The organism is Bacilliculturomica massiliensis (genome assembly GCF_900605495.1).
GTDB classification, from domain to species: Bacteria; Bacillota; Clostridia; order Peptostreptococcales; family Anaerovoracaceae; genus Bacilliculturomica; species Bacilliculturomica massiliensis.
Genome location: NZ_LR027598.1, coordinates 57,672 through 104,301, shown reverse-complemented (window position 1 = coordinate 104,301; position 46,630 = coordinate 57,672). Strand labels below are relative to the sequence as shown.

The following is a 46,630-nucleotide window of genomic DNA, read 5'->3' as shown; positions in this document are numbered from 1 at the left end:
GTGCCGCATTTCTCATCGGTCTCAAAGGTGGTGGAGAAGACGGCGTTGAAGGCGTCCATGCCCACGCATCTCTGGAAGCAGGAAGCGGTCTTCTGTCCCAGCAGTCTCTGCATCTTGACTTTATTCTTCAGGTCTTCGGTGCTCTGGTGGAGATGGCCGAAGCGGTTGATCTTCTTTCCCGTCAGGTTGGAGGTGACGGTCATCAGGTCCTCGTAGCGGGGATCGTGAGCCAGTTCGTAGGTCATGGCGATACAGTTGATGGAGGGACGGATCATGGGATGATCCACCCAATCGTCCACCTTCTCACCGAACATGTACACTCTCGTATTCAGCTTTCTCAGACTTTCTATGTATTGTTCTCCTGTCATTAAGGTCATGGCGCTTCTCCTTTCAGGCGGCAGCTCTCGACACGCGCGCCTCTTATCGTTACAGCACTTCTATGATTACGGCCGTTCCCATGCCGCCGCCCGCGCAGAGCGTGGCCAGTCCGTATTTCTGGCCTCTGCGGCGCATTTCATACAGCAATGTGATGACGATCCTGCTGCCCGTGGCTCCCACCGGGTGCCCCAGCGAGATGCCGCCTCCGTTGACGTTGAGCCGCTCCAGCGGTATGCCCAGCTCCTTCTGACAGGCCAGACACTGAGCCGCGAATGCCTCGTTGATCTCCCAGAGATCAATATCGGCAACGGTGAGTCCGGCTTTCTCCAGCGCTTTTCTGCTGGCGCTGACAGGACCGATCCCCATGATCTCGGGATCCACGCCGGTGGTGGCAGTGGAGAGCACCCGGGCCAATATGGGAACGCCCAGCTCCTTAGCCTTCTCCTCCTCCATGAGGATCACTCCGGAAGCGGCGTCGTTCATTCCAGAAGCGTTGCCCGCAGTGACTGTGCCGTTTTCCTTGAAGGTGGCCTTCAGTCTGGCCAGTCCCTCCAGCGTGGCGTCTCTCTTTGGGTATTCGTCAGAGGTATATATCTGATCTCCCTTGCGGCCGTGCACTGTGATGGGGATGATCTCTTCTTCAAATTTTCCGCCGTCCTGAGCGGCCACAGCCCGTTTCTGCGAGCAGAGGGCGTATTCGTCCTGCTCTGCCCGGCTCACGCCGTACCGCTCCGCCACGTTTTCCGCCGTGACGCCCATGGCCGGTCCCACGCCCAGATTGGTCAGGGAATCCCACATGGAATCTCTCAGTTCGCTGTGACCGAATTTTTTCCCGTACCTGCCGTCGAACATCATATGCGGCGCGGTACTCATGCTGTCCGCTCCGCCTGCCATGATGCAGTCCGCTTCTCCCGCCCGGATCTGGTAAAAGCCCAGCTGGATGGAGGACATGGAGGATGTACAGTTTCTGTGGATCGTGATGCCGGGAACGCTGGTGGGCAGTCCCGCCTTTACAGCGGCCACTCTGGCCAGATTGTTTTCCTTATATGTCCGCTGATAGTTGCAGCCCCAGATCACGTCTTCGATGAGCACCGGGTCGATCCCCGCCCGCCTGACGAGCTCCTGCATGACCGGAATGGTCAGTTCTGACGGCGTCAGCGTCCTGAACTGGCCGCCGATCGTTCCGATGGGGGTTCTGCATCCCGAGACGATAACCACATTTCTCATCACTTCTCTCCTCCGTTGTTCTCATATGTATAAAAGCCTTTTCCACTTTTTCTTCCGTATTCGCCCTTGGCATACCGCTCCGTCAGGCAGACGGCCGGCCTGTCCGCCGGGTCGCCGCTGTTTCTGAACTTTTCCATGAAAACGTTGTACTCCAGGTCGATTCCGGTCATGTCCAACAGCTCCAGCGGTCCCATCTTATGTCCCAGTCCGCCCTTCACCGCCGTGTCGATATCCTCGATAGACGCCACGCCTGAATCCACCAGATAGCAGGCCTCTTTGGTCATGGCGCTGAAGATCCGATTTACCACGAATCCATAGATCTCTTTATTGACCAGTACAGGCGTCTTTCCGATGCTTTTTACAAACCCGTAAGCGGTCTCTACCGTCTCCTGGGAGGTGTGCGGGCCTTTGACCACCTCCACCACCTTCATGACAAGAGCCGGGTTGAAGAAATGCATGTTCAGGACCTTTGAGGTGTCCTTCACCGCATCGCAGAACCGGGAACTGACGATATAAGAGCTGTTGCTGGCATAGATGGTACGCTCCGGCGTCAGCTCATCAAAAGCCGCCAGAGCCTTCTTCTTGATCTCCACCACGTCGGACACCGCCTCGATCACCAGATCCGCGTCCGCCGCAGCCTTTTTTATATCCGGTGTAAACAGCAGACGTCCCTGTATTTCCGCCGCGGTCTCCGCCGTCATCTTTTCCTTGGCCACACGCCCCGCAAACCAATTATCCGAAAACGCGCCCGCCTTCTCCACCATTCTTTCGCTTATATCGTAACAGATCACGTCATATCCCCAGATGGCTGCCTGCATTGCGATCTGGTTTCCCATCAGCCCTGCGCCCAGCACGGCCACACGCTTGATCTCCATTTCACTTTCCCGCCTTTCCTCTGTTTTCATTCGCCGGCTTTTCTGTTTCTCTGACCCCGCCGCCCGTCCCCGCGCAGTGCGTGGTTCCTCCGGTCTCCGCCGCCGGCCGCCGGTTTCCGGAAAAAGTCCTTTACAGCGCCGCCGTTGCCATCGTCAGCAGTGGAAACTGACGGCGTCTCTGATTATTATCTTTTTATCAAAGCATAAACCGTGCCAATAATCGGAATATCCCGTTTCATTCATCATTTTTTTGCGCATCCGCGGAAAAACCCATCAATTTAAGTGTATTTACGCACCTAAATTTTCTGTATTTATCAGTTGTACTCACAAAAAAGAACAACTTAAGTTTCAATATATGAAATCAATAGCAGCGAAATGATGCTTTGATGCATCACCGTCATACGCATATATGCGCAAATGCATCACTTTGCGGCGTTCGTTTTTCCCATTCATTACACCTGATATTTTCATTGCTGAGGCAGATACTATTTTTGTAACAGAAATGAGTCAAACTGAAAGGAGCATTATCAATGAGCAAAGATCCCTCGATTTGCCCGGCCCACATAAGCGATGACTGTGAAAAGGCGCTGTGCTGCATGGAAGCGGAGCTTTCCGACCACGCCAACAAAGAGATCATTCTGGTGGCTTACGAAAAAACAAAGTAGACGCATAAATCAGCAGACGCAAGAGGCCCTCAGACGTAATTGTCTGAGGGCCTTTTATTTTTTACTTGCAAAACGATTTCAGGACAACCCATACTTTTTCAGCTTGCGCACTACAGTGGACTGATCGACCCCCAAAGCCTCTGCGATCTTTCGCGAGGATCCAAGCTTTTCTCTTGCCTGGCGCAGCAGCCGTTTTTCCGCCGCCTCCGTGACTTCCTGCATGGTGGGCAGCTTGTCTGCCGATCTGCCCACGTCCGGTTCGTTCTTCGCCCACGGCAGATCGTCTACCTGGATATATTCATTGTTGCTGATCACGGTCACATTTTCGATCACATTTTTCAGCTCCCGGATATTTCCCGGCCAGCCGTAATGCTCCAGCTCCTCGATCACTTCCAGTGTCAGTTTCTTTTCCCGGCCGTCCGGGTTATACTGCTTGTTGAAGCGGTGCATGAAACGCAGAGCCAGCGGTCCGATGTCTTCCACACGCTCTCTGAGCGGCGGGATCTCGATGTTTACGACGTTCAAACGATAATACAAGTCGTCGCGGAACGCTCCTTCTTCTATCTTCTGAAAAAGATTTTTGTTGGACGCCGCCACGATGCGGATATCCACCGGAATGCTTTCCACAGCCCCGACCCGGGTGATGGACCGGGTCTCCAGGGCCCGCAGCAGCTTGACCTGCAGGCTCAACGGCATTTCTCCGATCTCGTCCAGAAACAGCGTCCCGCCGTCTGCGATCTCGAAAAGTCCCGCTTTTCCACCTTTTACGGTGCCTGTAAACGCTCCTTCCACGTAGCCGAAAAGCTCTGTCTCCAGCAGATTCTCCGGGATCGCCCCACAGTTCACGGCCACGAATTTCCTGTTTTTTCTCAGGCTGTTTTCGTGGATATAACGGGCGACCTCTTCTTTTCCCACGCCGGATTCCCCTGAAATGAGCACGGTGGTGGTAAAGTTGCCCAGCCTCTTGGCAAGGCTGTAGATCTGCTGCATTTTTTCATTGACGATCACCAGTTTCCCGCCGCCCTCGGACTTGTCGGCGCTGTGAGCCATATCCTGAAAATAGCGCCGCTCCATCTCCTTCGCCTTCAGCAGTTCTTCCCGCAGACTGTAGATTTCCGACATATCCCGGCAGGTGACGATGATCCGCTTGATGCCGCCGTCCTTGCCGAAGATCGGCGTGCCGGTCACGATGAGATTCTTGTTGTTCTGTGTCGTATGATGCATGGACACGGAACGGCGCTGCTCCGCCACCAGTACCGTGATAGAGGTCTTCATCCACACTGGGTTGATCAGTTCCTTTATATTGTGGCCCACCAGAAGACCGCTGTCGATCCCCGTATTTTTCAGGTACGCCTGATTGAACAGCAGCACGTTCCCATCCCCGTCCGTGACCAGGATCCCGTCAAAAAAATTATCCACGATATCCTTCAGTTCTTCCAGCGCGCCGCTGGTCTGCGCCAGCTCAGCGGCCAGAAGGAACTCGTCGTAAAAATCGTGGAGCACGATGACAAAGCCTGTCTCCTCCGGCTTTACGGGCGAATCTACAGAAAACATCCGCACCAGCAGATCCCGATCGCCAAACCGGACCTTCCGGATCGCCTGCGCATCGGGCGATTCCCGGAGCACGCTCAGCTGCGGAAAGGCCTTCTCCAGCGGCTCCCCCGCCAGCTTTGTCCTGTGCAGCACCGAAAATTCCGCCGCTTTGGCGTTCGCGTGCGTGATGATCAGATCTCTGTCCGCATAGATGAAACCGCTGGGCGAATTCTCGATCGTCTGTTTATAATTGATTATGCCTCTGCCCGTCATTAATTATCACCGCCATCATTATCACCGTTATTAGTTTCATTATAACGGCGCTCCTCTGTTTTGTCCACTCGCTGCGCCCACTCACTCCCACTCACTTCTCACGGGTTGACAAAATACCGCATTCCGAATAAACTATAATTTATGCGCATAATGTGAACCGTTGATTTCGGTTCGCATTCTTTATACTTGAAAAGCTGTACGGGCCGCGGAACAGAGAAGGCCGGCCGGCGCCGCGGCGCCGGAGATCTTCAGGACAGAGTTCCCCGGTCCGGCCGTCGTTCCGCCGCTTCCCATCAGGCGGGATCCCCGTGGCAAACCGGCTTTTCCCCAGACGTACGCAAAAGAAAGTAAGGTGAATGGATTTGACAGATCTGGTGAGATCGAAAAAAGACAGTGTCTCAGGTTCTGACGAGGCCCTGCGGACGGAAAACGTAAAAAAACTATTGGTGAAGCTGGCTGTCCCTTCTATCACAGCGCAGATCATCAACGCGCTGTATAACATGGTGGACCGCATGTACATCGGACACATCCCCGAGGTGGGCGGAACGGCGCTTACCGGCGTAGGCGTCACATTCCCCATCATCATGATCATTTCCGCCTTCGCCGCTCTGGTCAGCATGGGCGGCGCGCCGAGAGCGGCCATCAAAATGGGCCAGCAGAACCACGGAGACGCGGAGGAGATCATGGGCGGGTGCTCCGCGCTGCTGGTCTGCCTTTCCGTGGTCCTGTCCGCTGGGATCTTCGCCGCGCAGGAACCTCTGCTGTACCTTTTCGGCGCCAGCGAAAACACCATCGGCTACGCCTCGTCATATCTGACGATCTACCTGTGCGGAACGATATTCGTGCAGCTGACGCTGGGCATGAACGCCTTCATCACCACCCAGGGCTTTGCCAAGACCAGTATGCTCACCATCGTCATCGGAGCCGGGCTGAACATCGTGCTTGACCCTATTTTTATCTTCCTGTTCGACATGGGAGTAAAAGGCGCCGCTTTGGCCACCATACTTTCCCAGGCGGTCTCCGCCCTGTGGGTCATACGCTTCCTGTGCAGCAAAAAGAGTTTGCTGCGGCTTCGCAGAAAACATTTTGCTCTGCGTCCTTCTGTGCTGCTGCCCGTGGTCAGTCTGGGGGTAGCGCCTTTCGTGATGCAGTTCACGGAGAGCATTATCATCCTGTGCTTTAACTCCTCGCTGCTGCGCTTCGGAGGCGATCTGGCCGTGGGCACCATGACCGTGCTGTCCAGCGTCATGCAGTTTGCCATGCTGCCTCTCACGGGGCTGACTCAGGGCGCGCAGCCCATCATCAGCTACAATTTCGGCGCGAAAAATCTGCACCGGGTAAAAGAAGCCTTCCGCCTGCTGCTGAAATACTGCCTCATCTACTCAACGGCCCTGTGGCTGCTGTGTATGGCCTTTCCCCGCGGCTTCGCCAACATCTTCACGGCGGATCCCCAGCTCATCGATATGATCAACTGGGCCCTGCGGGTATACATGGGCACCTCCTTCATGTTCGGCGCTCAGATCGCCTGCCAGCAGACTTTCATTGCGCTGGGCAATGCCAGGACCTCTACCTTCCTGGCGCTTCTGCGGAAGGTGATCCTGCTGATCCCGCTGATCTTTATTTTTCCGCTGTTCATGGAAAACCGCGTGCTGGCGGTCTTTTTAGCGGAGCCGGTGACGGATTTCATCGCCGTCATCGTCACGGTCACGCTCTTTGTCCGCTATTCGCGTAAGACCCTGCGCACAGACGAAGCCCCGGGAGCGGAAGACTGCGCCTGATCACCAGCAGATACGATCTGCGGCCACACTCTCATACGCATAAAAAAGGAGCCCTGGGGCGCGGCGAACATGTTCGCTGCGCCCCCAGGACTCCTTTTAAATTGTCTGTTCGTTTCTGCTTTTTCATACGCGCCGCTGCGGGCCGTCCGCGTGCAGCCAGGGAAGCCTTCTGCGTATTTTGCATACTTTTATGCTCCCGTATGCCGCCGCGTGATTTCCCGTGCTGGTCTTCACCTATTTTGCCAGCGCCGGTACCATGATCTCGCACCCCTCCGTGTCGTTGATCTTTGCGTCAAACAGATAGACCGGCTGGTAAAAGCCCTTGGTATCCAGCTGATGATCCAGACGCACATCGCCGATGGACAGAGACCTCAGTTTCTCTGAAAGCGGCATGGAAAACCTGCCGGAGAGCACCTCGTCGCAGGCGTCCTGCCTGCTGATCACAGTCTCCGACTTGTAGGGCTCATAGGTGATCAGATTGTTTTCCACCCGGGACGGACGGTAGACCGGCGCAGCGGCTTCCCCATCTGTGCCGGCAGCGGCGGCAGAGGCGGCTGCGCCGACGCTGTCTCCTGCAGCCGCAGGCGTTCTCACCAGCCGGCAGGTCACCTGGCCGCGCAACATGCGGCCCCCGCCCTCCACTGTCTCCACGTCAAAAATGTAGGCGTCCTCCTGAGCGGAAAATGCCGCGGAAGCGGGGATCTCGACGCCCAGAGCGGAGAGCGCGGCCCGGGCCTGTTCCTCGGTCGCCCCCACAGTCTCCGCGCTCTCCGGATCTCCCTCATCGCCGTAGGCCGCCCCAAAGTCAGTAAAGCTGTAGCGGCCGCCCATAAAATACAGCCAGAGCAGCCAGGGGCCTTCCCCGTCAGGTCCTGACGCTTTGTAGACGGCGTTGTCATTGTACGCGGTGTCCTCCGTTACGATAGAACGGTCCGCCCCAAGTCTTTCATAAAAGTCCTGTGCGAAAGTCAGCGCTTCCTCCCGCTCCATGACCCGCACCCGGTAAACTTCCGCCCTTTCTGTCTCCCCAGAGTATTCGCCTGTGACGGAAACTTCGACCCCCGTCATATTCTGCCGATAACTGTACGTGTCCAGATTACCGTATTCCGCCCAGGTATATTTCAGCGCCAGACCGCCGAACAGACCTGCGGTGAGCACCAGTGGAAGAAGATACAGCGCCGTCATACTCCGCCGCGGAGGCTTTTCCACTGCGGCCATTACCGCCATGACCAGACTGCAGCCCAGGACGGCGCCCAGCGTATTGTTGAACAGATCGTCCAGCTCAAAAATGCCCCAGCCGGTGACCAACTGAACGCTCTCGATCAACAGAGAAAACAGGAACGATACCCCCACAGCCGCCGCGGGCTTCCGAAGCTTCCGGATGCACAGCGGCAAAAAGACGCCCATGGGCACGAACATCAAAATGTTGAAGGTCAGGAACTGCCAGGCAGTGAGACGGCCTGAATTCCAGGCCTCCCGCCAGGAACTGAACAGATGCAGATTTGTTCCGCCCGCCGAATATCTGCCTCTTGAAAACAGGGTCAGCCCCAGCACCATGAGCAGATATCCTGCAAACAAAAACCACAGCAGCGCTCTGCCCGCGGTCAGCTCCCGACGGCCCTTCATCCATTTTCTGTACACGATGAAATACCCGGCCAGGAAACAGCATGCCAGCAAAAGCGTTCCCGCCAGCGCCAGCATAAAATGCTCCCTCAGCATCCCGGCGACTTCGTCAAATCTCATATTCCTCTCCCTCTATCTACCGGCGCGGATGCTGCCGGGTTCAGCACAGTTTCGACGTATCCAGTTCCCCATATGCGGCGAGAAAACCGCGCAGCACGTCGGCGATCTTTCCGCATCCCCCCGGTTCGTTGGACTCTATGTTCAGCGGCATGATCGGATCGTGCAGGGATTTGCGCAGCAGGCACCACCCGTCCCCGTGGGCTTTGTCGAAAGAGATGCGCACTCCCTCATAGTTGGGCTCAACAGGAGTCATGCCTGCCTGAGCTCCCCCCTCTTTCACAAAGCGCATCAGATCCTCCAGCACGCGGTCGCCGTAAGCGCCGAAATTCTCCGCCAGAATGGGAAAACGCACCTCCACAGCCTCCGCCGGCTCAGTCAGACCTGCGATAACGCTGTCCAGCTTTTTGCCCTCCAGCGCCAGTTTTGCTGCTTTGATCACGATCTTCGTTGCAAGATACGCCCCGTCGTCCAGAAAATAGTTCTCCGCCAGGGCCGCATGGCCAGAGGTCTCGATGGCCAGCTGGCAGTCTGTTCCCTCTGCGTTCAGGCGGATCGCCTCGTTGATCACGTTTTTATAGCCCCGCTTGAATCTGCGGTGGCGCAGTCCCAGATCCACTTCCAAAAACTCTGTCAGCTGATCGCTGGTGATGCTGTCCGTCACGACGGTGGTCCCAGGGTGCTCTTCCGCCACCAGCGCCGCAGCCATGGCCACGATCCCGTTGCGGTTGATCTCCCTGCCGTATTGATCCACAGCGGAAGATCGGTCCACATCGGTGTCGAAGATCAGACCGAAATCAGATCCGTTTTTCCTGACGGCTTCCGACACGGCGTGGATCGCAGCTCTATCCTCCGGGTTTGGAGCGTGATTGGGAAAACGGCCGTCCGGCTCCAGAAACTGGCTTCCGCTCACATCGGCTCCCAGAGGCGCCAGCACTTTCTCCGCGTAAAACCCGCCGGCCCCATTTCCCGCGTCCACCGTGATCTTCAGGCCGGCAAGGGGCTTTTCTCTGTCCGCCGCTCCGCCGGCTCCCGCTGCCTGAGCCACGCCGTCCTTTATTTTATCCCGCAGAAACGCGGAGTAATCCTCCATCAGCGCCGAGGGCTCCAGCGTCCCCTCCCGTACCGCCTTCTCCGGCGTCCTTCCCGCCTCCGCGAAGGCCAGGATCGCCGCGATATCGCCTTTGTTCAGCCCGCCGTCCCGGTCGAAGAATTTAAAACCGTTTCGGTTGAACGGCAGATGGCTGGCCGTGATCATCACCGCGCCGTCACAGGCGTACTGAGGAAATACGGTGGACATGAACATGGCCGGCGTGGAGGCCAGACCGCAGTCATACACCCCCGTTCCCCATGGCAGCATTCCATTGACAGCGCCGGCCAGCAGCGCTTCGCCGGACAGCCGGGGATCCCTCCCGATGGAGACCTTCAATTCATCCGCCTTTTTTCCCGTTTTCTCACTGAGCCAGAGCACGAAACCCGCCGCCAGCTTTTCCGCCTCCGCCGCCGTCAGATTCGGTCTCTCTCCAGCCACGCCTTCAAGCGCTACGCCTCGTATATCGCTGCCGTTCTGCAGCTTCTTAAAATCAATCTCCGCCATCCTGCTATTCCGCTCCTCTCCCGGTATCCTCCGTCATCTTCAGCCACTTATCTATGATCACGGCCGTCTCCGCCCGTGTCGCTTCGCCCTGGGGGTCCAGCAGCATTCCGCCGTCTGCCGCCGGCTTACCGCTGAGAAGTCCTGATTCCACCGCCCAGCGCAGCGCCTCCTGCGCCCAGGACGAGATCTGGTCCCCATCCTCGAACTCCCGGATCGCCATGCCCTCCGAGGGCGTCTCCATCCCCAGTTTCTCCGTATAACGGCAGAGCATCAGCGCCAGCTGTTCCCGGGTCACAGGCTCCTCCGGTCCAAACAGCGCTTCTCCCTGCTCCTTTGTCTCCACGCCGCTGACGATGCCGGCGCCGCCCGCCCAGGCAGCCGCCTCAGCGTACCACTGTCCTTCGTCCACGTCGGCAAACAGCGCGGGACGTTCCGCCCTGATCCCGTATTTCTCAGGCTCCGAGACGTTCAGCTTGTGCAGCAGGGTCACCATCATCGCCCGGGTCATGGTCTCCTCTGGGCTGAAATGATGCGCGGCTGTTCCCGCCATCAGCCCTTTTTTCTTCATCTGAAGCACCGCCTGACCGTACCAGTCATCCGGCGTCACATCGTCGTAAGGCGAAAGCTCCACCGTAAACTTCTGTCCCGGATCGCCGGCAAGGCACACTGTGCCGTCCTCCGGCAGAACCGCCGTGCCGCTGTCCGATACCACCGAGGAAGCCACGCACACGCCGTCGCCGTCATAGACGAAAAACGCACCTCTTTCCGGCAGAGTCACAGTCACGGACCGGCCGGCAGCCTGACCGGCGCTGAGCCAGACAGAATAACCCTTCTCTCCGATCTCATAGGTCCGAAGGCCGTCCTCCGGTTTTGATGCTGACGCCGGCGCAGGTGTGGATGCAGACGCAGGTGTGGATGCAGGCGCTGACGCCGCAGCTTCGGACCCGGTCTCCACGCCGTCTTCGGCGTCCGGGCTTTCGCCGTCCACCGGCAGCAGCGCCTCTTCGCCCACTGCCACGCCGCCAAAGCCGCTGATATACTCGACGCCGTTTACCGTCTCGACGTGATAATCTCCCAGATCCCGCCCGGCGCTGCCTGGTATCTGCACCGCGGCGCGGATGTCGTCCGGTCCGCCGACGGCCATGCTCAGCACGTACCCCGGCAGTTCCTCCACTGTCTGAAACTCATATAACGGCGCCGCGGTCAGATAGATGGACGAGGTGTATTTCTCGTCGGCCACATAATATCGCTTGCCGTTTCTCTTCTCCCAGGCGGCAGCAGCTTTCTTGTCCGCCTCCCTCTCCGGCAGCTTCTGCGCCGTGTAAGCGGCAGAATTCACCACTCCCAGCCCCGGAAAGATGGACGGGCCTTCCACCTTGATATAGACCTCTCCGTTGCTCTCTTTCACAAAAGAGATCTGGACCAGATGGTGAGCGTCGGTAAAATAAGCGCCCTCTCCGGTCCCGGCGCTTCCCGCCGCGTAGGTGTACTTTTCCTCATACTCTTCATTTCCCGGCACAGTGATGGAAAGGGCGCCGTCCCCGGATATCCGCACGTTCATCACCCCGCCGCGGGTTCCATAAAACCCCTGGTTCTCCAGTAGTTCTGCCGGCATGGCGGCAGGCAGGCTTTCAGATCCCTGTTCCGCGCCGTCGGTGGGTTCTCCGGCCGTCTCCTGCGGCGATTCTGACGTTTTCTCTTCGTCAGATGACCTCTGCGCTGCACCGCCGGCTGATCCGCCGGCCGCCGCGCCGCTCGCCTCTCCCGCAGCTTCCAGTCGTTCCTGCAGAAGGGTTTCCGCCAGCAGCTGATCGTACAGGCTGGAACCTCCTGAGGACAGGACCGCCGCCGCCATATTCTTTTCCGGCAGGACCACCAGGCTGGCGTGATAAAAGAAAGTATCGCCGCCTTTCGTCACTTCCCGTATACTGCTCTGGGAAAAGGCCTGTCCGTTTACGCTGTCCCAGCCCAGCCCAAATCCATCCGCTTCCGGGCTTTCCTTATCCGGCCACATCCCTCTGGCAAATTCCTTCTGCTCCATGGCCTCCACAGAGACCGGCGACAGGATCTTCACAGGCGCCGTCTGCCCGTCGCCCCTCATAAAGATCTGCGCAAAACGGCACATATCCTCCGCCGTCGAATAGATCCCGCCCGTTCCTATGATGCCCACGGTGTCTTCCGGCAATTCTTTTTCAAAATCTTTCCAATATATCTTTGCCAGGCGATCTCTGTCAAAACTGTCCTGAGGCGTTTTGGTAGACTCCATGGAAAGCGGACCGGTGATATATTCTCGCACCAGTTCCGTGAAACTCTTGCCCGTCACCCGCTCCGCCGCGATCTCCGCCAGCGTAAATCCGTCGTTGCAATAAGTGGAAAACGCGCCTGGATCCGCTTTCAGACGCTGCACCCTCAGCTGTTCGAGCAGCGTGTCGTGGGCGTAGGCGTCCGTGTCCCCGAAAAGAAAGGCGTTTTTATAGCTGGAACCCATCAGCCCGGACGAATGATTCAGCAGCATCCGCACCGTTATATCCCGATATCGCTCGTCTTCCATGCGAAATTCCTTCACGTAGTCTGTCAGAGGCCGGTCCAGCTCTATTTTCCCTTCCTCGGCCAGCTTCATGACCACTACCGTAGTAAACATCTTGCTCACTGAACCGATGCCGTACATGACGTCGGAGGTCAGCGCCCGGTTTTCGCTTTTACTGTAAACGCCGCTGTGTCCGGAGGTGGTGATCTTTCCGTCCTCGATCACTGCATACTGAAGACTGACGGCGCCGTACTGCGAAACGATCAGCCCGGCTTTTTCCTCCGCCGTTTTGGGCGCGCCCAAAAAGCTTTCGATCATGCCGGCTCCCGAATCAGCCGGATCCGCCGTGGCCGTCTCTGCGGCCGCCGCCTGCGTCAGGGACGCCTGTGACAGCAAGAGCACCGCGGTCAGCGCCGCAGCCACCCTGGCCTTTGGGCTTCGTTTTCCTGTTTTTTTACCCATACTCATCTCCTTTTTCCTTTTCTTTTCGGCTGATCGCCGCCGCGTCTGACGCGGATCAGTCGATGGCGAAAAAACGCCTGGCATTTTCGCAAGTGGCTGCAGCGGCCTCCTCAAAGGATATTCCCTTGATCTCGGCCACCTTCCGCGCCGTGTGTTCCACAAAGACGGGCTTGTTTGTCCTGCCCCTGTAAGGCTCCGGCGTTAAATAAGGGGAATCCGTCTCCACCAGCAGACGGGAAAGTTCTGTCTCCTCCACCACTTCCACCGTCTTTCTGGACTTTTTAAAAGTCACCGGCCCTGCGATGGATATGGTCGCTCCCAGTTTCACGTACTGTCTCGCCAGCTCCCTGCTTCCGGAAAAACAGTGCAGCAGCAGTCTGGCGTCCGGTCCGCCGTCCGGATGCCTGGGAAAGCAGTCCGTTCGCTGTGTATGAAACACTCCTTCTTCCTTTAATATACGCATCACATCATCATTGGCGTCTCTGTCGTGAATGATGATAGGCATCTTCAGCTGAAGCGCCAGCTGGATCTGACGGCGGAACCAGTACTGCTGCACGTCCCGCTCCGAGTGGTCGTAATAATAATCCAGTCCGATCTCGCCGATGGCTTTTACCTTATTCTTCTTCGCCAGCCCCTTAAGCATGATAAGCGCAGCGTCGTCCATGGTCTTCGCATCGTGAGGATGGCAGCCCACCGCCGCATAGCAGAAGTCGTACTTTGCCGCGTCCTCCACGGCTCTCACGGAACTTTCAAGATCAAAGCCGATATCCATGACATACGCCAGCGCCGACTCCCCGATCTCCCGGCAGAGTTCTTCCCGGCAGCCGTCAAATCGCTCCTCGTTGATATGCGCATGCGAATCAAACAATATTTTCTCCATTACATATTTCCTTTCCTGCGGGAGCGCCGGTACCGTACCCGCCCCACGCCTACGGTTCCAGTTTTCCCAGTTTTTTCGCGTGGAATCCCCAGCACTCCGTAATGATCTTGCGGGCCGCGAACATGGAAGTCAGCGAGGGGTCCAGCGGGGGCGCTACCTCTACCACGTCGAAGCCGATGATATTCAGTTTCTCAAACAGGATCTCCAGCAGCGTCAGCACCTGCCTGCTGTAAAGACCGCCGAACTGCGGCGTTCCCGTGCCTGCGGCGAAAGCCGGATCCAGACAGTCGATATCCAGCGTAATGTATACTTTCCCGAACCTGCTCATGGCAGTCACCACATCGGCCGCCACGAACTCCATTCCGTTGTGATGGCAGTCCCACGCGCTTTTCACCTGAATATTGTTCTTCTTTTTAAACTGATATTCGTCCGGCTCAATGGATCTGATCCCCACAAAATAGAGGTTTTCCGGACCTGCCACGTTGGCCAGCTCCAGCGCCCTGCGCTCTGTGGAGCCGTGGGATAACCGGTCCCCTCCCAGCGTATCGCACAGATCGAAATGCGCGTCGATGTGGACGATCCCGAACTGCTCCTTCAGCCCGTCGCTGATCCCGGCTTCAACAGGGATGGTCACGGAATGATCCCCGCCCACCATGGTAAAGAATATGCCGTTTCTCACCAGTCTGCCGGTGTATTCTCTGATCTCTTTGAACAGCGCATCCCGCGTCTCACCCACAAAATCTCCGCTGTCGTGTACCTTCAGGGAATCCATGCACTCAAAGCGCTCCGTATACGGCGTGGAACACAGCGTATTCTCACGGAGGATCGACGGTCCCTGTCCCGCTCCGCCCCTGTAGCTGACTCCCTTGTCGAAGGGGATCCCAAACAGCACCACGTCCGCTTCCTTTTCCGTGATATCCGGTCTGTTCAGACCGCACCACGTCTCGCTGTTCTGGGCAAATTTGTCGCGTTTCAGCATTTTGATCTCCTCTCGTCACGCGCTACTCTCTGGGCAGCGTCTGTTTCAGATAAAACGATCTGGCGTCCCTGGCCCGCATGACAGCCAGGATCCCGTCCAAATGATCATACTCGTGCTGCAGCAGTTCGGACAGATCGCCTTCGAGCTCCATTCTGCGGTCCTTCCATTCCAGATCCCTGTAGCGGATGACCGCCCGTCGATGTCTCATCACTTTTACATAAAGGCCTGGAAAGGACATGCAATCGTCCATCACCTCCATCATATCCTCGTCCGGAAAGATCAACTCCGGATTGAGAAACGCAATTCCTTCAGACTGCTCTGCGCTTTTGCTCACGTTCATATATAAGATCCGTTTTCTCACGCCGATCTGGGGGGCGGCGATGGCTCTCCCCGCTCTGTGTACTCTGCGAAATTCCATCATAGTATCGTGCAGGTCCCTCACGATCCCTCCGGCGGTCTCCAGTTCTTCCACCGCGACCGGGACGCTGGCCTCGTAAAGCCGCGGATCTCCCAACAGCAATATTTCCCGAATCATCTCTTTTCCTCCACTTCCATGTGCTTCGTCCCTGATGCCCCTTGCTCAAAGATCCTCCGGCGGCCTCTTCAACAAGAAAACCTCAGCGTTTCCCCATGGAGTCTCCGGCGCGCCGTCTCAGTGCAATTTATAGTATATCATTCTATATTCCAATGTCCAAAGAAATCATGTAAAATAAAATGGAAAGGATGGATGCCGACTATGTTCGCTTATACGTATATTAAAAAAGGAAAATTTGAACTGTTGGAAAAACCCCGGCCCGTGCTGCTGGCCCCCGGGGATGCGATCGTCAGGGTGACCCTTGCCAGCATCTGCTCAAGCGATCTTCACATCAAGCACGGTTCCGTGCCCCGGGCGGTCCCGGGGATCACGGTGGGCCACGAGATGCTGGGCGTTGTGGAATCCGTCGGTTCCGCCGTGGCGAAGTTTCGGCCCGGAGACCGGGTGACCGTCAACGTAGAGACATTCTGCGGAGATTGCTTTTTCTGCCGGAACGGCTATGTAAACAACTGCGAAGATCCCAACGGCGGATGGGCGCTGGGCTGCCGCATCGACGGCGGGCTTGCGGAATACGTGCGCGTTCCCTGCGCCGATCAGGGACTGGACCTCATTCCTGACAGCGTGACCGATCAGCAGGCGCTCTTTGTGGGCGACGTGCTGGCCACAGGTTACTGGGCGGCGGAGATCGCAGACATCGGCGCCGGCGACACGGTCCTCATCATCGGCGCGGGACCCACAGGGATCTGCACGCTGCTCTGCGCTCTGCTGAAATCTCCCGGACGAGTGATCGTCTGCGAGACAGATCCGGTCCGGAGGCGTTTTGTAGAAGATCACTATCCTGACGTGCTGACCGTGGACCCTCACAGCACGGATGCGGCGGCCTTCGTCCGGGAGCACAGCGCTCACGGCGGAGCGGACTCGGTGCTGGAGGCGGCCGGAACGGCCGAGACCTTCCGGCTGGCCTGGCAGTGCGCCCGGCCCAACGCAACTGTGACCATCGTCGCGCTCTACGAGGAAACGCAGATGCTCCCCCTTCCGGAAATGTACGGAAAAAACCTGACCTTCAAGACCGGCGGCGTGGACGGCTGCCACTGTGCAGATATCCTCCGGCTCATCCAGGCCGGCCGCATCGACACTACGCCCCTGATCACCCATACCTATCCCCTCAGCCGGATCGAAGAAGCCTTTGAACTGTTTGAAAACCGGCGGGATAACGTGATCAAGGTGGCCGTGCGGCCATAAAAGGATCAAAACCGTCCGGCCTTATCCACCGGCTTCCGCCCCATAAAAACGCCGCCCGCAGGCTTTGCCCGGGCGGCGTTTCAGGTCGACCAGCGGTCGACATTTTAACTTCTGATTCGATTCTGTCTCGATCTCTATTTCCATTGGATCTGTCATCGATGACCGGCGGCGGAAACACGTCTCCGGCCCACGATCTTTCCAACTCTAGCTGACGATCTCTCCGTCCCTGGCTATGGTGGTGACAAACTCAAAGCGGTCGCCGTTGTCGGCGAACATCAGCATGCCGTTGGACTCCTCTCCCCTCAGCTTCCGGGGCTTCAGGTTGGCCACAACGACTACTTTTCTCCCCACGCACTCCTCTGGCGTAAAGCACTCGGCCACGCCGGAGATGATCTGACGAACTTCTTTTCCGATCTTGATCTTAAAGATCAGCAGCTTGTCCGCTTTGGGATGCTTTTTGCACTCCAGCACCCGGCCTACCCGGAAGTCGATCTTTGCAAAATCCTCATAGTCGATGGGATCTTTGTAGGGGATCTCAGGGGCGTCGCCCTCTGCCTCGCCGGCTTCCTTTGAGACAGCGGGATCCGCAGAAGCGCCCGCGCCGCAGCTGCCGTCCCCGCCGGCCTCCGCCGCTTCCGCGGCCTCTGCCATCTGCTCCTGCTTCATGGCCTCCAGCTCGGCCAGTTCCTTCTCGATATCCAGACGCGGGAACAGCGCGTCGCCCTTTTTCACCTGATCGCCGTTCATCATATCGAAAGTGTAGGCGTCCTCCCAGACCACGTCCGCGTACCACAGGCCCAGCTGCTTTCTCATCCGGGTGGCCGTGGTGTGCATGAAGGGATAGATCAGGATGGATGAGATCCGCAGGGATTCGGCCAGATTGTGGAGCACTGTGGAAAGCCGCTCCTTGTTGGTCTCGTCCTTGGCCAGCAGCCAGGGGGCCGTCTCATCGATATATTTATTCGTTCTTCTGATCAGGATCCAGATCTCCTCCAGCGCCTGGCTGAAGCTGAACTTATCCATATATGCGCTGACCCGGTCCGCCGTGGTGACGGCCAGCTCCTTCAGTTCCGCGTCGGGGCCCTCGTCGGCTCCCGGTCCCGGAACGACGCCGCCGTTATATTTTTCGATCATGGAGACCGTTCTGGAAAGCAGATTGCCCAGATCGTTGGCCAGATCGAAGTTCATGCGGGAAAGCATCACCTCATTGGTGAACAGACCGTCCTGTCCGAAGGTGTACTCTCTCAGCAGGAAATATTTCAGGGCGTCCACGCCGTAACGCTCGATGAGCTTTACCGGATCCACGATATTGCCTCTGGATTTGGACATCTTGCCGCCCTCCAGCAGGATCCAGCCGTGACCCAGCACATGATCAGGCAGCGGAAGCTCCAGCGACATGAGCAGAGCCGGCCAGATGACAGCGTGGAACCGGACGATCTCCTTGCCCACCAGATGGACGTTGGCCGGCCAGTAACGCTGGAACAGCTCGCCCTCTGTGTCCGGATAGCCCAGGCCCGTCAGATAGTTGGACAGCGCGTCCAGCCAGACGTAGATCACGTGCTTTTCGTTGACCGGCACCTTGATGCCCCAGTCAAAACTGGAGCGGGAGATGCACAGATCCTCAAGCCCCTGTTTCACGAAGGAGACCATTTCATTTCTGCGGCTCTCCGGCTGCAGAAAATCCGTGTTTTCCAACAGGTCCAGCAGTCTGTCCTGATATTTGGAAAGACGGAAGAAATACGCTTCCTCCTTGGCCTTTTCCACCGGGCGGCCGCAGTCAGGGCACTTGCCGTCCACAGCCTGCGTTTCGGTCCAGAAGGATTCGCAGGGCGTGCAGTAAAGTCCCTCGTACTCGCTTTTATAGATATCTCCCTTTTCGTACAGCTTATTGAACACCGTCTGCACGGTTTTATGATGTCTCGGTTCCGTGGTGCGGATAAAGTCATCGTAGGAGATCTCCATGGTCTTCCAGAGCTCCTTGATCCCTCCCACCACATTATCCACGTACGCCTGCGGCGTAGTGTGATTTTCTTCCGCGATTTTCTGGATCTTCTGGCCATGCTCGTCCGTTCCGGTCAGAAACATTACGTCATAACCCTGCAGTCTCTTAAACCGCGCCATGGCGTCGGCCATGACCGTGCAGTAGGTATGCCCGATGTGCAGGTTGGCGCTGGGATAATAGATCGGGGTTGAGACATAATACTTTTCTTTCTTCTTGGTATCGCTCATTTTCATCTCTCCTTTTGCGCGGCACGAATGAGTGCGGCGACTTTTTGATAAAAACCCGGAAAAACTCCGGGTTTTGTGCTTTATCTAAAACTATACCCATATCTTGTCCAAAAATCAAGAAAAACTAAAAGAAAAGGGCCCGTCGATCCAAACTGCGCCCTGTCTTTCACAGCGCTCGGTTCGATTGCCGGACCCCTCCCTTTTTTCATTTCAAGCGGGAATACGCCTCGTCAGTCACCGCCTCGCACCATTCGTTGGAGCTGTCCTCGCCGGGCACTTCGATGGCCAGATGAGCAAACCAGCTGTCCCGCGCCGCCCCGTGCCAGTGCTTGACCTCCGGCGGAATGACCACGGCGTCGCCGGGATTCAGCTCCCGCGGCTCCCCGTCCCACTCCTGATACCAGCCCCGGCCGGATATGCACAGCAGGATCTGCCCGCCGCCTTTTGTCGCGTGGTGGATGTGCCAGTTGTTGCGGCATCCCGGCTCAAAGGTGACGTTGAATATGCCTATGCCCTCTGTAGTGACCGGATTGAGATAGCTCTGTCCGACAAAATACTGGGCAAAGGCGTCGTTAGGCTGCCCCAGTCCAAAAAGTCCCGCTCTTTCATTTTCCCCGGTCATAATATGCTCCTCCGTTTTCATTACGTTTCCTCCTACAGACCCAGCTTCTCCGCCCAGGCTGCAAGATCCTCTTTCGACAGATCGCCGTTCAGCAGCCTGCCGGGACGGAAATCGGCGGCGCAGGACGCCCGCAGTCTCTCCTCCGACTTGCCCAGCCCGCTGCCGCCTGAGGTGGCGAAGGGGATGACGATTTTGCCCGAAAGATCATAGCTTTCCAGAAAGGTATTGATAATAGTGGGCGCTACATACCACCAGATGGGAAATCCCACAAAGACAGCGCCGTACTGCTCCATATCCTCTACCCTGCCCGCAATGGCCGGGCGGGATCCTGGATCCTTCATCTCAACGCTGCTGCGGCTTTTGGGATCGTTCCAGTTCAGATCCGCCGGAGTATAAGGGACCTCCGGCTTGATTTCATACAGATCCGCGTTTACCGCCTCCGCCAGCGTGCGCGCGGCCTTTGCCGTCACGCCGCTGCAGGAAAAGTACGCTGCCAAAATCTTTTTATCGCTCATGATCTTTCCTCCTTATTCTTTCTCGCCGTATACTTCTTTCGCCATCCGGAAGGCCGCCCAGGCGTTGGGCCAGCCTGCGTAAAAGGCTCCATGTGTCAGGATCTCCGCCATTTCTTCGGAAGTGACTCCGTGTTTTTTCGCGTTGCCGATGTGGTATTGCAGGGAGCTGTCCAAAATTCCCTTTGACATCAGCGCGGTCACGGTCACAATGCAGCGGTCACGGGCAGAAAGTTTATCCTCCCGCGCCCATACCTCTCCGAACAGTACGTCGTCGTTCAGCTCCGCAAATTTCGGGGCAAATTCTCCGAGTTCGTCATGTCCCGCGGTCTGTTTTTCCATGATGATCTTCCTCTCCCTTGTCCGGTCGTCAGCCGGCCCATAACTTTTACTTATCTCTGCCCATTTTGAATCGGAGATAATCCAGCCGTTCAAGCTGCTTCTCCCGAAAATGGATCTCGCTCAGCGTGTGGCTGCGCTTTTCATTCAGGATCCGCAGCCGCTCCTTTTCGGTGGAATCGCCTGCTGACATCAGGCGCATATACTCTTCAATATCCTCGTTGCCAAAACCTATGTCGTGCAGGGTCATGATCATGCCTAGCCGCTCGATATCCATGTGGTCATACTGCCAGGCGCCCATGACTTTTTTTACCTCGCCGCACAGGCCCCAGCGCTCATATTCGTCCAGCACCTCCACAGGAATGTTGTAAAGCGCGCTTGCTTCCGTCTTCGTCATGCCGGCGTTTGCTCCTCTCCAAATACAGTGTAAAATAAGGGCGCTTCCTCTCCGATACGCCTTCATCATAAAAGATCGCCAATGATATGTCCAAAACTTATACAGAATCTTGAGAAATGCTTTTTATGCATTCTTTTGCCAGAGCCAGAAATTCTGTTACCGCCGGCGAGGCAAACTGATCTTTTTTCCATATCAACACGGAACCGCTCTCAAGAGGGGGCGAAAAGGGAACAAAACAGGTGTCGTCGTAGCTGCAATCCAGTTTGAGACAGATCGCCGCGCCGATTTTATTGCGCACCATGATCGCCGCGTTGTACAGCAGATTATACCGGGCCGCAACATGCAGATCGTCAAAATCATCGCCAAACCAGTTGGCGATGAGATCCCGGACCAGATCGCGATTCGAAAACATCAGGGACTGACCGGCCAGATCGGCCGGACCGACCGTCCGCTTTCCGGCCAGCGGGGAATCTTTGTGGACCAGAACTCCCCAGATCTCCTTTTGCGGCGCGTGCACAAAGGAGTATTTGGTGATATCCACCGGTTCGGGGACAAGTCCCATATCCAGAAGCCCGTTTTCGATGCGATCCTTGATGCTGTCCGCATTCCCGCTGTATAGACTAACGTGAACCAGCGGATTCTCCCCTTGAAATCGAGCCAGAAGCTTAGAGAGCCAATCCACGCTCTGCAGCTCGCCGCAGCCGATGGCGATCTCTCCGGACAGCTGCGTATCCTTCTGCATGAGATCCTGCTTTGTCTTTTCCGCCAGTGTGAGCAGCTCCTGCGCGCGGCGTTTTAAGAGCATGCCCTCTTCTGTGAGAATAATGCAGTGGCTGCTCCGCTGGAACAGCTTCACGCCCAGTTCCTCTTCCAGCTGCATGAGCTGGCGTGAGAGCGTCGGCTGCGTTACGTGCAGCAGCTGAGCCGCTTTTGTGATATTCTCCTCCCGGGCAACCATCAAAAAATAATTCAAAACGCGAAGTTCCATAAGCACGCCCCCTTTCTACCACGAGTATAGCACTGCGGGGCGCACCGGTCCAACATATCTCGCAGTCAGTCATGCCGTATCTCTATATCATTTGGTTTTCTCCGTTCACCATCACATGCTTTGCAGCACCCGCCGCTCCTGCCGTTCAGCAGCTTCGTCAGACTGATGATCAGAGATGCATCAGGAACTGACCGGCGCGCAGCCCGATCCGGTTCTCAATGTCAGCGGCTCATTGCTGAAAATATGAGAGGATCTCCCCCTTCATTCTTTTCGACTGATCCACATGAAACGGACAGCGCACATTACAGTGCCCGCAGTCCAGACAGGCCCCGGCCTTCACTTCCAGTTTGTTGTAATGCTCTTTTGCCAGTTCATCCCCTGCCATTGCAAGATCGTAATATTTGTTGATCAGTCCGATATCCAGTCCGGCCGGACAGGGCTGGCAGTGATTGCAGTAAACGCATTTCCCCACCGCGTCCCCGGGCGTGAAAGTACCCAGAACAGAATAGTCCTTTTCTTCCGGCGCGGCATCCAGAAATCCTAAAATACGCTGCAGATCCGCCTTGTTCCGGATCCCGGGGAGAACGCTCAGTACCCCGGGCTTATCCAGAGCATACTGTATGCACTGATATTCCGTGAGCGCCTGCCCAAAGGGCGAGGTCCCGGCATCCAGCAGCTGGCCTCCGCTGAAAGCTTTCATCACGGAGATGCCCACGCCTTCCGCCTCGCATCGGCGGTATAGATCCATGCGCTCGTCTGCGCTGCCGATGGCGTAATCGCCGTGCCTGTAATCGTAACCGGGATTGATGCTGAACATCACCATGTCGACGGGCGTCTCGTCCAACACCCTGTTGACCAGTTCAGGGGTATGAGAGGACAGACCGATATGCCGCACCACGCCCTGGGCTTTAAGTTCCTGTACGTATGCAAGAACGCCTCCGGACTTGATCTTTTCCAGATCGCACAGCTCGTCGACACAGTGGATGAATCCGAAATCGATATAATCGGTCTTCAGCATGTTGAGCTGCCAGTGAACAGATCGTTTGACGGCGTCCAGATCCACCGTCCAGCCGTACTTGCCCGACGTGTAATCCGCACCGAAGTGTATTTGAAAAAATGCTTTCTCACGACTCCCGGCCAGGGCGCGGCCGTAGGCCGCGAAGGGCTTTGCCTCGGCGGACGCCATATCAAAGAAATTGACGCCCTTTTCCAAAGCATAAGCGACGGTTTCCTCGATCTCGCCTTCGCCGGCCATACCGATGGAGCTGGTACCCAGTCCGATAATGCTGATCTGTTCCGCCCCCCGTGGGAGATTTCGATATTTCATGATATTTCCTCCATTTAATATGATAAGCCCTTGTCCTTAGCCGGAAAACCGGTCAAACTCTACTCCGCGGTAACGCCCAGGTCCAGACCGTTGATCCAGTTCACCATTGCGGAACGCGAGGTGCCGCTGCTGAAACGCTGTCCGGAAAGCCAGTCCGCCCCGGAGGCAAGATCGTGCAGATCCATGGCGCTGGAGCCGATGCCGCTGCTTCCGGAGGTACAAAACGGAACGATAGTCTTTCCGCTGAGATCATAGCTTTCCAGAAAAGTGCCGACGATCCTGGGAGCCTGCCCCCACCAGATAGGATAGCCCAGGAAAACGACGTCGTACTCCTCCATATTCTCCACAGAACCGGAGATCGCCGGACGGGCGGATGGATCGTTCATTTCGACGGTGGCTCTGGAGGACGAGTCGCCGTAGTTCAGATCGGCGGCGGTGTAGGGAATCTCAGGGATAATCTCATACAGTTCTGCATCCAACGCGTCGGATACATATTCCGCTAACGGCCTGGTGTTTCCTGTGGCTGAAAAGTAGGCGACCAGGATCTTCGTCCCAATGCCGGCGGCGGAAGTGGACTCCGGATCAGGTGCGGGCGCTGCAGAATTATTCTTGCTCATGTAGTTCAACAGCATGGCGGCTACCTCTGCACGTGTTGCATTGCCCTGAGGATCAAAGCGGTTTCCTTCCTTGCCGTTGACGATGCCCTCGGCCCGCGCCCAGTCCACCGCTGTGGATGCGTAAGAGGAGATCGCGCCCTCGTCGGCAAAATCGCTGCCCCTTTCAGCCGATGGACTGTTTTCATAATTCCAGAGCATGGTGGCGATCTGCTCTCGGGTCACCGGGTCGTCGGTTCCGAACAGCCCGCCGCCATACCCGCTGATAACGTTGTTCTGCTGCGCCCAGACGGCCGCGTCGGCATACCAGCTTCCTTCCGCAACGTCCGTAAAGGGACTGGCGGCGGCGACCTGGGGAGAGCCGGCTGCGTGATACAGGACAGTGGCCAGCATAGCGCGCGTCATGGCGGCTTCCGGCTCAAAGGCAGTATCCGTAGTGCCGTTCATCAGACTGTTGTCCCTGCAATACTCTACCGCGTCCGCATACCACGCGCCCGCGTCCACGTCGGCAAAGCCGGTGTCCTCCACTGCCCCCATAGCCGGAATGGCCACGGCCAACAGCAGGGCCACAGTCATCAGAAATAAAAATGCTTTTTTTCTCATCTTTGTACTCCTTTCAACATCCTGTTACTGCGTTTTTTACATTTATAAGCGATACCTTCAGTTGATAATATGGCCCCGTCGCCCCATATGCCGGATCTCGTTCATGTTCCATCCTTCCCGGCCTGTTCGGCCGGACTGTGCATACAAAACCGGTAACAGAGCACAGGACTTTCCCGCCAGCCGGCGGATCCCTTATTAACAGTCTAAGATCAGAGAAACGAAATGTCTAATGCTTATAACGGATCGCCAGTCATGCCCAAACCGCATTGAAGATGCTCATTGAATCCAGATAAAAAGCCGGCAGCCATTCTAAAAACAAGGTCCCTGCCGAGCAAGCGCAAAGAGGCCGCGGAAAATCCGCAGCCTCTTTTGTGTATATGGGGTATATGATCCGCCCCGTTCTTTCTTCAATTGCCCAGGTTTTCCACCACCTTGACAGCGGTGACCAGCGCCTGTCCACAGCAGGGCCGCCGCTCTTTCCACGCTGTTTGGCAGCACGCTCTATTTCGCAGCGGCGGCGGTATTTTTCACTGTGGTGCCGTCCGTCTTCCAGATGAACAGGCCCGTGCATGCGTACAGGATAGCAAACAGGGGAACGATGTAGTTCAGGAAGGCGTAGGGAATATAGGAGGTCCCTATGCCCAGCACCGCCATCATGTACATGGCCGAGGTTCCCCAGGGAACGAGGGGCGCGCCGATGGTGGCAGTGTCCTCCAGCGTTCTGGAGAGTACACGGGACTGGATCCCCATCTCGTCGTAGGCCGGACGGAAAGTACGGCCGCCCAGGATGATGGGCATCACCTGATGGCCGGAGATCAGCATCAGGGTATAGCAGTACGCCATGGTGGAGAGGATCAGACCTCTGGGTTTCTTCACCATCTTCAGCAGGCCGTCATCCACGATGGCCTTGATGATGCCGCTCTGTTCAAGGGCTGCGCCCATGGTGGCCGAGAGGATGATCACCGCCACAGTTCCGTACATGGAGGCCATTCCGCCTCTGGAAAGGATCTTGTCCACCAGATCCACGCCGGTATCGGACACGAAGCCGTTCATAGCAGCGGACAGGGTAGCCTGCAGGTCCACTCCCTGCAGGACCATGGCGAATGCTCCGCTGACCACGGTACATCCCAGCAGCGCGGGCACCGCCGGCACTTTCAGAGCCGATACCACCAGCACCGCCAGCGCCGGGATCAGCGCGATGACAGAGATGTTGAAGTTCTCCGCCAGGGTGGTCTTCATCAGTTCCACGGAACTCAGGTCCGCGTTGGCGGAGGCCGCTCTCATACCGAAAACAGCGTATAAAACGGTGGCTACCACCGCGGCGGGCACGGTGGTCCGCAGCATGGATCCGATATGATCGTACAGGTCTGTGCCGGACATGACCGCCGCCACGTTGGTGGTATCGGAGAGCGGAGACATCTTATCGCCGAAGAAGGAACCGGCGCAGACGGCGCCCGCCATCAGCGGCGCGGAGATCCCCATGCCCAGTCCCACGCCGAAGAGGGCCAGACCCATGGTGGCGATGGCGCCGAAGGACGTCCCTGTGAACAGCGAGGTCACCGCGCACAGGAGGAAGGTCAGCGGCACGATGATGGCCGGCGAGCAGAGCTTCAGTCCGAAATACAGCAGGGACGGAACGGTTCCTCCAATGATCCAGATGCCCACCATCATACCTACGCTGATCAGGATCAGCAGGGTGACGGCAGAGTCGCCGACCACTTTGATTATATTATTCTGAATATCATTCCACTTGTTTCCCAGAACCAGCGCGCCCACGATGGCGATACACGCGCCCAGGGCCAGGGCCATCTGTATGCCTACGCCCGTGCGGATCGCCGCGGCGACAGCTCCAATTACGCAGATCAGGATCAGGATAGACTGTGCCAGAGATGGCTTTTTAGGGGTCTTATTGTTTTCCATGCCTATTACCTCTCATGAATGGGCTCTTCACCCATGACTGTGTGTTGTATACCTTTATGTTTTTAAATACCCGGCGCGCTTTCCTGCAGCGCGCTGGCCGTCTTCATATATTCAGACGCTCCCGCTTTGCAGAATCCGATGTCGGACGCGGCGGCAATGTACTGAATCCCCTGTCTCTTGTACTTCTCTATATCCCCGATTTGTGCAGCGAAAATGCCCACTGCCTTGTCATGGCGCTTCGCGGCTTCCATGACGGTCTGTATGGCCTTTTGAACGGGCTCGCTGCCGGCGTTTCCCGGCGTTCCGTAGGACTGACTCAAGTCCATGGGCCCGATAAACAGTACGTCCACCTGCGGATTTTCGCACAGCCTGTCGATTTCCTCCACCATCTCTTTATTTTCGATGTGAAAGACGAACAGGCTCTCTTCATTCTTTTCCTCTATATACTGGTCTTTATCCACAAAACCGTAGCGCGCGGACCGCTGGGCAAAGGACAGACCCCGTCCGCCCATGGGAAAATACTTCCCCCAGCCGACCACCTGCTCCGCCTCTGAAGCCCGCTGAAGGCCCGGTACCTGAACGCCCGACGCTCCTGCGTCCAGGGCGTGCAGCACGTGTTCCTCCGCAGCCGCCGGGACGCGGACGATAACGTCCATATCCCCCGCCGCCCGCATGAGGTTTTCCGCAGCCTCGTGACTGATGGTGGAATGCTCCATGTCGATGATGATGAAATCCAGTCCCGCAAAGGACAGCATCTCCACGATCTGAGGGCAGTTCAGCTTTACAAAGGTCCCGTACACGGTCTCCTTGTTTTTCAGCCGTTCTTTTATCTTCATGCGTTTCCTCCTCCGAAACTCCAGTCACATTCCTGCTACCGGATATAGTCCAGTCTCTTCGGTGTGAAAATGTCCAGATTCAGCACAGGCTCAGTGCCGGTAACAGTGATGAAGTGAGTCACATCCTTCGGGATGACCAGCAGGCCCCCCGGGGTCAGGTGATACACCTCCCCGTCAACGTTGAAATCTCCTTCTCCCTGCAGGATGTAGACGATCTGCTCGTATGGGTGGGCGTGGGGCTTGGGTTCGTGTCCCGGCTGCAGCTCGTTGAGGCCCATGGTAGCGCCCTCTCCGGTGTAGATCTTTCTTCTGACGCCCTCTCTGACGTCCTCCCACTCGATATCGTTAAAGTTGTTCTGGTTTACTTCGATCATGACGAACTCCTTTCTTGCTATTCCAGTCCCAGCAGCTTCGCCGGATTTCTCTTTGCCATCAGCTCCACGTCTCCGTCGCTCAATCCGCATTCGTCGATCAGCATGCGGATGAAGCGCAGCAGTCCACCTGACACGCTGCCGTTTCCGTTCTGTCCGTAATCGCTGTCGATGACCACGCGTTCCTTCGGAATGTTCTCCAGGATCTCCTTCGCCACGCTCATCGGCGTGGAGCAGAACTTGGATTCCGGTACAAAGACCGTGGCGTTCAGCTCGATGTAAGCGCCCAGCTCCGCCCATTTTTTCATGTGCGTCAGATCGGCGCCGATCATGTAGAAGGGGTGGTTGACCAGGATGCGCGTCACACCCAGTTCAGCTGCCTTGCAGATGGCGGCGTCCACCTCGGCCAGACTGCCGTGACCCGTTCCCATGATCAGATCTTCTTTCTTCGCCGCGTATTCCAGCACTTCCAGAGCCTCCGGCGCCAGCTGTCCGTCGGCGTCTATGTAAGTCATGGCTCTTTCTTTTACAGTCATACCCTTGGAGCTGGGGAATTTTACACCTGTGCCCGTGTGCGCCTTGATGTGATTGTCCGTGGACACGGTAGGCATCCAGAAGATCTTCGCCCCCATGGCGTAGGCCGCGTCCAGAGCTTTTACGTTCAGCCCTCCCACAGAGTTGTTCAGCGCGATGCCGCCGAAGACCTGCGTCTTTCCCGTGGCCATGTGCTTCTGCAGAACGTCCGCCGTCATGACGGTAGGGGCGAAGTGATCCTTCACTACGAAGGCCCGGTATCCGGCCTCCTCCGCCTCCCGCAGCATTTCCGCCGCGTCCACTTCTCTGGGCATGACCGACGGACCGGCGTGAATGTGCAGGTCGATCAGTCCGTCCAATATCTGTTTATCTGTTAACATGTTGTTCGCCTTCTTTCTCATTCCCTTTCAAAGGGAGCCCATGATTCCCTGCCAGCGGTAAAGACGCTTTTTATATGTAGGAAAGCGTCACAGCCCCCTTCGGGCATACGTGACGGCACATGCCGCAGCCTGTGCACAGTTCCCCATCCTTCTCCAGCCTGCCGTTTTCTGCGGAGAGCGCTCCGAAGTAACAGCGCCGGACGCAGATCTTTTCCTCACAGGCCTCGCATTGTTCCAGATCCATGTGTGACTCCCGCGCCGGCAGTTCGCCAAGGTTTTTGTAGGTCACGATCTTGTCCGCGATCCTCCCTCTCAGCTCATCCACGCGCTTCAGGCCCTTGCCCTCCGCTGTCTCCGCAAGCTCCGACAGGATGCCGGAGACCGCCTCCGGCCCCCGCAGCATCAGCGTGGAGCCGATCTGCACCAGCGACGCGCCGCACATCATGTACTCCGCCACGTCCCGGCCGGTGTCGGCGCCGTTTCCGCCGCAGATAGAGAGACCGTTTCCGCCGCGATAGATCTTTGCGATGTTCGCCAGGGCGATGGGCTTCATCCACGGTCCGCCGATGGCTGCAAAGCCGCCCAGGGACGGTTCCTCCGTCTCCGCGTCCACCACCAGTCCCTGGTAGCGGTGCATGACGGTGACGGCCTTCGCCCCGATCTTCGCCAGCGCCCCTGCGATGGCTGTCATGTCCGCCACCTGAGGCGTCAGCTTCACGATGACCGGAATACCGACGGCCTGCATAACGGCGCCCACGATATCGCAGCACAGCTCCTCGGACTGTCCCAGCAGGAAGCCCAGCTTGCCGCCGGCGGCCTCGCCGTGGGGGTTTCCGAAGTTCAGCTCCAGCATGGGAAAGCCCATGGCCTCCATCCGTTTTGCGTAGGCGACCCAGTTTTCTTTCTTCGCCGCAGAAATGCTGCCGATCAGCACTACGCCCCGCTCCCGGGCCTGCTCCAGCTGATCGCCGGCGTATTCCTCGAAACGCTCCATGCTCACCATGCTGCCGCCCCGGGAGAAAAAGGTGTAGTTTTTCGGGATCTCCCCGCTTACCGGCTTCTGATCCTGATCCCGGATGTCGAACCGGGCGATGCCCTTGGCCTGCAGCGCCGCCGCGTCGGTCACCGATTTGGTGATGATTCCGCCCACGCCGCTGTTCAGCAGCTCTTCAAATCGCGCCGCCGCGCGGCTCATGTCCGTGGAGGCGGCGACGACAGGGTTTTGAAACCGCACGCCGCAAAATTCCGTTGACAGATCCATGACGCCGCCTACTTTCTGATCCCGGCCCGCAGGTCTTCCACGCACCTGCGGATCCGCGCCAGGCCTTCCTGACATTTTTCATAGGAGTTGGCGTAAGAGATACGCAGGTGGTTTTCCCCTGCCTGCCCGAACTCTACGCCGGGCACTGCGGCCACGCCGTAGTTGTCCAGCAGGTATTCCGCAAACTCGAAGCTCCCCATGCCGAACTCGCTGATGTCCGGGAAGAGATAGAAGGCCGCCTGCGGTCTGTTGCAGGGGATCCCCAGCTCTGTCAGACCGTTGTACATCAGCAGTCTTCTCCGATCGAACTCGGCCAGCATCTCGTGAAGAGAATCCTGTGGGCCGGTCAGCGCTTCCAGGGCGCCCATCTGGCCAAAGGAACAGGCCGACATGAGCATGGTCTGGTGCGCCCGCACCATGGTCCTGATCAAATAGGCCGGCGCCGCTATGTATCCGATCCTCCAGCCGCACATGGAGTATGTCTTGGAGAAGGACTGAATGGTGATGGTCCGCTCCCACATATCCGGCAGGGAGGCGAAGGATACGTGCTGATTTCCATCGTAGAGCACCTGCTCGTAGGCCTCGTCGGCCAGCACCAGCAGATCGTGCTTTTTGCAGATCTCCGCCAGCCGGCTCAGGCTCTCCCCGTCCATCATGGTCCCCGTGGGATTTCCCGGCGTGCTGAGGATCAGCATTTTAGTCTTATCTGTGACAGCCGCTTCCAGCTTCTCCATATCAAATGTATAATTTTTTTCTTCCACCAGCGGCACGGTGACGGGAATGGCTTCCGCGATCTTGACCAGACTGGCGTAGGGTATGTATCCCGGATCTGCAAGAATGACCTGGTCTCCCGCTTCCAGCATCCCGAATATGGCCACGGCCACGGCTTCCTCGCCGCCCGCCGTCACCATGATCTCTGTGGCCGGGTCCGCCTTGATCTTATTCATTTTTTCCAGCTTATCCGCTATAGCCTGACGCAGCTTCGGATAACCGTAGTTGGACGAATAGGAGGTAACGCCCTGGTCCAGCGCCCGCTTGGCGGCCTCTTTGATGTTTTCCGGCGTGTCGAAGTCCGGCTGCCCCATCTCGAAATGGATGACGCTCTTTCCTTCCGCCTCCAGCTTCGTAGCCTTCTCCAGCACGCGGCGGATTCCGGTGAACGGAACCTTTTTCATCTTGCCCGGTTCATAATCTCTCATTTGATCAGCACCTCGTTTTCTGTTGAGCGAAGATAATTTTACTCTACATTCGTCTGATTTTTATAATAATATTACAACATCTTCATAATAGCACGTGTTATAAAATTTGTCTATATTTTATTTCTATTTATAATAAAATTATTTCAAATATAGCAGTCCGCCCTTTAGACAGCCATATCCATGCCCACCGGCCACATATGGGGAAGCCCTCCTTTTACATTAAAAAAGTCATGCGTCAGACCCATTACAAGGCCTTTTGCATGACTCCTCTTTTCCCCTCGCTGCTCCGCGCATTATTTCCCGCGCATGGGCAGCAGGTCCACCGTATCTGTGCGGATCTCCCGTAAATAGTTGTATAGGGTGGCCTGAGAGATGGACAGCAGTTCACACACCTGCGGGATCGAATCCTTGATCAGGAACACGCCCTTCTCGTCCAGCATCCGCAGCGTTCGCAGCTTGATCTCCTTCGGTCCCAGCGTGGAAGGCTTTCCCACCTCCTTGATGATATCAGCGATCACATTTCTGGTGTAATCCGCGATGGTCATATTGTCCTTCTGCTCCTCATTGGCTTCAAAAGGCTGAATATTCATCAGCATATCCAGCATGTTTCTGGCCTGATTCAAAGACGTCAGATTCATGGTGAAGCACAGCATAGCCTCGTACTTGCCATTTTCGTCGAAGAACATGACCGTAGTAGATTTCGCCAGCTCTCCGTTGGCCTTCTTCGTCAGCCGCACCACGCTGCCGTTTTCTTTTCTGGACCGGTCGGCCAGATATTCAAACACGCTGTCGTCCATTACGTGTCCCGTCTGTCGGCCGGATATAAATCCATTTTCAATATAGATGATCACCCTATTTTCATCGTGGACCACCGCCTCGCAGGTCTCCCCCATGGAAAGCGCGATGGCCTTTGCTATTTCAATCAGTGTCGCCTTTAAATCATGCATCCTTTTACCTCTTTGTTTCGTTTCGATCTCCAGATTCATCTTTATTTTATAATAATTTTATAATAGCATAAATGGCTGCTCTTGAAAACTGCTCTTTTCTTCATCCATTTCGACTCACGGCAAACGGGACTGCCCGTCCCCGCAGATCTCGCCATATATGCTGTCTGCATCCTGACACGCGATCCTCCCCATCCCGGCCGCCGTGGCAAAAGAGCGATATTTTCTGCATACTAAAAAGCGGCGGCGCATCAGCGCCGCCGTTCCGTCTCATATACTCTGGGTATCCTCCGGGCCAGACCCGCCTGCAGCTCGGGACGCATGCGGCCGGAAAGCTGCGCAGCCTTCACGAAGGTCATGTCCCGGCTCCCCGTGCCGAACACCGTGACCGGCGTCCCCGGCTTTACCCCCTGGATCCCCGTCACATCCACCAGGCTGCTGTCCATGCTCAGCCCTCCCACATAGGGCGCCCGCTTGCCGCAGATCGTCACAAAGCCTTTTCCGTGACCCAGCGCAGAGGGGATCCCGTCCGCATACCCCACGGGCAGCACGGCGATCCATCTGCTGTGGTCGGCTCTGTCCCGAAGGCCGTAGCCCACGCCTTCGCCGCCTTCCACTCTCCGCATGGCGCACACTCTGCTCCGCAGGGTCATCACGGGAAGCAGGTCCGGATGGTCTCCGTAGCCGTACAGGACGGCGCCTGCTCTCACGGCGGAGTATGTCAGATCCGGATATCGGAGCGCCGTATGGCTCTCCAGAATGTGCGCCTCAGCTGCGGGGCCGGCGCCTGATTTCACCGCCGGTCCCACTTTCACCGCCGGTTCCACGACCCTGCCCGCCGCAGCCTCCCACTCCCGGAGAAACCAGCGAAAACGCCGGTCCTGCTCCCGGTCCGAGTCTTCGTCCTTCTGCGCCAGATGGGAGAACACGCCGAGACATCGTTCACCGCCCGCTTCCGCCATCGCTGCGGCCTCCGCCACGCCCGTCTCGTCGCAGGGCAGGCCGAAGCGATGCATGCCCGTGTCCACTTTGATATAAAATTCCGCCACAGCGCCTGTTTCCTTCATGCGCATCACCTGATCCAGCTCTGAAACAGATACGGCAACGTCGTTCTCAGCCGCCAGCTTCAGCCCAGTGTCAGGCGTCCGCCCCAGAACGTGTATCCGGCCCTCCCTGTGGCTGCCGCGAAGTTCCAGAGCCTCCCACAGATTGGCCACCGCATAGCGCGTCACGCCGTAATCCAGCAGGTAGCCCATCAGCGGTACGGCCCCGTGGCCGTAGGCGTTGGCCTTCAGCACCGCCGTCACCTTATCCTTTCCGCCTGCGATCTCCTCCAGGATATCAATGTTGTGGTACAATCGGCCCACATTGATCTCACAGATCGTATCGGCGTACTCCGGATAGAGTAAGACGGACCCCGCGGGATCCGTCCTGTCAATATGTATGTGTCTAAGAGGAGTTTTCATTTTATAGCCGTCCATGCTATTTTATGCTGGCCAGACCGGCCTCGTAGGCCCGCAGGTTCATATCCACGAACTTGGCGGGCACTTTTCTGCTGATCAGGCTTTTCCAGTCGTAATCGGAAAGCCCCATGATCTTTACCAGCGCGCCCAGCAGGAGGATGCTGGCCACCCGGATAGTCCCGATCTTCTGTGCTTCCCCGGAGGCGTCCACCGCGTAGGTCTTCTCCACCGCTCTGGACAGCTGCCCGATGGCGTCGGCGGGGTATTCCGCCTTGCCCATCTTCACCGGGATCGGATAGATCTCATGGTCGTTTACCACCAGCGTGCCGTCCTTTTTCAGGAGCTTCAGCCAGCGCATCGCCTCGATTTTTTCAAAGGCGATGAGAACGTCGGCCTCTCCCTCCGCGATCAGCGGCGCGTAGACCTTGTCTCCGTATTTTACGAAGCAGTTGACGGAACCGCCCCTCTGGGACAGCCCATGCTGTTCCGTCTTTTTTACGTCGAAGCCCAGATCCACCAGGCCCTCGATCAGAATATCGGAGGTCAGAACCGTGCCCTGACCGCCTACGCCAACGATGGCGATGGATTTCGTCTCTGCCATGTTATTCACCCACCTTTTCTATTGCGTCAAAGGGACATATCTGGCTGCAGATCGTGCATCCGTTGCAGTCTTCTCTGGAGATCTCCACCTTGCCGCCCGCCAGCTGCAGCGCGGGACAGGCTGTTTTCGTAATGCAGAGCCTGCAGTTTCTGCACTTGTCGGGATCGACCACACAGTGCTGGTCCTTGCGCGCGGAGATAACGCTCTTGAGCAGCGCGCAGGGCTGTCTCACGATGACCACGAACAGCTCGTCAGACTCATACGCTTCTTTTACCACCGCTTCCGTAGCCTTCAGATCATAGGGATCCACCGTGCGAATGTTTTCTTCCTTCACGCCGCAGCCAACTACCAGACTGCGGATATCCACCACTGTGGTGACCTCCTTCATCAGCGTCATGCCGGTGCAGGGATTATCCTGGTGCCCCGTCATGCCGGTGGTGCTGTTGTCCAGAATGAAAATGCTGGTGGCAGCCTTATTATAAACAGCGTTGATCAGCCCGGTGATGCCGGAGTGGAAGAAGGTAGAGTCTCCGATGAAGGAAAAGACCTTGTAATCCCGCCTGGCCACCCGCTCCGCTTTCTCAAAGCCGATACCCGCCGTAATGCTTCCGCCCATGTCGATCATGGTGTGCGTCACGCTGAAGGGGGGCTGAATGTTCAGGGCGTAACAGCCGATGTCGCCGGTGGCGACGATCTTGCCCGCGTACTTGCTCACCTCATGATAGATGCCGCGGTGCGGACATCCGGCGCAGAAGCTGGCCGGGCGCACCGGCGCCTCCGCTTCTACCGCGTAAGCCGCCTCGGTGACGGGCAGCCCGAAGCCCCTGCGGATGATATTGGCGGAATACTCCAGCCACAGAGGAAGAACCTCTTTGCCCAGGCAGTCGATGCCCAGCATCTTCAGGTGCTCTTCCATATAAGGATCCAGTTCCTCGATGACGTAGATCTTGTCTACCATGCCGGCAAACTCTCTGATCTTCTTGTCGGGCATGGGGTAGGAAAAGCCGATCTTTAAATAGGACGCGCTGTCCCCGAACACTTCCTTCGCATACTGGTAGGAGATACCGTTGCACACGATGCCCAGTTCCTTTGTGTTGAACTCGATGCGGTTCAGGTCGCATACATTGGAATATTCCCGGATCTCGTTGATCCTGGCCTCCACGTTCTTGTGCTTGTTTCTGGCCATGGCCGGGATATTCGTGTTCTTCATGATATTTTTTTCATAATGCTTCACGCCGGCTTCTTTTCTCTCACCCAGCTCCACGATGCCGCTGCCGTGGTTGACCCGGGTGGTGGTCCGGACCATGAAGGGCGTGTCGAAGCGCTCCGACAGCTCGAAAGCCAGCTTCGTGTAATCCTTGCACTCCTGACTGTCCGCCGGTTCGATGATGGGCATCTTCATGTGGGGCCCGAAGTTCCGGCTGTCGGGCTCGGTGCCGGAGCTGTTCATCCCCGGATCGTCGGCGCAGATGATGACCAGCGCGCCGGTGACGCCCTCGTAAACTGCCGGGAATACCGCGTCGGAAGCCACGTTCAGACCGAAGTGTTTCATGGCCGCCATGGCTCTCGCTCCCGCCATGGACGCTCCGATGGCCACCTCCGCCGCCACCTTTTCATTGACGGACCATTCGGAGCTGATCTCCTTGTACTTTGCTGTGTTCTGCAGGATCTCCGTACTTGGGGTTCCGGGATACGCAGCCGCTACCAGACAGCCCGCTTCATAGGCGCCTCTGGCGATAGCCTCGTTCCCGAGCATAACTTGTTTCATGTTTCCCTCCATTTTCTTTTCCCTGGACGCGCGGCGCACCGCCCACGGCAGAACCGCGCCGATTTGTTGTTGTAATATTATTCAAGGATCAGACTCAGGCAGAGAACCTGTTTGGTTGGTATGCTCAAAGTATAATATATTAATTTTATAATTTCAACTCTTTTTTATAATAATTTTATAATAAATTTGTGTTTTTCTATTTCATTTTTTCTAAACATGTGGTAAGGTTCTCTTGGAAACCACCGCACAACAACGCCACTCTAAAGAAGGAAAGGAGCAAGCACCATGAAATCACTGCTCATCATCAACCCGGGATCCACCTCCACGAAAATCGCCGTGTTCCGCGGCGCGGAGGCGATCTTTACAGAGACGATCTCCCACTCCGCGGAGGAGCTCTCCCCTTACATTAATATAATCGCTCAAAAGGATTTCCGTCAGTCTGTAGTCAGCGCCGCGCTCTCCGCCGCCGGCTTTGACGGCTCGTCCTTTCAGGGTCTCATCGGCATCGGCGGGCTTTTGAGAAGCGTGGAGTCCGGCGTCTACGAGATCAGCGACGACATGCTGGCGGATCTCACTGCCGCCCGCTACGGCGAGCACGCCGCCAATCTGGGCGCCGTTCTGGTCCGGGGACTGGCTGACGCCTGGAACGTGCCGGGCTATATCGCGGACCCCATCACTGTGGATGAAATGCAGGATGTGGCCAGAATTTCCGGCCACCCGCTCCTTCCCCGCTACGGCCGCACGCACACGCTGAACCACAAGCGGGTGGCCATGTCCGCCGCCGCCGAACTGGGGAAATCATATGAAGACTGCCGATTCGTGGTGGCTCACCTGGGCGGCGGCGTCTCCATCGGCGCTCACTGCGGCGGCCGCATCATCGACTCCACCACCAGCAGAGGGGAGGGCGCCTTCAGCATGGATCGCTCCGGACAGCTGAACAGCTGGGAGCTGGCCAAGCTCTGCTTCTCCGGCAAATACGAGAAACAAGAAGTTTTAAAGATGCTGAACGGAAACGGCGGCGTCTCCGCCTACCTGAACACCAGAGATTTCCGCGACGTGGAGCGGATGATGAAGGAAGGAAACCCCGCCGCATACCAGGTGTTTCACGGTCTGGCCTACCAGGTGTCGAAAGAGATCGCCTCCATGGCCGCCGTGCTCTGCGGCCGGCTGGACGGGATCATTCTCACCGGCGGCATCGCTTTTTCCCAGGCTTTTGTAGACCTCGTCACGGAGCGGGCAGGATTTCTGGGCAGGATCATCCTGAAGCCCGGCGAGGAGGAGATGGAAAGTCTGGCCTACTACCTGGACGCGGCGCTCCGGGGAGCCCTGCCGGTAAAAACCTATGAAGCGCAACGATAGCTAAGAGAACAAGAGGAGGAACATGGACATGACACAGATCCGCAATTTTGAAGAATTGGTCGCCGCTGCGGCGGAAAAAAAGGGCGTGGCCATCGCCGTAACCGTACCCTATGACAAAAACACGCTTCACGCGGTAAAGGACGCCCGGGATTCCGGCCTGGCCCGGCCCATTCTCTTTGGGGACGCGGACCGCATTCTCCCGCTTATGAAGGAGCTGGACATGAAGCCGGCGAATTTTGAGATCAACGACGTAAAGGATACGGCGGAGGCGGTGCAGGCCGCCATCGACTCAGTCCGCGCCGGAAACGCCCACATTCTGATGAAGGGAACCATCGCCACCGGCGCTCTGCTGAAACCCGCCCTCGACAAGGCTGGCGGTCTGAACGCCGGACGGCTCGTCAGCCATCTGGTAGTTCTGGACATCCCCGGCTTCGACCGGCTGCTCATCAGCACAGACGGCGGTATGAACATCGCCCCCACCCTGCCGGAAAAGGCCGACATCCTGCACAACGCCATCGACGTGGCCCGGGCCCTGGGCGTTGAGACGCCGAAAGCCGCGGTGCTGGCCGCCGTGGAGGTGCTGAATCCCAAGATGCAGGCCACCGTGGACGCCGCCTGTCTCTGCAAGATGGCGGACCGGGGCGCCTTCGGAAACGCCCTGGTGGAAGGCCCCCTGGCCATGGACAACATCCTCTCCGCGGAAGCCGCGAAGAAGAAAAACATCAGAAGCGAAGTCTGCGGACAGGCTGATATCATCCTGTCCCCGGCCATAGAGACCGCCAACGCTCTGAACAAATCCCTGAATTATCTGCTGCACTCCCAGAACGCCGGGATCGTTGTGGGCACGAAGGCTCCCATCATCCTGCCGTCGAGGGCCAGCGACCCAAGATCCAAGTACGCCTCTCTCGCTCTGGGCGTGCTGCTGGCCAAGCTGTAAAAAAGAACGAGCATGCCGATCGCCCGCTTTCCAGGCGCCGGTATGCTCGTTTTATTCTCTTCGCGCCGATCCTGGCGGCTTCATCTGACCCAGCTCTGATCAACGAACCCAGACCGCCCGCTTTCACCTCACTTAATTTCCCGAATGTTGAAGGGCCCCGCCAGTCCCTGAAGCATGGCGAAATCGCACCTCCAGTCCAGATCCACCACAGAGCCCGGCTCTATCTTGATGTGCCAGATCTCGTGCAGCGCGATCTTCAGCAGATGAGCCAGAGCCACGTGGATCACCATGGAGTGTGCGACTACCACGATGGTCTTTTCCCTCCGCGTCTCCGCCTTCACCCGGCTCTCTTTCACCGTGCCGGACCATTCTTCCCAGGCGGAAAGCTCCTCCTTCTGCGGCCGTCCCTCAAACTCCGCGTAGATATCCTCCAGAAACTGGCCCACGCGTTCGTATACCATGACGCAGGACTCTCCCTCCGGGATGACGTACTGCTCGTAATCAGCCATGAGGCCGTCGTAGACTTCCTTCTGATTTTCCTTCGCTTCTTTCGTGGTCATGGCTTCCAGCACGCCGAAATTCATCTCCAGAATCCTGTCGTCATACCGGACCGCCTCCGGCGTCAGTCCGTGATCCGCAGCGATCTCTTCCGCCAGGTATCGGGTGCGCGAAAGGGGACTTGCGATCAGCGCGTCGAACTTCACGTCACGCAGCGCCTCCACGATGCCCGGGATGCTCTTCCTCCCTTCCTCCGAATACTGCGCGTCGTAGCGGCCGTATATCAGACGCTTTACATTCCCCTCCGTCTGAGGGTGTCTCACGAAAATCAATCTCATTTATCCGTTCCTCTCATCTGCTTCTCTTTCCTGTAAGGGACCGCTCTGCCAGCCGACCAAAAACTGAAATTGCTGCCCATTCTTAATCAGTATACCCAATCGGAGCTGGAAAGTAAAACAAAAACAGAGATACGCGTCCTGCCAGGAATCTGGACCCTGTCAGCGCCGGCCGCGGCGCTTCAGCGTCTCCGTCCGCCCGTTCTGAGGTTGGCCCATTTCGACCCCGGTTTGCGCTGCGGCCTGCCTGAAAACGCGGCAAAAAAAGTGTTCCCGTCCATATTACCTCTGATATGGACGGGAAGTTTTGACGGGAGTTTACCAACTCAGTTTTTTCAGATAAGCTTTCAAGACGGCAAGGCCCGCTTCCAGATCCCCCGGCTTCGTGTATTCTTTTTCATGATGGCTGACTCCCCCCACGCTTGGCACAAAGATCATGTTAGTCGGATAGGATTTCGCCATATTCTGAGAATCGTGGCCAGCTCCGCTGTTCATTATCTTATATGGATAGTTCAGCTCCCTGGCCACGGCTTCCAGCTCCTCAATGCCCTGGGGATCCAGATCCGTAGGTCTATCCTCCCATGCGGGAGTCACTTCTATTCTGACTGCACCACGATACTTGTCCTGCAAATTCAGCATATCGGCAAATACCTTTCTCCCCAGATCATAATCAGCTGACCGCAGATCGTAAGTGACTGACACCTTCTGCGGAATAACATTGGCGTTTCCCGGCCACACGTCGATCTTTCCCATCGTCAGCACCAGATCTCCTTCATACGGCTTGATCCGGCAGAACATATCCCGTATAAAATCCGCCATGACCGGTACGGGGTCCCGTCTCAAATCCATTGGCGTCGTTCCGGCATGATTCTGCTCTCCCACAAAATCGATCCTTCCGCCCCACTGACCCACGATGGATCTGATAATGCCGATCTGCTTCCCCTCGTGTTCAAGGACGCCTCCCTGCTCAATGTGCATCTCGATAAAGCGCTTGATCTCCGGCCGTTTCCGGTCCAGCGGCTCCCCCCGATATCCCGCTTCTTTGATGGCGGCTCCAAGTGTGACCCCATCGGCGTCGGTGAGCTCCAGAGCGGATCGGGGCATGATTCCCGCAATGTTGGAGCTGCCAGGGTAATCCGACGCGGGAAAACGGCTGCTCTCCTCCTCAGCCATGGCAACGACCTCCAGCGTTTTTTCCGGCCTCCCAAATTGTCTGTACAAGCTGCCTGCTGCCCGAATCCCCGCCAGGATCCCCAGCATTCCATCGTATTTCCCGCCGTGGCGCACCGTGTCTCTGTGGGATCCCACCATGATCACATCTCTGCTTTTTCCTTCCAGAACGCCATGCAGATTTCCCACGGCGTCAAAAAAGATCTCCATCCCCTCTTCCCTCATATACTGGGCCAAAAGCTCAACGACAGCTTTATCCTCCGCCGTGTAGGAGGCGCGCCAATATTCCCCGTCTTTCTTTACGGCGGTCTTGCCGGCTTCCTCTAACGCGTTTAGCAGCCAATTCAGTTCTGTTTCCATCATTGCCTTTTTCCTTTTTACTTTCTGAATTGCATTTAACCTATAAATCCAAGGGCCAGATAGCCGGCGGCGGCGATGGCCAGCGGCAGGGAGATCATCGGTATCGACGTCTGTAAGTAATCGCTGCTTCTGATCTCTGTGGCGGTGCAGGTGAGCAATACCGCGTCATTCCAGAAGCTGATGTGGGAGGCCAGTGTAATGGCGGAAGCCGCCGCTCCGAAAATGAAGTACGGGTTTGCGGAGGACATGGTTCCCAACTCTAAAAATATGGGCAGAGCGATCGCAGCGGAACCCCAGAAGCTTCCCGTTCCGATTGCCAGAAGGGATACCCCAAGGAATGTGGCGAAGGGCAGGATCGAAGGGTGCATCAGCGGGCCAAGAATGCTGGTAATATAGTCTGCCGCGCCCAGATCATTGCTGGCAGTCCCCAGGAGAAACACAAATACCAATAACGTCATCACCGGGATCATATCCTGGATCCCTCCGATCACTCCCTGCATGAATTCTTCAAAGGTCATGATCTTTCTCGGGATATACAGCAGTCCGCAGGCGAGGATCGCCACGATAATGGCTCTCGGAAGATTGCCCCATACGATTCCCAAAATGACGAAAAGCAGCATGGGAACGATAAAATCCAAAGCGGTGCTGTTGATCCCATCTTTCTCATCCATTTCTTCCATCGGGCCGCATCCATCCGGGAATACCCGGCCCGTCGTTTCAGCCCGAAGCTCGGCGTTCTTCATCTTACCGAAAACAGGTATGATCTTAAAGATGAACAGGGGAACGATCAGCAGCGCGGCCCAGCAATAGAACATAAAGGGAATGGAATGCAGATAATCTCTCATGGAACTGCCGCTGACCGGATACTTTTCAAATTGAGAGATCATGAACACGCCCCAGGTGGACATGGGGATCAGGGTACAGACCACTGCGCCGGTGGAATTGACCACGTAGGCGAGAAACTCTCTGGATACCTTATACCGGTCCGTCAGCGTTCTCATGGAGGTCCCGACCCCCAGCGAATTGATGTAGTCGTCCGCGAAGATCAGAATACCGGCTAACCAGGTCACCATCAACGCGCTCTTCTTGCTTTTAATAAATCTTGCTAACATTTCCGCAAACCGGATCACGCTTTTTGAATTCATCAGCAGCCGGATCAGGATTCCCATGGCCCCAAAAACGATAGCATAATATCCGAAGTTTGACAGCTCGGCCTCCAGGCCGTCCACCCAGGCTCCGAAAAACTGCAGCTTATCAGAAATGATAAAAGCTGCCAGAGTGCTGATGATCGCAGGCTCCAATACTTTTTTGGTGATAACGGCCAACAGGATCATCAAAACTAACGGTGTAATACTCAGAAAACCATATTCCATCTTTCTCCTCCTTATACTTTACTTATCCTTCCTCCGCGCTCTCCGCACCAAAACTCCGTTTTCTTTCCCGCAAGTCAGAGCTTTTCCTTTTTTAAAATAATTTTCTCCTTTGGTCCCAGCACCATTTTTATGACGTACCCTTTCCGCTCATCGCTGTCATTCATGATCTCGATCTGTTCAAAGCTGTCTTCCTCTTCAAAATCCACGATATGCCTGTTGAAAATGGAGGATATGCTTTCCTCCGCCGTGAGAAATCGTTGAAGTTCACTTGCCTGGAGTTCTTCCTCTTCTATCTGCATCTCTTTGTTTTTATTATTGCTGCGAAACTTTGCCGGGGGACACCCATAATATTTTTCAAAATAGGTGTGGTAGTATTTCGTTGACGAGAAACCGCTGTTATTTGCTATATATGTCAGCGAGTCGTCCGTTTCCAATAATTGTATCCCCGCATTCAGTGTTCGATACAGATTGATGATATTGCTGTAGGTCTGCTCCATCTTCGCTGAAAATTCTCTCGACAAATATGGGGTGCTCAGGTAAGTGTGAGCCGCCAGATCGCTCAATGCGATCTTCTCCGATATATGGGTGAAAATATATTCGTTTATCTTTCTGAATCGCTCTTTACCGTTGTAGTCGTCTTTTCTGCTTTTTGTATTGAAGATCTCGTCCACGATGTTAAAGCGCAGGCAGATGATATCCACTATCGATTTTGCTCCTGCTTCGATGGCGGGAATATCGCGCTCCTCCATACAGGCGGTCATAAAATCCACAAACATCTTTTTCAGCTTTCCGAGATCCTCCGGGCATGCTTTTGCCCCGAAAAAATTGGTATTGCTGCAGTTGTAGATATTGAATTCCATCTGATCGAAGATCGTATCGGTGAATGTTCTGTCAAAGGAGACAAAAGCAATTCTGCCCCGATCGCCGATGGTTTCAATTTTTACGGGATCCTTGACATTCAATATCTCGATCTCGCCTTTTTTAAGCAGCTGCGTGCCCATTACCGTGGTATATAACACCTCTTCGTCCAGGGGCATAATGATTGCCAGATCATAATTGACCTGGAACGGCAGCTTCTGTATGCTGACGCATCCGGCCCTGCATACATTGTGATAGATCACCATCTCAGACTCTCCTGTCCTCTGGAAATGCGCGGGGTCAATTCTTTCCCAGATTATTTATTCTGTTAAACACATCCGCTTTCTCCGCGATCTTCAGCGCGCACTCATTACCCCTTCTGACGATTTCCTCTGCATGAAACATGGTAAACTCCCTGTTTTTCATGACAATATCGCCGTCGATCATGACCGTATCCACGTCCCGGCCGTTTCCCGAAAACACCAGATTGGTCACCACGTCCAATTGGGGTCCCATGTGGCATGAATTTGTTTTGACCACGATCAGGTCTGCTTTTTTCCCCACTTCCAGAGAACCGATCTCTTTCTCCCAGCCGATCGATCTCGCGCTGGAGATCGTTGCCATCTCAAGTGCGTCGTACGCTTTCATGATAGACGCGTCCAGCCGGTTGACTCTGTGCAGAAGAACGCAGGCCTTCATCGTTTCAAACATATCCTGATTATTGTTGCTGGCCGCGCCGTCCACGCCAAGACCCACTGTGATTCCATTTGCCAGATATTCCGGGATCGGGGCGATCCCGTCCGCCAGGATCATATTGGACACCGGGTTATGGGCCACATTTGCCCTTCTCCGGGCGATGAGCTGTATTTCCGACGGGGTGACCCAGATGTTGTGGATCAGCAGCGTTCTGTCACTGACAACTCCCAGTTTATCCAAATATTCGATCACACCCATGTTATGGCTGCTTCGTATTCTCACCTGTTCCGTGATCGCCTCCGCCACATGCATTTGGAACCGAACGTCATATTCCTCACAGATTCCGTATAATTCCCGGATCGTCCGCTCGTCGCAGTCAAATGGGCTCAGCGCTTCCAGCCCCACCCGGATCCTTCCGTTTTCCGTGTGATCATACTGTTTGATGCACCGGATCGACTCCGCTCTGGTGATCTCGATTTCCCGTTCCGCGCACGCATCCGGGATCCTCTCATCAAAATTGACGCTTTGCACGGCCCGAACGATCATCCCCCGCATATGCATGTCCCTCACCGCTTCCGCAACTCCGTCGATATTGTCCAGATTGTGATGATGATACATAGAATCCGCGAAACAGGTCGTCCCTGTGCTGATCATCTCTAAAATATTAAATCTGACGATATCGTAGAAATCCTCTTTTTTCATTGCCAGCGCCATGGGATAAATCACGTTGATCACCCAATCGTCCAGACAGAGATCAGAGCCGATCCCTTTCATCATCGCCTGATACAGATGGGTGTGATTGCTCACGAGACCGGGCATGATAAGTCCATCTTCGTACTCCATCCATTCCCCGTCCATATCTCTGTACCGATCGATGAGCGCATCATATCTGCCGATGTCACAGATCCGGTCATTCTCAACGACGACCAGTCCATCCCGTATGAATTCTCTGTCCCCGTTCATGGGCAGCACATATTTCCCACGAATAAATTTGTAATTGTTTTTCATGCCAGATCCCTCTCTTTCTTTCTCCTTCGCATACAATTAAAAATGATCATTTCCTATATAAGATCATCATCCGAATAAAGAAGACCGCTTCTTTTATCCCGTCGATCACAGGGACTTCGGACCGCTGGGAAAGCCTGTCCCCCTGCCCTGCAAAAGCCGCGCATCCCAGGATCACGGAGCCCGCTCCGTCTTTTTTCACGCACGCACCGATCAGCCTCAGCAGCTTTTCTTCGTCTGCGTGGACCGCCTGCTCCACCGTGGAATTCAGGCACTTGATCGAAGCGATGTTCTCAACTTCGCCTCTGCTTCTTGCCATGAGCACCCACGGATCTATATCCCTGTGGTCCCCGGAGGATATGATGGAATACCGGCTTGCCTGCAGCTTCGCAAATACGGCGCTGGCCTCGTAGATGCCCGCTACAGGGATCTTGATCTTTTCACGCGCCGCTCTGAGACCTGGATCGGCGAAGCAGGCTATTACGGCTCCGTCATATTCCTTTTCTTTTTCCTGCAGTAATCGGATCACGTTGACCCCCGCTGTCAGCTCATCCGCTGCGGTAACGATGCCTTCCGGCGAATTCTGACAGGCAATTACGTCGATCCGGGTGGTCTCATCTTCATATTTCTTTGTGGCTTCCGCAATGCGCTCTGTCACTGCTTTTGACGAATTCGGATTGATGAATAACAGTTTCATACCACTACCGGCCGGGTGATACATATTTCCCCGTCCCCCTTTCCGCTCTTATTTCCTTGCCGTCGTATACTTCGATCCCATTTACGATCGTTGTCACGACTTTTCCAACGATACGCATTCCCGCGTACGGTGTAAACGGGAGCTTTTGCTTCAGCCGGCCCGGATCCACCACCCATTCCGCTGCTGGATCGAAGATCACGATATCCGCGTCGCTGCCCGCCGCAAGGGCGCCCTTTCGAGGGTAGAGCCCATACCGTCTGGCCGCGTTCTCGCTTGAAAGCCGGACGAACTGCTCAATCGACATCCCTCTCCTGACAACACCTTCGCTAAACAAGATCTGATAGGTCGTTTCAATTCCGGCCAGTCCCGCAGGCGTCCGGAAGATATCGTCCTCTCCCTGATTTTTTTCCTCTTCGGTATAGGGGGCATGATCGCTGCAGACCCAATCCACCTTCCCCGCCAGTACCGATCGCCAAAGGGCCTCTGTCTCCTCCCTTTTTCTCAGCGGAGGATTGCAGATGGAGAGTACGCCCATTTCATTCATCATCCCGCGGTTCAACACCAGATACTGCGGACACGTCTCAACTGTGACATTGCAGCCCATCCTCTTTTCTTTTTCAATGATCTCCACCGCTCCGCTCAGAGAACAGTGCGCGATGCTTATCTTGCAGCCTGCTTCCCGGGCAAAGAGACACATGCGTGAAACAGCTTCTATTTCCGCGATTTCCGGCCTGCTGTCCGAATAGTCCTCCGGCGATACTCTGCCCGCGCGTTTCATGTGTTCCGTGCTGTAATTGACGATATCGTCATTCTCGCAGTGGATGACCAAAACGATATCCTTATCCGCCAGGAACCGCATCTTCTCAAGAATTTCCCCGTCATTCAGCTTCGGTATCTCCGGAGAATAGGTTAAAAACGCTTTAAATGCAACGGCACCACTGTGGATCATCTTCTGCATTTCTTCTTCATTGCCCGGCGAACAGGCCCCGAAAAGTCCGAAATTCGTCACAGCCTTTTTCTTGCAGATCTTCTTCTTTTCGTCGTAGGCAGTCAGTACATCCGGCAGCGGAAACGTAAGCGGATGCTCCAGGACGGTTGTGACTCCTCCCGCCGCCGCACCACAGGTCCCCGTGTAGAAATCTTCGCTTTTCGTCGCGCCCGGATCGTTTAAGTGAACATGGGGATCGATAAATCCGGGAAATACATATCTGCCCTCTGCATCGATCACTTTTGCCGCTTCATAGACAGGCTCCCTGCAGATCTCTCTGATCACGCCGTCTTTTATATACAGATTTGTTTTTCGCATTTCTCCATCTAAATAGACCTTCCCGTTTTTAATGAGCAGATCATATATCATAATTTTGTCCCTCCCTGTTTTTTATTATTATTTTATAGGTTCAGACCAAAAGAAAATAGTAGATACCTTAACCACTTACGTGCAAATCTTGTCTTTTTCACAGCGAAAGAGACGGCCTCTTTTATCGCTGTCCTGTGTAAGTTTCATGTAGTTTCCGTGAAAGCCATTGACAAAATTATTTTATTGTATAATATTTAATGCATTAAATGTTTTGACGTTTAATAGTTCAATTGACGGGTATTTAGAATATAACGATCTGCACAGAGATGCAAAAGGCCGGGGACGGAAATACCGTCCCCGGCCACAAGCGGTACAGACTGCTGTGCGGAAGAAAGGGGTCCCGGGAGGGACTGCAGAGGGAGGGGACTATGGACTGCGCGGAATTT

The 46,630-nt window shown here is 56.0% G+C and carries 41 protein-coding genes (1 of these 41 running past the window's edge); 6 read left to right on the top strand and 35 right to left on the bottom strand.

Annotated elements, in window-relative coordinates:
• From E0E37_RS02195 to E0E37_RS02185, 3 genes are all read right to left on the bottom strand, one after another.
• On the bottom strand, positions 1–377 hold a 377-nt coding region (locus E0E37_RS02195), incomplete at its 3' end, for a 4-hydroxyphenylacetate 3-hydroxylase N-terminal domain-containing protein (protein ID WP_281275510.1).
• 49 nt (positions 378–426) lie between these two features.
• Positions 427–1,605, bottom strand: a complete 1,179-nt coding sequence (locus tag E0E37_RS02190) for a thiolase family protein (RefSeq protein WP_130861342.1) — start codon at positions 1,603–1,605, stop codon at positions 427–429.
• Entirely contained in the window at positions 1,605–2,510 is a 906-nt protein-coding gene (locus tag E0E37_RS02185) for a 3-hydroxyacyl-CoA dehydrogenase family protein (RefSeq protein ID WP_246019607.1), read from the bottom strand. The genes E0E37_RS02190 and E0E37_RS02185 overlap by 1 nt, the downstream gene beginning before the upstream one ends.
• 500 nt (positions 2,511–3,010) lie before the next feature.
• Here E0E37_RS02185 and E0E37_RS18980 point away from each other — a divergent pair, with 500 nt between their 5' ends.
• Positions 3,011–3,145 (top strand): hypothetical protein, encoded by a 135-nt coding sequence (locus tag E0E37_RS18980; protein ID WP_281275509.1) that lies wholly within the window; start codon positions 3,011–3,013, stop codon positions 3,143–3,145.
• A gap of 78 nt (positions 3,146–3,223) precedes the next feature.
• On the opposite strand, the gene E0E37_RS02180 is transcribed toward E0E37_RS18980, so the two are convergent.
• Positions 3,224–4,951 carry a sigma 54-interacting transcriptional regulator gene (locus tag E0E37_RS02180; protein ID WP_130861341.1) on the bottom strand — a complete coding sequence of 576 codons (1,728 nt, stop codon included), beginning with the start codon at positions 4,949–4,951 and terminating at the stop codon, positions 3,224–3,226.
• 356 nt (positions 4,952–5,307) lie between these two features.
• Between E0E37_RS02180 and E0E37_RS02175 the strand changes: the two genes are divergently transcribed.
• Complete coding sequence (locus E0E37_RS02175; RefSeq protein ID WP_130861340.1) at positions 5,308–6,729, top strand: MATE family efflux transporter; 1,422 nt, start codon at positions 5,308–5,310, stop codon at positions 6,727–6,729.
• A gap of 234 nt (positions 6,730–6,963) precedes the next feature.
• Here the strand turns inward: E0E37_RS02175 and E0E37_RS02170 are convergent, their stop codons facing one another.
• The 6 genes from E0E37_RS02170 to E0E37_RS02145 are packed head-to-tail and all read right to left on the bottom strand — an operon-like array spanning position 6,964 to position 15,449.
• Complete coding sequence (locus tag E0E37_RS02170; protein WP_130861339.1) at positions 6,964–8,472, bottom strand: VanZ family protein; 1,509 nt, start codon at positions 8,470–8,472, stop codon at positions 6,964–6,966.
• Positions 8,473–8,512: 40 nt separating this feature from the next.
• Complete coding sequence (locus E0E37_RS02165) at positions 8,513–10,066, bottom strand: phosphohexomutase domain-containing protein (protein WP_130861338.1); 1,554 nt, start codon at positions 10,064–10,066, stop codon at positions 8,513–8,515.
• A 4-nt stretch (positions 10,067–10,070) separates the two neighbouring features.
• Positions 10,071–13,055 carry a serine hydrolase gene (locus E0E37_RS02160; protein ID WP_165445160.1) on the bottom strand — a complete coding sequence of 995 codons (2,985 nt, stop codon included), beginning with the start codon at positions 13,053–13,055 and terminating at the stop codon, positions 10,071–10,073.
• A 55-nt stretch (positions 13,056–13,110) separates the two neighbouring features.
• A complete protein-coding gene (locus E0E37_RS02155) occupies positions 13,111–13,926 on the bottom strand; it encodes a TatD family hydrolase (RefSeq protein WP_130861408.1) in 816 nt (271 codons plus the stop codon).
• Between the two features lie 58 nt (positions 13,927–13,984).
• Entirely contained in the window at positions 13,985–14,914 is a 930-nt protein-coding gene (gene speB, locus E0E37_RS02150) for an agmatinase (RefSeq protein ID WP_130861336.1), read from the bottom strand.
• Between the two features lie 22 nt (positions 14,915–14,936).
• Positions 14,937–15,449 (bottom strand): peptide deformylase, encoded by a 513-nt coding sequence (locus tag E0E37_RS02145; protein WP_130861335.1) that lies wholly within the window; start codon positions 15,447–15,449, stop codon positions 14,937–14,939.
• Between the two features lie 201 nt (positions 15,450–15,650).
• On the opposite strand from E0E37_RS02145, the gene E0E37_RS02140 reads away from it, so the two are divergent.
• Positions 15,651–16,691, top strand: a complete 1,041-nt coding sequence (locus tag E0E37_RS02140) for an alcohol dehydrogenase (RefSeq protein WP_130861334.1) — start codon at positions 15,651–15,653, stop codon at positions 16,689–16,691.
• 204 nt (positions 16,692–16,895) lie between these two features.
• Here E0E37_RS02140 and metG read toward each other — a convergent pair whose 3' ends face one another.
• The 18 genes from metG to iorA form a co-directional block, all read right to left on the bottom strand.
• A complete protein-coding gene (gene metG / locus E0E37_RS02135; RefSeq protein WP_130861333.1) occupies positions 16,896–18,920 on the bottom strand; it encodes a methionine--tRNA ligase in 2,025 nt (674 codons plus the stop codon).
• 205 nt (positions 18,921–19,125) lie between these two features.
• Positions 19,126–19,563 carry a cupin domain-containing protein gene (locus tag E0E37_RS02130; protein ID WP_207302906.1) on the bottom strand — a complete coding sequence of 146 codons (438 nt, stop codon included), beginning with the start codon at positions 19,561–19,563 and terminating at the stop codon, positions 19,126–19,128.
• A gap of 11 nt (positions 19,564–19,574) precedes the next feature.
• Positions 19,575–20,057, bottom strand: coding sequence for a flavodoxin (locus tag E0E37_RS02125; RefSeq protein WP_130861332.1), 483 nt, complete (start codon positions 20,055–20,057; stop codon positions 19,575–19,577).
• A gap of 12 nt (positions 20,058–20,069) precedes the next feature.
• Positions 20,070–20,396: a carboxymuconolactone decarboxylase family protein gene (locus tag E0E37_RS02120; protein ID WP_130861331.1), complete on the bottom strand. Its 327-nt coding sequence runs from the start codon at positions 20,394–20,396 to the stop codon at positions 20,070–20,072.
• Positions 20,397–20,442: 46 nt separating this feature from the next.
• On the bottom strand, positions 20,443–20,790 hold the full coding sequence (locus E0E37_RS02115; protein ID WP_130861330.1) for a MerR family transcriptional regulator: 348 nt from the start codon (positions 20,788–20,790) through the stop codon (positions 20,443–20,445).
• A gap of 97 nt (positions 20,791–20,887) precedes the next feature.
• A complete protein-coding gene (locus E0E37_RS02110; RefSeq protein ID WP_130861329.1) occupies positions 20,888–21,778 on the bottom strand; it encodes a LysR family transcriptional regulator in 891 nt (296 codons plus the stop codon).
• Positions 21,779–22,007: 229 nt separating this feature from the next.
• On the bottom strand, positions 22,008–23,105 hold the full coding sequence (locus E0E37_RS02105; protein WP_130861328.1) for an aldo/keto reductase: 1,098 nt from the start codon (positions 23,103–23,105) through the stop codon (positions 22,008–22,010).
• Positions 23,106–23,164: 59 nt separating this feature from the next.
• Entirely contained in the window at positions 23,165–24,322 is a 1,158-nt protein-coding gene (locus E0E37_RS19045; RefSeq protein WP_130861327.1) for a flavodoxin, read from the bottom strand.
• 501 nt (positions 24,323–24,823) lie between these two features.
• On the bottom strand, positions 24,824–26,242 hold the full coding sequence (gene nhaC / locus E0E37_RS02095; RefSeq protein ID WP_130861326.1) for a Na+/H+ antiporter NhaC: 1,419 nt from the start codon (positions 26,240–26,242) through the stop codon (positions 24,824–24,826).
• A 62-nt stretch (positions 26,243–26,304) separates the two neighbouring features.
• Entirely contained in the window at positions 26,305–27,078 is a 774-nt protein-coding gene (locus E0E37_RS02090) for an HpcH/HpaI aldolase family protein (RefSeq protein ID WP_130861325.1), read from the bottom strand.
• A 35-nt stretch (positions 27,079–27,113) separates the two neighbouring features.
• The gene (locus E0E37_RS02085) at positions 27,114–27,452 is read right to left on the bottom strand and encodes a cupin domain-containing protein (RefSeq protein WP_130861324.1); all 339 of its coding nucleotides are present in this window, start codon (positions 27,450–27,452) and stop codon (positions 27,114–27,116) included.
• Between the two features lie 17 nt (positions 27,453–27,469).
• Positions 27,470–28,363 (bottom strand): DUF6282 family protein, encoded by an 894-nt coding sequence (locus tag E0E37_RS02080; protein WP_130861323.1) that lies wholly within the window; start codon positions 28,361–28,363, stop codon positions 27,470–27,472.
• A gap of 70 nt (positions 28,364–28,433) precedes the next feature.
• Positions 28,434–29,624, bottom strand: coding sequence for a tRNA-dihydrouridine synthase (locus E0E37_RS02075; protein WP_165445159.1), 1,191 nt, complete (start codon positions 29,622–29,624; stop codon positions 28,434–28,436).
• An 8-nt stretch (positions 29,625–29,632) separates the two neighbouring features.
• Positions 29,633–30,823: a pyridoxal phosphate-dependent aminotransferase gene (locus E0E37_RS02070; protein ID WP_130861321.1), complete on the bottom strand. Its 1,191-nt coding sequence runs from the start codon at positions 30,821–30,823 to the stop codon at positions 29,633–29,635.
• Between the two features lie 293 nt (positions 30,824–31,116).
• Positions 31,117–31,770 (bottom strand): helix-turn-helix transcriptional regulator, encoded by a 654-nt coding sequence (locus E0E37_RS02065; protein ID WP_165445158.1) that lies wholly within the window; start codon positions 31,768–31,770, stop codon positions 31,117–31,119.
• Positions 31,771–32,018: 248 nt separating this feature from the next.
• Positions 32,019–33,248, bottom strand: coding sequence for an alanine racemase (alr, locus tag E0E37_RS02060; protein ID WP_130861319.1), 1,230 nt, complete (start codon positions 33,246–33,248; stop codon positions 32,019–32,021).
• Between the two features lies 1 nt (position 33,249).
• The gene (locus E0E37_RS02055; protein ID WP_130861318.1) at positions 33,250–33,831 is read right to left on the bottom strand and encodes an indolepyruvate oxidoreductase subunit beta; all 582 of its coding nucleotides are present in this window, start codon (positions 33,829–33,831) and stop codon (positions 33,250–33,252) included.
• Position 33,832: 1 nt separating this feature from the next.
• Positions 33,833–35,599, bottom strand: a complete 1,767-nt coding sequence (gene iorA / locus E0E37_RS02050) for an indolepyruvate ferredoxin oxidoreductase subunit alpha (RefSeq protein WP_130861317.1) — start codon at positions 35,597–35,599, stop codon at positions 33,833–33,835.
• A 285-nt stretch (positions 35,600–35,884) separates the two neighbouring features.
• Between iorA and buk the strand changes: the two genes are divergently transcribed.
• Complete coding sequence (gene buk / locus E0E37_RS02045) at positions 35,885–36,958, top strand: butyrate kinase (protein ID WP_130861316.1); 1,074 nt, start codon at positions 35,885–35,887, stop codon at positions 36,956–36,958.
• 22 nt (positions 36,959–36,980) lie between these two features.
• Entirely contained in the window at positions 36,981–37,895 is a 915-nt protein-coding gene (locus E0E37_RS02040; protein ID WP_130861315.1) for a bifunctional enoyl-CoA hydratase/phosphate acetyltransferase, read from the top strand.
• 128 nt (positions 37,896–38,023) lie between these two features.
• Here E0E37_RS02040 and E0E37_RS02035 read toward each other — a convergent pair whose 3' ends face one another.
• The 7 genes from E0E37_RS02035 to allB all read right to left on the bottom strand — a co-directional run bounded on the left by E0E37_RS02035 (position 38,024) and on the right by allB (position 46,244).
• Positions 38,024–38,731 carry a histidine phosphatase family protein gene (locus E0E37_RS02035; protein WP_130861314.1) on the bottom strand — a complete coding sequence of 236 codons (708 nt, stop codon included), beginning with the start codon at positions 38,729–38,731 and terminating at the stop codon, positions 38,024–38,026.
• Between the two features lie 315 nt (positions 38,732–39,046).
• On the bottom strand, positions 39,047–40,261 hold the full coding sequence (locus tag E0E37_RS02030) for a M20 family metallo-hydrolase (RefSeq protein ID WP_130861313.1): 1,215 nt from the start codon (positions 40,259–40,261) through the stop codon (positions 39,047–39,049).
• 32 nt (positions 40,262–40,293) lie between these two features.
• Positions 40,294–41,631 carry a Na+/H+ antiporter NhaC family protein gene (locus tag E0E37_RS02025; RefSeq protein ID WP_130861312.1) on the bottom strand — a complete coding sequence of 446 codons (1,338 nt, stop codon included), beginning with the start codon at positions 41,629–41,631 and terminating at the stop codon, positions 40,294–40,296.
• Positions 41,632–41,705: 74 nt separating this feature from the next.
• Complete coding sequence (locus E0E37_RS02020) at positions 41,706–42,755, bottom strand: helix-turn-helix transcriptional regulator (RefSeq protein ID WP_130861311.1); 1,050 nt, start codon at positions 42,753–42,755, stop codon at positions 41,706–41,708.
• A 34-nt stretch (positions 42,756–42,789) separates the two neighbouring features.
• Positions 42,790–44,193, bottom strand: a complete 1,404-nt coding sequence (locus E0E37_RS02015) for an amidohydrolase family protein (protein WP_130861310.1) — start codon at positions 44,191–44,193, stop codon at positions 42,790–42,792.
• A 46-nt stretch (positions 44,194–44,239) separates the two neighbouring features.
• Positions 44,240–44,887 (bottom strand): aspartate/glutamate racemase family protein, encoded by a 648-nt coding sequence (locus E0E37_RS02010; RefSeq protein WP_130861309.1) that lies wholly within the window; start codon positions 44,885–44,887, stop codon positions 44,240–44,242.
• A gap of 4 nt (positions 44,888–44,891) precedes the next feature.
• Positions 44,892–46,244, bottom strand: coding sequence for an allantoinase AllB (allB, locus tag E0E37_RS02005; RefSeq protein ID WP_130861308.1), 1,353 nt, complete (start codon positions 46,242–46,244; stop codon positions 44,892–44,894).
• Between the two features lie 368 nt (positions 46,245–46,612).
• On the opposite strand from allB, the gene E0E37_RS02000 reads away from it, so the two are divergent.
• On the top strand, positions 46,613–46,630 hold the beginning of the coding sequence (locus E0E37_RS02000) for a MarR family winged helix-turn-helix transcriptional regulator (protein ID WP_154939488.1). The gene runs 426 nt beyond the window's last position; the window shows 18 of its 444 coding nt (coding positions 1–18); the start codon lies at positions 46,613–46,615; its stop codon lies beyond the right edge, outside the window.

Excerpts from the sequence above, each read along its gene's own strand:
- E0E37_RS02190 (WP_130861342.1), bottom strand. The coding sequence starts at position 1,605 with ATGAGAAATGTGGTTATCGTCTCGGGATGCAGAACCCCCATCGGAACG.
- E0E37_RS02185 (WP_246019607.1), bottom strand. The coding sequence starts at position 2,510 with ATGAAAACAGAGGAAAGGCGGGAAAGTGAAATGGAGATCAAGCGTGTG.
- E0E37_RS18980 (WP_281275509.1), top strand. The coding sequence starts at position 3,011 with ATGAGCAAAGATCCCTCGATTTGCCCGGCCCACATAAGCGATGACTGT.
- E0E37_RS02180 (WP_130861341.1), bottom strand. The coding sequence starts at position 4,951 with ATGACGGGCAGAGGCATAATCAATTATAAACAGACGATCGAGAATTCG.
- E0E37_RS02175 (WP_130861340.1), top strand. The coding sequence starts at position 5,308 with ATGGATTTGACAGATCTGGTGAGATCGAAAAAAGACAGTGTCTCAGGT.
- E0E37_RS02170 (WP_130861339.1), bottom strand. The coding sequence starts at position 8,472 with ATGAGATTTGACGAAGTCGCCGGGATGCTGAGGGAGCATTTTATGCTG.
- E0E37_RS02165 (WP_130861338.1), bottom strand. The coding sequence starts at position 10,066 with ATGGCGGAGATTGATTTTAAGAAGCTGCAGAACGGCAGCGATATACGA.
- E0E37_RS02160 (WP_165445160.1), bottom strand. The coding sequence starts at position 13,055 with ATGGGTAAAAAAACAGGAAAACGAAGCCCAAAGGCCAGGGTGGCTGCG.
- speB (WP_130861336.1), bottom strand. The coding sequence starts at position 14,914 with ATGCTGAAACGCGACAAATTTGCCCAGAACAGCGAGACGTGGTGCGGT.
- E0E37_RS02145 (WP_130861335.1), bottom strand. The coding sequence starts at position 15,449 with ATGATTCGGGAAATATTGCTGTTGGGAGATCCGCGGCTTTACGAGGCC.
- E0E37_RS02140 (WP_130861334.1), top strand. The coding sequence starts at position 15,651 with ATGTTCGCTTATACGTATATTAAAAAAGGAAAATTTGAACTGTTGGAA.
- metG (WP_130861333.1), bottom strand. The coding sequence starts at position 18,920 with ATGAGCGATACCAAGAAGAAAGAAAAGTATTATGTCTCAACCCCGATC.
- E0E37_RS02130 (WP_207302906.1), bottom strand. The coding sequence starts at position 19,563 with ATGAAAACGGAGGAGCATATTATGACCGGGGAAAATGAAAGAGCGGGA.
- E0E37_RS02125 (WP_130861332.1), bottom strand. The coding sequence starts at position 20,057 with ATGAGCGATAAAAAGATTTTGGCAGCGTACTTTTCCTGCAGCGGCGTG.
- E0E37_RS02120 (WP_130861331.1), bottom strand. The coding sequence starts at position 20,396 with ATGGAAAAACAGACCGCGGGACATGACGAACTCGGAGAATTTGCCCCG.
- E0E37_RS02115 (WP_130861330.1), bottom strand. The coding sequence starts at position 20,790 with ATGACGAAGACGGAAGCAAGCGCGCTTTACAACATTCCTGTGGAGGTG.
- E0E37_RS02110 (WP_130861329.1), bottom strand. The coding sequence starts at position 21,778 with ATGGAACTTCGCGTTTTGAATTATTTTTTGATGGTTGCCCGGGAGGAG.
- E0E37_RS02105 (WP_130861328.1), bottom strand. The coding sequence starts at position 23,105 with ATGAAATATCGAAATCTCCCACGGGGGGCGGAACAGATCAGCATTATC.
- E0E37_RS19045 (WP_130861327.1), bottom strand. The coding sequence starts at position 24,322 with ATGAGAAAAAAAGCATTTTTATTTCTGATGACTGTGGCCCTGCTGTTG.
- nhaC (WP_130861326.1), bottom strand. The coding sequence starts at position 26,242 with ATGGAAAACAATAAGACCCCTAAAAAGCCATCTCTGGCACAGTCTATC.
- E0E37_RS02090 (WP_130861325.1), bottom strand. The coding sequence starts at position 27,078 with ATGAAGATAAAAGAACGGCTGAAAAACAAGGAGACCGTGTACGGGACC.
- E0E37_RS02085 (WP_130861324.1), bottom strand. The coding sequence starts at position 27,452 with ATGATCGAAGTAAACCAGAACAACTTTAACGATATCGAGTGGGAGGAC.
- E0E37_RS02080 (WP_130861323.1), bottom strand. The coding sequence starts at position 28,363 with ATGTTAACAGATAAACAGATATTGGACGGACTGATCGACCTGCACATT.
- E0E37_RS02075 (WP_165445159.1), bottom strand. The coding sequence starts at position 29,624 with ATGGATCTGTCAACGGAATTTTGCGGCGTGCGGTTTCAAAACCCTGTC.
- E0E37_RS02070 (WP_130861321.1), bottom strand. The coding sequence starts at position 30,823 with ATGAGAGATTATGAACCGGGCAAGATGAAAAAGGTTCCGTTCACCGGA.
- E0E37_RS02065 (WP_165445158.1), bottom strand. The coding sequence starts at position 31,770 with ATGCATGATTTAAAGGCGACACTGATTGAAATAGCAAAGGCCATCGCG.
- alr (WP_130861319.1), bottom strand. The coding sequence starts at position 33,248 with ATGGACGGCTATAAAATGAAAACTCCTCTTAGACACATACATATTGAC.
- E0E37_RS02055 (WP_130861318.1), bottom strand. The coding sequence starts at position 33,831 with ATGGCAGAGACGAAATCCATCGCCATCGTTGGCGTAGGCGGTCAGGGC.
- iorA (WP_130861317.1), bottom strand. The coding sequence starts at position 35,599 with ATGAAACAAGTTATGCTCGGGAACGAGGCTATCGCCAGAGGCGCCTAT.
- buk (WP_130861316.1), top strand. The coding sequence starts at position 35,885 with ATGAAATCACTGCTCATCATCAACCCGGGATCCACCTCCACGAAAATC.
- E0E37_RS02040 (WP_130861315.1), top strand. The coding sequence starts at position 36,981 with ATGGACATGACACAGATCCGCAATTTTGAAGAATTGGTCGCCGCTGCG.
- E0E37_RS02035 (WP_130861314.1), bottom strand. The coding sequence starts at position 38,731 with ATGAGATTGATTTTCGTGAGACACCCTCAGACGGAGGGGAATGTAAAG.
- E0E37_RS02030 (WP_130861313.1), bottom strand. The coding sequence starts at position 40,261 with ATGATGGAAACAGAACTGAATTGGCTGCTAAACGCGTTAGAGGAAGCC.
- E0E37_RS02025 (WP_130861312.1), bottom strand. The coding sequence starts at position 41,631 with ATGGAATATGGTTTTCTGAGTATTACACCGTTAGTTTTGATGATCCTG.
- E0E37_RS02020 (WP_130861311.1), bottom strand. The coding sequence starts at position 42,755 with ATGGTGATCTATCACAATGTATGCAGGGCCGGATGCGTCAGCATACAG.
- E0E37_RS02015 (WP_130861310.1), bottom strand. The coding sequence starts at position 44,193 with ATGAAAAACAATTACAAATTTATTCGTGGGAAATATGTGCTGCCCATG.
- E0E37_RS02010 (WP_130861309.1), bottom strand. The coding sequence starts at position 44,887 with ATGAAACTGTTATTCATCAATCCGAATTCGTCAAAAGCAGTGACAGAG.
- allB (WP_130861308.1), bottom strand. The coding sequence starts at position 46,244 with ATGATATATGATCTGCTCATTAAAAACGGGAAGGTCTATTTAGATGGA.